The 55,563-nt window shown below is 71.6% G+C and carries 57 protein-coding genes; 27 read left to right on the forward strand and 30 right to left on the reverse strand.

All coding sequences use genetic code 11. From position 1 onward, the window contains the following. The 7 genes from ACYU7L_RS08985 to ACYU7L_RS09015 all read right to left on the reverse strand — a co-directional run. A partial coding sequence (locus ACYU7L_RS08985) for an SLC13 family permease (RefSeq protein WP_460795211.1) occupies window positions 1-1,732 on the reverse strand: 1,732 nt, incomplete at its 3' end. Window positions 1,733-1,831: 99 nt separating this feature from the next. Next, the gene (locus ACYU7L_RS08990; protein WP_460795214.1) at window positions 1,832-2,551 is read right to left on the reverse strand and encodes a cation diffusion facilitator family transporter; all 720 of its coding nucleotides are present in this window, start codon (window positions 2,549-2,551) and stop codon (window positions 1,832-1,834) included. Then, a complete protein-coding gene (locus ACYU7L_RS08995) occupies window positions 2,548-2,946 on the reverse strand; it encodes an ArsR/SmtB family transcription factor (RefSeq protein WP_460795216.1) in 399 nt (132 codons plus the stop codon). The genes ACYU7L_RS08990 and ACYU7L_RS08995 overlap by 4 nt, the downstream gene beginning before the upstream one ends. Window positions 2,947-3,061: 115 nt before the next feature. Continuing rightward, the gene (locus ACYU7L_RS09000; protein ID WP_460795219.1) at window positions 3,062-3,667 is read right to left on the reverse strand and encodes a response regulator; all 606 of its coding nucleotides are present in this window, start codon (window positions 3,665-3,667) and stop codon (window positions 3,062-3,064) included. After that, on the reverse strand, window positions 3,664-4,752 hold the full coding sequence (locus ACYU7L_RS09005; RefSeq protein WP_460795221.1) for a sensor histidine kinase: 1,089 nt from the start codon (window positions 4,750-4,752) through the stop codon (window positions 3,664-3,666). The genes ACYU7L_RS09000 and ACYU7L_RS09005 overlap by 4 nt, the downstream gene beginning before the upstream one ends. Next, entirely contained in the window at window positions 4,749-5,501 is a 753-nt protein-coding gene (locus ACYU7L_RS09010) for an ABC transporter permease (protein ID WP_460795224.1), read from the reverse strand. The genes ACYU7L_RS09005 and ACYU7L_RS09010 overlap by 4 nt, the downstream gene beginning before the upstream one ends. Then, window positions 5,498-6,361 (reverse strand): ABC transporter ATP-binding protein, encoded by an 864-nt coding sequence (locus ACYU7L_RS09015; protein WP_460795226.1) that lies wholly within the window; start codon window positions 6,359-6,361, stop codon window positions 5,498-5,500. The genes ACYU7L_RS09010 and ACYU7L_RS09015 overlap by 4 nt, the downstream gene beginning before the upstream one ends. Window positions 6,362-6,540: 179 nt before the next feature. Between ACYU7L_RS09015 and ACYU7L_RS09020 the strand changes: the two genes are divergently transcribed. The 5 genes from ACYU7L_RS09020 to ACYU7L_RS09040 all read left to right on the forward strand — a co-directional run bounded on the left by ACYU7L_RS09020 (window position 6,541) and on the right by ACYU7L_RS09040 (window position 11,425). After that, window positions 6,541-7,629: a CobW family GTP-binding protein gene (locus ACYU7L_RS09020; protein ID WP_460795228.1), complete on the forward strand. Its 1,089-nt coding sequence runs from the start codon at window positions 6,541-6,543 to the stop codon at window positions 7,627-7,629. A gap of 142 nt (window positions 7,630-7,771) precedes the next feature. Then, window positions 7,772-8,509, forward strand: a complete 738-nt coding sequence (locus tag ACYU7L_RS09025; protein ID WP_460795230.1) for a hypothetical protein — start codon at window positions 7,772-7,774, stop codon at window positions 8,507-8,509. A gap of 56 nt (window positions 8,510-8,565) precedes the next feature. After that, a complete protein-coding gene (locus ACYU7L_RS09030) occupies window positions 8,566-10,104 on the forward strand; it encodes a YjjI family glycine radical enzyme (RefSeq protein ID WP_460795233.1) in 1,539 nt (512 codons plus the stop codon). Between the two features lie 2 nt (window positions 10,105-10,106). After that, entirely contained in the window at window positions 10,107-10,823 is a 717-nt protein-coding gene (locus tag ACYU7L_RS09035) for a radical SAM protein (protein ID WP_460796639.1), read from the forward strand. A gap of 71 nt (window positions 10,824-10,894) precedes the next feature. Continuing rightward, window positions 10,895-11,425 (forward strand): Dps family protein, encoded by a 531-nt coding sequence (locus ACYU7L_RS09040; protein ID WP_460795235.1) that lies wholly within the window; start codon window positions 10,895-10,897, stop codon window positions 11,423-11,425. Between the two features lie 42 nt (window positions 11,426-11,467). Here ACYU7L_RS09040 and ACYU7L_RS09045 read toward each other — a convergent pair whose 3' ends face one another. Genes ACYU7L_RS09045 through ACYU7L_RS09060 form a run of 4 tightly spaced genes read right to left on the reverse strand, consistent with a single transcriptional unit; the run spans window position 11,468 to window position 14,794 of the window. After that, window positions 11,468-11,890, reverse strand: a complete 423-nt coding sequence (locus ACYU7L_RS09045) for a pyridoxamine 5'-phosphate oxidase family protein (RefSeq protein ID WP_460795237.1) — start codon at window positions 11,888-11,890, stop codon at window positions 11,468-11,470. Further along, window positions 11,887-12,681, reverse strand: a complete 795-nt coding sequence (locus ACYU7L_RS09050) for a TspO/MBR family protein (RefSeq protein WP_460795239.1) — start codon at window positions 12,679-12,681, stop codon at window positions 11,887-11,889. Before ACYU7L_RS09050 ends, ACYU7L_RS09045 begins: the two co-directional genes overlap by 4 nt. Beyond that, complete coding sequence (locus ACYU7L_RS09055; RefSeq protein WP_460795242.1) at window positions 12,678-13,109, reverse strand: hypothetical protein; 432 nt, start codon at window positions 13,107-13,109, stop codon at window positions 12,678-12,680. The genes ACYU7L_RS09050 and ACYU7L_RS09055 overlap by 4 nt, the downstream gene beginning before the upstream one ends. Then, a complete protein-coding gene (locus ACYU7L_RS09060) occupies window positions 13,100-14,794 on the reverse strand; it encodes a dolichyl-phosphate-mannose--protein mannosyltransferase (protein ID WP_460795245.1) in 1,695 nt (564 codons plus the stop codon). The genes ACYU7L_RS09055 and ACYU7L_RS09060 overlap by 10 nt, the downstream gene beginning before the upstream one ends. Window positions 14,795-14,834: 40 nt before the next feature. On the opposite strand from ACYU7L_RS09060, the gene rsmI reads away from it, so the two are divergent. From rsmI to ACYU7L_RS09095, 7 genes are all read left to right on the forward strand, one after another. Beyond that, entirely contained in the window at window positions 14,835-15,713 is an 879-nt protein-coding gene (gene rsmI, locus ACYU7L_RS09065) for a 16S rRNA (cytidine(1402)-2'-O)-methyltransferase (RefSeq protein WP_460795247.1), read from the forward strand. A gap of 62 nt (window positions 15,714-15,775) precedes the next feature. After that, window positions 15,776-16,681 carry an alpha/beta fold hydrolase gene (locus ACYU7L_RS09070; protein WP_460795249.1) on the forward strand — a complete coding sequence of 302 codons (906 nt, stop codon included), beginning with the start codon at window positions 15,776-15,778 and terminating at the stop codon, window positions 16,679-16,681. Between the two features lie 10 nt (window positions 16,682-16,691). After that, window positions 16,692-17,609, forward strand: coding sequence for a TatD family hydrolase (locus ACYU7L_RS09075; RefSeq protein WP_460795251.1), 918 nt, complete (start codon window positions 16,692-16,694; stop codon window positions 17,607-17,609). A 379-nt stretch (window positions 17,610-17,988) separates the two neighbouring features. Beyond that, window positions 17,989-19,089 carry a transglycosylase family protein gene (locus tag ACYU7L_RS09080; protein WP_460795253.1) on the forward strand — a complete coding sequence of 367 codons (1,101 nt, stop codon included), beginning with the start codon at window positions 17,989-17,991 and terminating at the stop codon, window positions 19,087-19,089. A gap of 29 nt (window positions 19,090-19,118) precedes the next feature. Next, window positions 19,119-20,057 (forward strand): 16S rRNA (adenine(1518)-N(6)/adenine(1519)-N(6))-dimethyltransferase RsmA, encoded by a 939-nt coding sequence (gene rsmA / locus ACYU7L_RS09085; RefSeq protein WP_460795255.1) that lies wholly within the window; start codon window positions 19,119-19,121, stop codon window positions 20,055-20,057. Continuing rightward, window positions 20,054-20,980, forward strand: a complete 927-nt coding sequence (locus ACYU7L_RS09090) for a 4-(cytidine 5'-diphospho)-2-C-methyl-D-erythritol kinase (RefSeq protein ID WP_460795257.1) — start codon at window positions 20,054-20,056, stop codon at window positions 20,978-20,980. The genes rsmA and ACYU7L_RS09090 overlap by 4 nt, the downstream gene beginning before the upstream one ends. Next, complete coding sequence (locus ACYU7L_RS09095) at window positions 20,980-22,797, forward strand: ABC-F family ATP-binding cassette domain-containing protein (protein ID WP_460795259.1); 1,818 nt, start codon at window positions 20,980-20,982, stop codon at window positions 22,795-22,797. The genes ACYU7L_RS09090 and ACYU7L_RS09095 overlap by 1 nt, the downstream gene beginning before the upstream one ends. Window positions 22,798-22,925: 128 nt before the next feature. Here ACYU7L_RS09095 and ACYU7L_RS09100 read toward each other — a convergent pair whose 3' ends face one another. Then, a complete protein-coding gene (locus tag ACYU7L_RS09100; RefSeq protein WP_460795261.1) occupies window positions 22,926-23,411 on the reverse strand; it encodes a MarR family winged helix-turn-helix transcriptional regulator in 486 nt (161 codons plus the stop codon). A 91-nt stretch (window positions 23,412-23,502) separates the two neighbouring features. Here ACYU7L_RS09100 and ACYU7L_RS09105 point away from each other — a divergent pair, with 91 nt between their 5' ends. After that, window positions 23,503-24,372 carry a methyltransferase domain-containing protein gene (locus ACYU7L_RS09105; protein WP_460795264.1) on the forward strand — a complete coding sequence of 290 codons (870 nt, stop codon included), beginning with the start codon at window positions 23,503-23,505 and terminating at the stop codon, window positions 24,370-24,372. Continuing rightward, window positions 24,369-24,755: a VOC family protein gene (locus ACYU7L_RS09110; protein ID WP_460795266.1), complete on the forward strand. Its 387-nt coding sequence runs from the start codon at window positions 24,369-24,371 to the stop codon at window positions 24,753-24,755. The genes ACYU7L_RS09105 and ACYU7L_RS09110 overlap by 4 nt, the downstream gene beginning before the upstream one ends. Before the next feature lie 15 nt (window positions 24,756-24,770). On the opposite strand, the gene ACYU7L_RS09115 is transcribed toward ACYU7L_RS09110, so the two are convergent. From ACYU7L_RS09115 to ACYU7L_RS09150, 8 genes are all read right to left on the reverse strand, one after another. Beyond that, window positions 24,771-25,394: a TetR/AcrR family transcriptional regulator gene (locus tag ACYU7L_RS09115; protein ID WP_460795269.1), complete on the reverse strand. Its 624-nt coding sequence runs from the start codon at window positions 25,392-25,394 to the stop codon at window positions 24,771-24,773. Window positions 25,395-25,493: 99 nt separating this feature from the next. Continuing rightward, window positions 25,494-26,561, reverse strand: coding sequence for a phosphotransferase family protein (locus ACYU7L_RS09120; RefSeq protein ID WP_460795272.1), 1,068 nt, complete (start codon window positions 26,559-26,561; stop codon window positions 25,494-25,496). Beyond that, the gene (locus ACYU7L_RS09125) at window positions 26,558-27,685 is read right to left on the reverse strand and encodes a TIGR03857 family LLM class F420-dependent oxidoreductase (protein ID WP_460795275.1); all 1,128 of its coding nucleotides are present in this window, start codon (window positions 27,683-27,685) and stop codon (window positions 26,558-26,560) included. The genes ACYU7L_RS09120 and ACYU7L_RS09125 overlap by 4 nt, the downstream gene beginning before the upstream one ends. Window positions 27,686-27,797: 112 nt before the next feature. Next, window positions 27,798-28,646 carry an amino acid ABC transporter permease gene (locus ACYU7L_RS09130; protein ID WP_460795279.1) on the reverse strand — a complete coding sequence of 283 codons (849 nt, stop codon included), beginning with the start codon at window positions 28,644-28,646 and terminating at the stop codon, window positions 27,798-27,800. Next, window positions 28,643-29,347 carry an amino acid ABC transporter permease gene (locus ACYU7L_RS09135; RefSeq protein ID WP_460795283.1) on the reverse strand — a complete coding sequence of 235 codons (705 nt, stop codon included), beginning with the start codon at window positions 29,345-29,347 and terminating at the stop codon, window positions 28,643-28,645. The genes ACYU7L_RS09130 and ACYU7L_RS09135 overlap by 4 nt, the downstream gene beginning before the upstream one ends. Before the next feature lie 93 nt (window positions 29,348-29,440). Then, complete coding sequence (locus ACYU7L_RS09140; RefSeq protein WP_460795285.1) at window positions 29,441-30,340, reverse strand: glutamate ABC transporter substrate-binding protein; 900 nt, start codon at window positions 30,338-30,340, stop codon at window positions 29,441-29,443. A gap of 70 nt (window positions 30,341-30,410) precedes the next feature. Continuing rightward, entirely contained in the window at window positions 30,411-31,187 is a 777-nt protein-coding gene (locus tag ACYU7L_RS09145) for an amino acid ABC transporter ATP-binding protein (RefSeq protein WP_460795287.1), read from the reverse strand. A gap of 141 nt (window positions 31,188-31,328) precedes the next feature. Further along, a complete protein-coding gene (locus ACYU7L_RS09150) occupies window positions 31,329-31,547 on the reverse strand; it encodes a hypothetical protein (protein ID WP_460795290.1) in 219 nt (72 codons plus the stop codon). 60 nt (window positions 31,548-31,607) lie between these two features. On the opposite strand from ACYU7L_RS09150, the gene ACYU7L_RS09155 reads away from it, so the two are divergent. Both ACYU7L_RS09155 and miaB read left to right on the forward strand, forming a co-directional pair. Next, window positions 31,608-32,114, forward strand: coding sequence for a DUF2243 domain-containing protein (locus ACYU7L_RS09155; RefSeq protein ID WP_460795292.1), 507 nt, complete (start codon window positions 31,608-31,610; stop codon window positions 32,112-32,114). A 36-nt stretch (window positions 32,115-32,150) separates the two neighbouring features. Further along, window positions 32,151-33,647 carry a tRNA (N6-isopentenyl adenosine(37)-C2)-methylthiotransferase MiaB gene (gene miaB / locus ACYU7L_RS09160; RefSeq protein WP_460795294.1) on the forward strand — a complete coding sequence of 499 codons (1,497 nt, stop codon included), beginning with the start codon at window positions 32,151-32,153 and terminating at the stop codon, window positions 33,645-33,647. A 7-nt stretch (window positions 33,648-33,654) separates the two neighbouring features. Here miaB and ACYU7L_RS09165 read toward each other — a convergent pair whose 3' ends face one another. From ACYU7L_RS09165 to ACYU7L_RS09180, 4 genes are all read right to left on the reverse strand, one after another. Beyond that, on the reverse strand, window positions 33,655-33,843 hold the full coding sequence (locus tag ACYU7L_RS09165) for a hypothetical protein (RefSeq protein WP_460795297.1): 189 nt from the start codon (window positions 33,841-33,843) through the stop codon (window positions 33,655-33,657). Further along, window positions 33,840-34,112: a hypothetical protein gene (locus ACYU7L_RS09170; RefSeq protein ID WP_460795299.1), complete on the reverse strand. Its 273-nt coding sequence runs from the start codon at window positions 34,110-34,112 to the stop codon at window positions 33,840-33,842. The genes ACYU7L_RS09165 and ACYU7L_RS09170 overlap by 4 nt, the downstream gene beginning before the upstream one ends. After that, window positions 34,109-34,420: a hypothetical protein gene (locus ACYU7L_RS09175; protein WP_460795302.1), complete on the reverse strand. Its 312-nt coding sequence runs from the start codon at window positions 34,418-34,420 to the stop codon at window positions 34,109-34,111. The genes ACYU7L_RS09170 and ACYU7L_RS09175 overlap by 4 nt, the downstream gene beginning before the upstream one ends. Window positions 34,421-34,520: 100 nt before the next feature. Next, a complete protein-coding gene (locus ACYU7L_RS09180) occupies window positions 34,521-34,994 on the reverse strand; it encodes an NUDIX domain-containing protein (protein ID WP_460795304.1) in 474 nt (157 codons plus the stop codon). Window positions 34,995-35,013: 19 nt separating this feature from the next. On the opposite strand from ACYU7L_RS09180, the gene miaA reads away from it, so the two are divergent. The 8 genes from miaA to ACYU7L_RS09220 all read left to right on the forward strand — a co-directional run bounded on the left by miaA (window position 35,014) and on the right by ACYU7L_RS09220 (window position 43,225). Continuing rightward, window positions 35,014-35,979, forward strand: a complete 966-nt coding sequence (gene miaA, locus ACYU7L_RS09185; RefSeq protein ID WP_460795308.1) for a tRNA (adenosine(37)-N6)-dimethylallyltransferase MiaA — start codon at window positions 35,014-35,016, stop codon at window positions 35,977-35,979. A gap of 27 nt (window positions 35,980-36,006) precedes the next feature. Next, complete coding sequence (locus ACYU7L_RS09190) at window positions 36,007-37,002, forward strand: helix-turn-helix domain-containing protein (RefSeq protein ID WP_460795310.1); 996 nt, start codon at window positions 36,007-36,009, stop codon at window positions 37,000-37,002. Next, window positions 36,999-37,541, forward strand: a complete 543-nt coding sequence (locus tag ACYU7L_RS09195) for a dihydrofolate reductase family protein (RefSeq protein ID WP_460795313.1) — start codon at window positions 36,999-37,001, stop codon at window positions 37,539-37,541. The genes ACYU7L_RS09190 and ACYU7L_RS09195 overlap by 4 nt, the downstream gene beginning before the upstream one ends. A 106-nt stretch (window positions 37,542-37,647) precedes the next feature. Continuing rightward, window positions 37,648-39,537 (forward strand): gamma-glutamyltransferase, encoded by a 1,890-nt coding sequence (gene ggt / locus ACYU7L_RS09200; protein ID WP_460795315.1) that lies wholly within the window; start codon window positions 37,648-37,650, stop codon window positions 39,535-39,537. Between the two features lie 19 nt (window positions 39,538-39,556). After that, window positions 39,557-40,186 (forward strand): pyridoxamine 5'-phosphate oxidase family protein, encoded by a 630-nt coding sequence (locus tag ACYU7L_RS09205; protein WP_460795317.1) that lies wholly within the window; start codon window positions 39,557-39,559, stop codon window positions 40,184-40,186. Continuing rightward, window positions 40,183-41,025: a diaminopimelate epimerase gene (gene dapF, locus ACYU7L_RS09210; protein WP_460795319.1), complete on the forward strand. Its 843-nt coding sequence runs from the start codon at window positions 40,183-40,185 to the stop codon at window positions 41,023-41,025. Before ACYU7L_RS09205 ends, dapF begins: the two co-directional genes overlap by 4 nt. An 81-nt stretch (window positions 41,026-41,106) precedes the next feature. Further along, the gene (locus ACYU7L_RS09215) at window positions 41,107-42,333 is read left to right on the forward strand and encodes a hypothetical protein (RefSeq protein WP_460795323.1); all 1,227 of its coding nucleotides are present in this window, start codon (window positions 41,107-41,109) and stop codon (window positions 42,331-42,333) included. A 115-nt stretch (window positions 42,334-42,448) separates the two neighbouring features. Further along, window positions 42,449-43,225, forward strand: coding sequence for an SDR family NAD(P)-dependent oxidoreductase (locus ACYU7L_RS09220; RefSeq protein WP_460796642.1), 777 nt, complete (start codon window positions 42,449-42,451; stop codon window positions 43,223-43,225). 126 nt (window positions 43,226-43,351) lie between these two features. Here the strand turns inward: ACYU7L_RS09220 and ACYU7L_RS09225 are convergent, their stop codons facing one another. Beyond that, entirely contained in the window at window positions 43,352-44,008 is a 657-nt protein-coding gene (locus ACYU7L_RS09225) for a methyltransferase domain-containing protein (protein ID WP_460795325.1), read from the reverse strand. A 124-nt stretch (window positions 44,009-44,132) separates the two neighbouring features. Here ACYU7L_RS09225 and hflX point away from each other — a divergent pair, with 124 nt between their 5' ends. The 3 genes from hflX (at window position 44,133) to ACYU7L_RS09240 (ending at window position 50,194) form a co-directional block, all read left to right on the forward strand. Beyond that, the gene (gene hflX / locus ACYU7L_RS09230; RefSeq protein ID WP_460795327.1) at window positions 44,133-45,701 is read left to right on the forward strand and encodes a GTPase HflX; all 1,569 of its coding nucleotides are present in this window, start codon (window positions 44,133-44,135) and stop codon (window positions 45,699-45,701) included. An 87-nt stretch (window positions 45,702-45,788) separates the two neighbouring features. After that, complete coding sequence (gene secD / locus ACYU7L_RS09235; RefSeq protein WP_460795329.1) at window positions 45,789-48,080, forward strand: protein translocase subunit SecD; 2,292 nt, start codon at window positions 45,789-45,791, stop codon at window positions 48,078-48,080. Window positions 48,081-48,145: 65 nt separating this feature from the next. Beyond that, window positions 48,146-50,194 carry an ATP-dependent DNA helicase gene (locus ACYU7L_RS09240; RefSeq protein WP_460795332.1) on the forward strand — a complete coding sequence of 683 codons (2,049 nt, stop codon included), beginning with the start codon at window positions 48,146-48,148 and terminating at the stop codon, window positions 50,192-50,194. A gap of 29 nt (window positions 50,195-50,223) precedes the next feature. On the opposite strand, the gene ACYU7L_RS09245 is transcribed toward ACYU7L_RS09240, so the two are convergent. The 5 genes from ACYU7L_RS09245 to lexA form a co-directional block, all read right to left on the reverse strand. Next, window positions 50,224-50,673 carry a DivIVA domain-containing protein gene (locus ACYU7L_RS09245; protein WP_460795334.1) on the reverse strand — a complete coding sequence of 150 codons (450 nt, stop codon included), beginning with the start codon at window positions 50,671-50,673 and terminating at the stop codon, window positions 50,224-50,226. Window positions 50,674-50,713: 40 nt separating this feature from the next. After that, on the reverse strand, window positions 50,714-52,051 hold the full coding sequence (locus tag ACYU7L_RS09250; protein WP_460795337.1) for an alkaline phosphatase family protein: 1,338 nt from the start codon (window positions 52,049-52,051) through the stop codon (window positions 50,714-50,716). Then, the gene (locus ACYU7L_RS09255) at window positions 52,051-53,763 is read right to left on the reverse strand and encodes an alkaline phosphatase D family protein (RefSeq protein ID WP_460795340.1); all 1,713 of its coding nucleotides are present in this window, start codon (window positions 53,761-53,763) and stop codon (window positions 52,051-52,053) included. Before ACYU7L_RS09255 ends, ACYU7L_RS09250 begins: the two co-directional genes overlap by 1 nt. 100 nt (window positions 53,764-53,863) lie before the next feature. Continuing rightward, window positions 53,864-54,652: a phosphatase PAP2 family protein gene (locus tag ACYU7L_RS09260; RefSeq protein ID WP_460795344.1), complete on the reverse strand. Its 789-nt coding sequence runs from the start codon at window positions 54,650-54,652 to the stop codon at window positions 53,864-53,866. A gap of 78 nt (window positions 54,653-54,730) precedes the next feature. Next, entirely contained in the window at window positions 54,731-55,525 is a 795-nt protein-coding gene (gene lexA, locus ACYU7L_RS09265) for a transcriptional repressor LexA (RefSeq protein ID WP_460795347.1), read from the reverse strand. Window positions 55,526-55,563: the final 38 nt, after the last annotated feature.

Genomic DNA, 55,563 nt, shown 5'->3' on the forward strand with positions numbered 1-55,563 from the left:
TCACGATCACGATGAGCGTGAGCACCCAGCCGAGCCGCGCATAGTCGGTGAACCGGTAGCCACCGGGGCCGTAGACCATCATGTTGGTCTGGTAGCCGATCGGTGAGAGGAACGACGCCGAGGCCGCCACCGCGACCGCGATGGCGGCGCCGCGCGGGTCGAGGCTCGTGGAGGCCGAGGCGGAGACCGCGATCGGCAGCATCAGCAGCGCGGCGGCGTTGTTCGTCACCAGCTCGGTGAGGATCACCGTGGCGAGCACCAGGCCGAGCAGGACGCCCCGATCGCCGTAGTCACCGAACACGTCGACCAGTCCGGTCGCGATGCTCGAGGCCAGACCGGAAGCCTGCATAGCGGCGGCCAGCCCGAACGCGGAGGCGATCACGACGATGACCTCGATGTCGATCGCGCGGCGGGCCTCCAGCGGCGACACCACCCGCAGCGCCACCAGCAGGATGGCCGCCACCAGCGACCCCTCGAGGATGGGCAGGGTCCCGGTCGCGGCGAGCCCGACGACGCCCAGCAGGAGGGTGACGGGGATCCAGGCCCGAGGCGTCGCCACCGGGGGAGTGCCGTCGAGGGGCGCGACCAGGAGGAAGTCGGCGCGGTCGCGCCAGCGTTCCCGGAAGCCGAGGTCGGAGACCAGGATCAGGGTGTCGCCCACGTGGATCGTCTCGGTCCCGATCCGTCCCTCGAGCAGCTGCCCCGAGCGGTGGATGCCCAGGACGGCCGCCTGATAGGCCGAGCGGAAGCCGACGTCCTTGAGCGTCGTACCGACCAGGGGGGAGCGGGAGCCGACGACGGCCTCGTAGTAGCTCACCGACGGGTCGTCGAGGTCGAGGACGTGCTCCAGCTCGGCCGAGCGCAGCCCGCGCATCTCCTGGACCTCGACGACGCTGCTGATCGGGCCGACGAAGTGCAGGCGGTTGCCGCCGCGCAGCACGGTCTCGGGGCGGACGGGGGCGATCGTGGTGTCGCCGCGGTCCACCGACGCCAGGAACAGGCCCGAGAGGTTGCGCAGCTTCGCCTCCTCGACGGTCTTCCCGTCGATGGGGCCGCCGGGCTCCACCAGCATCTCCACGCTGAAGCGGCGACCGGCCTCCTCCATCTCGCTGCGTGCCGAGCGGCGGTCCGGCAGGGCCCGCGGGGCCAGCGCGATGACGGCGAGGACGCCGACGACCGCGATCGGCAGGCCGAGCATGCCGATCTCGAAGAAGCCGATCTCGCGCAGTTCCAAGGTCTTCATCTGGCCGGACACCACGAGGTTCGTAGAGGTGCCGATCACGGTGATCAGCCCGCCGAGGATGGCCGCGAAGGAGACCGGCATCAGCAGCTTGGAGACCGATACGCCGCGGCGGTTGGCCCAGGTCGTCACCTGCGGGATCAGCATTGCCACGATGGGGGTGTTGTTGAGGAACGCCGACGCCCCGGCCGTGGGCAGCAGCGTGCGGATCAGCGGCAGACGATAGGACCCGCGCTCGCCGAGGGTCTTCTGCATGACGGGGGTGAGAGCCCCGGTCTTCTCGATCCCTGCCGCCAGGACATAGAGAGCGGCGACGGTCATGGGCGCCGAGTTGGAGAAGCCGGAGAACGCCTCCTCCGGCTCGATCACCCCGAGCACGAGGACCGCGACAGCGCCGCCGAAGACCGTCACGGCAGGGGACACGCGCCCGCGCACCAGGAGTGCGAGGACGGCGATGATCACGCCGAGCGTGATCCAGGCATCGGTCGTCACGGGTCGAGTCTCCCAGGGGGCGTGGCCCGGTGGACGGCCGCACCAGGACTGGGCGGTCAGGCTAGCGCGCTGCTCGCGTGCCGGGCCGAGCAGGCGCGCTCAGTCGCACCCGCAGCTGCCCGAGCACGCCCCGTCGGGATTCGCGTCGAGCGCCTCCCTGGTCGGTCCGCATCCGCACGCCTCACCGCGCCACGCCTCCAGACCCTCGCGCAGCGCGACCGCGGCGATGATCAGTCCGGCGACGGGGTCGGCCCATCCCCAGCCCAGGCTGGCGTTCAGCACCAGCCCCACCAGCAGGACGGCCGACAGGTAGGTGCACAGCAGGGTCTGCGTGGAGTCGGCGACGACGGTGCTCGAGGAGAGGGCGCGGCCGGCGCGGCGCTGCGCGAGGGAGAGGAACGGCATCACGGCCAGCGACGCGCACGCCAGGGCGATGCCGACCGTCGAGGTCTCGGGGTCGCTGCCCGAGACCAGGGCCCGCACGGACTCGAAGGTCACATAGGCGGCGAGCGCGAAGAAGGAGACCGCCATCGCGCGCAGAGCCTGCTGCTCACGCGACTCGGGGAGCGCATGGCGGAACTGCCACAGGATGATGACCCCGGACGACACTTCGACGACCGAGTCCAGCCCGAAGCCGACCAGCGCCACGGAGCCGGCCGCCACGCCCGCCGCGATGGCGATCACCGCCTCGATGACGTTGTAGGCCACGGCCGCGCCGGCGAGGGCCTGTGCCCGGCGACCCAGTCGGGCACGCTCGGCCGGGGAGATGGGCTGGGAGATCGGCTGCGCGATCGGCTGCGTGATCGGCCGGGCGGTCATCGGTCGGCCCGCAGCGTCTCGGTCCCGTACGACGGGCACAGGGCGACGGCCTCGCCCGTCAGGTCGAGGAGCCGCTCCGCGGCAGCCCAGATCGCAAGCAGCTCCTCCGGGTGTGTCAGCGAGAAGAGCGATGCTCGGCCGTCCGGCCGTGAGGTCACCAGTCCGCACTCCCGCAGGCAGGACAGGTGCTTGCTGACCGTGGACTGAGCCAGGCCCAGGTGAGCCGTCAGGTCCACCACGCGATGCTCGCCGAGTGCCAGATGGCGCAGGATCGCGAGCCGGGACGGGTCCCCGAAGCCCTGGAAGAGTGCGGCCGCCGGGAGCAGGTCCGGGGCGGGGACGCTGTCCTGCTCGGCGGGCTGCTCGGCGGGTTGGGCGACGGTCGGCATCGTCATACGGCGATGTTATCGCCGACGAGTGGTCCGCGTCCGCCGACCCGGCACCGGCGCCGCGACACGCCGACAGAACGGTCGAGGGAGTGACGGGTCGCGGGTGGGTGGTGGGGGTGGGCTAGATCCAGCCGTGGGCCTGGGCGATCCGGGCGGCCTCGGCGCGGGTGGTGGCTCCGGTCTTGCCGATGGCCGAGGAGAGGTGGTTGCGGACGGTGCCCTGGCTGAGGTGGGCGGCCCGGGCGATCGTGGCGACGGGGGCGCCGTCGAGGGCCAGGCGGAGGATCTCGCTCTCGCGCTCGGTGAGGGGGGAGGGGCCGGTCATCAGGGACTCGGCGGCCAGGGCGGGGTCGATGACGCGCAGGCCCTGGTGCACGCGGCGTACGACGTCGGCGAGCTCGCGGGCGGGCGTGTCCTTGACGACGAACCCCGCGGCGCCCACGTCGAGAGCGCGGCGCACATAGCCGGGCCGGCCGAACGTCGTCACGATCAGCGTCCGCACCTGCGGCAGCTCGCTGCGCAGCTGCTCGGCGACCTCGAGTCCGGTCAGCCCCGGCATCTCGATGTCGAGCAGGCACACGTCGGGCGCCGCGGCCCGCGCGGCCTCGAGGACCTCGTCGCCCCGGCCGACCTGGGCCACGACGGACAGGTCGGCCTCGAGGTCGAGGAGGGCGGCCAGCGCCCCGCGCACCAGGGCCTGGTCGTCGGCCAGCAGCAGCCGGATCATGCGAGCACCACGTCGACGCGCGTGCCCGGCGACGCGTCGACGAGCGACAGGGTCCCGCCGGCGTCGCGGACGCGCTCGCGCATGCCCCGCAGTCCGTTGCCCTCGCGCCCCGTGCGCCCGACGCCGTCGTCGGTGACGCTCAGGCCCCGCGGGGTGAGCTCGACGACCACGTGATGCGCCCCGGAGTGGCGGACCACATTGGTGACGGCCTCGCGCAGCACCCAGGCCAGCAGGGTCCGGTGCCGCGGATCGGTGTCGGCGACCTCGCCGACGATACGGGTCTCGATCCCGGCGTCGGCGAGGACCACCGGCACCGTCTCCAGCTCGGCCTCGAGGTTGCCGGCGCGCAGCCCGCCGACCGTCGAGCGGATCTCCGCCAGGGCCTGGCGCGCCGTCTCCTGGATGGACTCGAGCTCGGCGCGGGCCCGCGGGGGATCGAGGTCGATCAAGCGGCCGGCGAGCTCGGCCTTGATGCTCAGCGCCGTCAGCGAGTGGCCCAGGACGTCGTGCACGTCACGCGCCACCCGCTCCCGCTCGGCCGCCAGCGCGAGCATCGCCCGGCTCTCGATGACCCGTCGCTCACCGTCGACGAAGACCCGCAGCAGCACCATCGCGACCAGGATCGGCCACACCATCAGGAAGAAGAACGCCGGGAAGCCGCTGTCGCCGATGACCGGGACCACCGGCAGCAACGCCACCAGGACCGTCACCCGCGGCCACCACGGCGAGGGGAGCTGGAGGGCCGCGAAGACGCCGAGGTACGGCGTGAGGCCGATCGCCTGCATGCCGATGATGGGGACGGTCGCCGATGCGAGCAGCACCAGCAGTCCGAAGACCAGCCACTCGTGGTCGCTGAGCCACCCGAAGCCGAGCATGTAGACGGTGCCGTATGCCGCGAGCACCGCCAGCCCGGCCCCGACCACGAGCGGAGGGCGGCCGCTCTCGACGGTGGCGATGCCCGGATAGGTCAGGAAGACCAGCCAGATCCCCGCGAAGATCCAGGTCCAGTGCTCCCAGGGCGAGGTCGGTCCCGGGCTGTGTGTTCCGGGGCCGGACGTCGCGGAGTCGGCAGTGGCGGTGCTCACGCGCGCTCGCGACCGCGCCGTACGCCCCACAGTGCGAGTCCCGCGAAGATCACCGTCCACGCGAGCACGTTAGCGACGGGCAGCCACAGGGTCTCCTGGCCCCCGGACGGGAGTCGGCCCTCGGTGATCGGATAGCGCGCCAGCGCCGCATAGCCGTAGAGCGGGGTGAGGCGGCCGATGTCGAGGATGAGTCCCGACATCGGGGTGAACACGTTGCCGAGGAAGGCCATGACCACGATCATCCCCGAGGCGATGCTGACGGAGTTCTCGCTGCGGAAGATCAGGCACACCGCCAGTCCGTAGACCGCGAACAGCGCCGAGCCGACCCACACGACGAGTGCCGACAGTGCCCAGTCGGACAGCGAGCCCTCGGCGCCGCTGACCGCGCCCAGGGCGTAGATCAGCGCGATCGGGACGGCGGCGACCAGCATCGCGAGGCCGGTCTTGAGGGCGATGAAGGCCCCCGCGCCCAGTGGCGTGAGCGCAAGCTGACGCCCCCAGCCCATCGTCCGCTCGGTGGCCGCGCTGCCGGCGACCGTGGTGGTGGCGGTGACCGCGCCGTACGCCGCCATGGAGACCATCACGTACATCGCGACGTTGCCGCTGCCCATGGAGTCCGTCGAGCCGAGCCCGAAGACGACGTACATGAACGTGGGGAGGCCGACGACGAAGAACATCGAGACTTTGTCGCGCAGCTGACGGCGCAGGTCGAGGCCGCCGTAGCCGATGACCGCGGTGGTCGTGGTCATCGCTGGGCTCCTGCCAGGTCCGAGGTGAGGGCGAGGAAGGCCGCCTCGAGGCTGGCGTTCGACACCTCGACGCCACTGACGCCCAACGGCGCCAGCGCCTCCTCGACGCGGGAGAGCCAGGCCGGGTCCACGCCACCGCGGTGGACGGCGCCTGCAGGTGGGCGGATGGTGATGGTCCGGCCGCCGAACGCCGCGCGGACGTCGGCGGTGGGGCCGTCCTCGACGATACGGCCCCCCTTCATGAGGACGGTGCGTTCGGCGAACTCGTCGGCCTCGGCCAGGTAGTGGGTCGCGAACACGACCGTCCTACCCTCCGCCGCGTCGGCGCGCATCGTCTCCCAGAACGCCTGGCGTGCCCCGACGTCCATGCCCGTCGTCGGCTCGTCGAGCAGGATCAGGTCGGGGTCCGGGAGCAACGCCAGTGCGAAGCGGAGACGCTGCTGCTCGCCGCCCGAGCAGGCCCCCACCCGCCGGCCGGCCAGCGGCCCGAGGCCGGCCCGCTCGACGGCGTCGGTGACCCGGTCGCCCCGTCCGTGGAGCGCGGCGATGGCACGCACCGTCTCGAGGACGGTGAAGTCGGGGAGCAGGCCGCCGCTCTGCATCACGGCGCTGATCCGGCCTGCAGCCACCGCCCGGGACGGGCTCTCGCCGTAGACCTCGACAGTGCCGGAGGTGGGAGCGGTGAGACCGAGCAGGAGATCGACGGTGGTGGTCTTGCCGGCGCCGTTGGGGCCGAGGAAGGCCACGATCTCGCCGGGACGGACGGTCAGGTCGATGGCGTCGACCGCGGTGAGCGTCGATCCGTCGGGGAGGTGGAACGCCTTGCTGAGGCCGCTCGTGCGGATCGCTGGGGTGGTCATGCCTCCAGCATCCGGCTCCGACGAGCCGCCGCCCCGGCCCACGTGTCACGAGCTTCCCATGACAGGTGTCATCTCCGGGCGCCCTCGACGGCTCTCCCCACCACGTGCATAATGAGAATCATTCTCGTTACTCAGGAGGTTTCCGTGCAGCCCAGCCCCCCTCTCTCCAGGAGGACGTCGTGAGGACGCCCCTGGTCCTGATCACCGGGGTCCACCCCGAGGCGATCGACAGCGTGATGATGAGCCTCTCGTGGGACCTCCCGGAGACCGTCGTCGTGCGGCACCGCATCGATCCCGAGTCGCAGGTCCTGACGCGCGTCGTCAGTCACGCGGGTGGTGTGCTGGAGCGTGAGGAGATCGAGCTGGAGCACGCCTGCGTCTCGTGCGCGCTGCGTGAGGACATCGTCCCCACCCTGGAGCGTCTGGCCCGGGACGCGCGGTGGGGCAGCATCGTCGCCGGACTCCCCACGGCGACGGAGGCCGTTCGGCTCTCGGCTCTCCTGGCGCGCGACACCCGCCTGGCCAGGCATCTGCGGTTGGCCGGCATCGTCACCGCGATGGGAGGGCCGCGGCTGGTCGGCGACCTGCTGGTGGACGATCTCCTGGGCGACGACCTGCTGCGCGAGCGCGGCTGGCACTCCAACCCGGGCGACGAGCGCGGCGTCGGAGAGGTCGCCTGTGCGCAGCTCGAGCTCGCGGACGTCGTCGTCCTGGACGCCGATCAGGAGCCGCAGGCTGTCGACCTGGTGAGGGCGCTCGCCCGACCCGACGCGGTGTTCGTCGCCGGCGCCGACCGGATCGACGCTGCCGCGCTCGTCGCCGGCCGCCACCGCCACGCATCCGCCACGCAGTGGTCCTCCCCGCTCCTCGAGGTCGACGTGCCGACACTGGGGAAGGGCCACGCCTGGCGCCTCGACCTGTCCTCGACGCGCCCCTTCCACCCCGACCGGCTGCTGGACCAGATCGAGCTGCTGGGGGCGGGCCGGCACCGCTCGCGAGGGTGCTTCTGGGTCCCGACCCGGCCGGACCTGGTCCTGGAGTGGAGCGGTGCGGGCGGTCAGCTCAGCATCGGCAGGTGGGGCGGCTGGGGGCGCCGCAGCCGCCGGACGCACCTGGTGCTCACCGGCGTCGGGCCCCTTCCCGCCGAGCTGGCCGACGCCTTCCGCGACCTCCTGCTGACGCCCGACGAGATGGGCGCGCGCTCGAGGTGGAACGTCCTGGAGGACGGCCTGGAGCCCTGGCTCGGCGACATCCGTGACGTCGCCTGACCGGCACGCGAGAGGTCCTTGTGCTGACCAAGTCCTTGGGGTCGTCGGGGTTTGAGTGGCTGCTGGGGGTGGCAAGACCACTGCCGAGGCCGCCGGGTGCTCGACGTCGTCGAGCAGCGGCCTCCTCGCACAGGGGGATTCCTTGAAGCACTCAGCTCGTCCCGTCCGGATGGCCGCCGCGGCCCTCGTCTCCGTCAGCCTGCTGGCCCTGAGCGCCTGTGGGGGTGACTCCGACGAGGAGGCCAAGACCACCGAGAGCAGTGCCCCGGTCGAGGAGTCGAGTGAGCCCACCGACGAGCCCACCGACGGGCCCAGCGAGACCGAGGAAGCAGCGCCCGAGGGCGCCGAGGGTCAGCCCGCCTGGGCGCTGCCGCCCACCGGCGGCGGCGACCTGATCTCCACCATCGAGGTGGAGGACGTCACCGTCGAGGTCTACCAGGTGGGGACGACGACGGCGACCGAGGACGGCAACTTCGCGGACCCGGACACCAACAAGCCGCTGCTGGCCAAGGGCGACGAGATCGTCTTCGTCAACTACGTCATCACCAACAACGGCGACCCGATCGACCTGGGCTCCAGTCGGGTCAGCGTCGAAGCCCGCTACGACGACTGGCAGTGGATGCAGGGCATGGACTCGGTCACCGACGACGCGCTCTTCGAGGAGATGGGTGTGAACGACGACAGCCTGGCCCCGGACGGCTTCAACGAGGCGGGCGTCTACACCCTCGGCTCCGGGGAGACCTACTCCTACGGGGAGAACTTCAAGTACCAGAAGAACTCGCCGATCGGTTTCGAGGTGACCATCACCCCGGTCGACGCCGAGGGCGAGCTGCTCCACGACGACCGGATGGAGGGCGAGAGCACCGGCACCATCGCCTGACAGGGGCGGGCCGTTAGGCCCTACGCCGAAAGCGGCGCAGAGCCGATCCTGAGTGCGTGGAATCCGACGAGCTGCGCACCCAGGCCCGCACCCTGATCAACGACCCGACGCTGACCTACAAGCAGCGGATGCACCAGTTGGCCGTCCTGGCCGAGAACGCGCTGGAGCCGCCGCAGGTGTCGGCGGAGTGCGCCCAGGCGCTGGACAAGCGCGTCATCTGCGACATGTACGAGGGCAACGCCCCGCACCGACCGCGCTACCTGCTCCCGGACTACGCCAAGCTGCTGCGCGACGGGTCGCAGTTCCTCGAGCTGGCCCCGGCCACCGACCTCGACGAGGCCCTCAGCACGCTGCTGATCGCCTACAGCCAGGTGCCGTCGATCACCGGCTACCCGGTCTGGCTCGGCGACGTCGACGCGCTCCTGGAGCCCTTCACGGACGGCGTGGACGACGAGCAGCTCCACAAGAAGCTGCGACTGTTCTGGATCTCGCTGGACCGGATGTTCCCCGACGCCTTCACCCACGCCAACCTCGGCCCCGACGACAGCCGGGTCGGCCGGATGGTGCTGCGCCTGGAGCGTGAGCTGCTGCAGGTCGTGCCCAACCTCACCCTCAAGGTGGACCCCGAGCGCACCCCCGACGACTACGTCCGCGACGGCGTGGAGACGGTGTTCGCCTGCGGCAAGCCCCACTTCGTCAACCACCCGATGATGGTCGGCGACCTCGGCGCGTCGTACGGCGTGGTGTCCTGCTACAACTCCCTGCGCGCCGGCGGCGGGTCGCACACGCTGGTGCGGCTCAACCTGCGCGAGGCAGCGCTGCGCCACGACGGCTCCCGTGAGTCGTTCCTCGACGAGGTGCTGCCCTACTACGTCGATCTGACGGCCGAGCTGATGGAGGCCCGGGTCCGTCACCTCGTCGAGGAGGCGGGCTTCTTCGAGCACTCCTGGCTGGCGACCGAGGGGCTGGTCCACCTCGACCGGTTCTCGGCGATGTTCGGCATCTACGGCCTCGCCGAGGCGGTCTCGATCGTGCTCGAGCACGAGGGGACCGAGGGACGCTACGGCCACGACGCGGTCGCCGACGAGCTTGCCTTCCAGATCATCGACACGGTGAGCAGTCTGGTGAGCGAGCGCCCGATGCCCTACTGCGAGGGCTTCGGTGGTCGCGCCCTGCTGCACAGCCAGTCCGGCATCGACCTCGACCACGACGTGACCGCGGGCAGCCGGATCCCGATCGGCGACGAGCCCGGCCTGCTGCGCCACCTGCAGACCGTCACCCCCAACCACCGGCTCTTCCCGTCGGGCGTCAGCGACATCCTGGCCTTCGACGAGACCGCCCGGCGCAACCCCGACGCGGTGGTCGACGTGATCCGCGGTGCCTTCCGCACCGGCATGCGCGACATGACCTTCAACCTCGACAGCAACGACTTCATCCGGATCACCGGCTACCTCGTGCGCAAGTCCGACCTGGCCAAGATCGACCAGGGGGCCCGGCACGACAGCACGTTCCTCGGAGCGGGCGCCGTCGAGGCCTCCCACGGGCACCACCGCACCCCGAAGCGGGTCATCGCCCGGGAGCTCGACGTCAGGTGACCATGATCGGCCGGCTCGCGGACGTCATCCCGTTCTCCTGGGTCGACGGTCCGGGGAACCGGTACGTCGTCTTCGTGCAGGGCTGCTCGTTCGACTGCATCGCGTGCCACAACCCCGAGACGATCCCACGCCGCTGCCCGACGGCCCGGCAGGCGAGCGTCGAAGAACTGGTCGCGGAGATCCGCGTCGCCGAGCCCTACCTGGCCGGCGTCACCGTCTCGGGCGGCGAGGTCACCACGCAGTACCCCTTCGTCCGCGAGCTCTTCAGCGCCATACGCGCCGATCCGCAGCTCAAGCGGCTGACCACCTTCGTCGACTCCAACGGCTTCGCCGTGCGCAACGTGTGGGACCGGCTGCTGCCGGTGATCGACGGCGCGATGATCGACCTCAAGGCGCTCGACCCCGAGGTGCACCTGCGACTCACCGGGCGCAGCAACGAGCTGGTGCTCGAGTCGATCCGCCACCTGCACGCCCACGAGCGGCTGCACGAGGTGCGGCTGCTGCTGGTGCCGGGCTTCAACGACAGCGACGAGCAGCTGGCGCGCACCGCCGACTGGCTCGCTGCCCTCGACCCTGCGCTGCGGGTGGTGGTGATCGGCTTCCGCCAGCACGGCGTCCGGCCCGAGCACCAAGGCATCCCCGAGGCGACGCCGGAGCTCCTCGCCCACGCTCGCGAGCTGCTCGAGCGCGGTGGCCTGAGCGGCGTGGTCACCGTCTGAGGCAAGCCTTACTGGAATCATTCCAGAAAAGCTGTCATGGTGGTCGAAGCGTCTACAGGAGGAGAAGAACCATGAGCGAGACCATCGAGAGCACCACCACCCAGCACGTCGCCCGCCCGCCGTTCCAGGCCTCCGAGCAGCTGGCCTCGCACCTGCAGCAGCTCCACGTGGACCTGGTCGACCTGCACCTGCAGGGCAAGCAGGCTCACTGGAACGTCGTCGGTCTGAACTTCCGTGACCTCCACCTGCAGCTCGACGAGGTCGTCGACGCGGCCCGCGAGTTCTCCGACCAGGTGGCCGAGCGGATGCGCGCCATCTACATCACCCCCGACGGCCGCGCGCAGTCCGTCGCCGAGCAGAGCAGCCTCGCGCAGTTCCCGGCCGGCGAGGTCAACACCGCCGAGTGCGTCGACCTGATCACCGCCGCGCTCTACGCCGTGTGCGGCACCGCGCGCCGCATCCACGACGACGTGGACGCCGAGGACCCGACGACGGCCGACATCCTGCACACGATCCTCGAGCGCCTCGAGCAGCTCGCCTGGATGATCGACTCGGAGAACCGGGTGGCCAACAAGAGCCTGCCCCGCCCGCTCCATCGCTGAGCCCCCTCCATTGCTGAGCCCCATCCACCGGGGCCGGCGGCCTCAGCCCAGCAGCGCCGCTGAGGCCAGGAACCGTGCGACGTCGACCCGCAGCGCCACGCGCTGCGGGTTGACGCGCGGCACCTTGTAGCGACCGGCGTAGACCTCCTCGGCCCGCCGCACCGACTCCGCGTCCTCGCGCAGCTCGGCCGTGCCCTCGAGCGTCGACCACCGCCGTCCGTCGACCTGGCACGCCGCGACCAGCGCGCGTCCCTCGGGCGCCGCGCGCACGTGGCGCGCCTTGTGCGAGGCGCCCGAGGTGATCACCCAGGCGCACTGCTGCTCGTGGTCGAGCGCCACCCCGACCGGTACGACGTGCGGGGTGCCGTCGGTGCGCAGCGTGGTGAGCGTGCACAGGTGCCGCTCAGTCCAGAAGTCGAGCAAGGCGGCGGGGAAGGCGTCCCAGCCGGGGCGGAAGCCGCTCATGCGCGCGCCCCCGATCGGGCGTGCGAGCCACGGACCACGACGGCGGCGCCGAGCGCCACGACCGCGGCGACCACGGCCGCGACGGCGGTCGCCGTCGACTCCGGCTCCTCGCCGAGGCGTCCGACGGCGATCCAGGCCAGGCCCCACGCGATCGCGACGGCGACCGACCAGCGGCCACCGAGCCGCAGCGCCAGACCCACGCTCAGAGCGGCGACGACCGCCAGCACGACCACCGCTGCGGCCTCCCCGCCCGCCGGCATCGGGTCCACCCCGTCGCCGACGAACGCCGCGGCCACGTTGGCGCAGGTCGCCACGCACACCCAGCCCAGGTAGAGCCCGAAGGTCCCGTCCACGACCACCTTCTCCGCGGTGCCCTGGGCGGGTTGCTGCACCAGTCGCTGGACCAGCACCCCCAGCGTCACCACCAGTGCCACGATCACCCCGACGCTGACCCAGACCCAGCCCTGCTGGGTGACCAGCAGCCAGCCGGCGTTGAGGACCATCGACGCGGCGGCCAGCCATCCGGTGGCGCGCAGGCGGGGGTCCTCGCGGCGTCCGGGGAGCCACTGCCAGATCGTGTAGGCGGCGAGCCCGGCATAGATGACCGACCAGATCGAGAACGCCGGACCGGCCGGGGCCAGCAGCGTCGAGTCGGAGTCGAGGGCCCCGCCGGACGCCTCGGCGACGGGCGTGCCGAGCACGCCGACACCGACGAGCGTCCCGTAGAGGCAGAGGATCTCGGCCACGGTCACGGTGATCTGTCGGGTGCGGTCCGTCGTGGAGGCAGTCACCCCGTCGAGCCTAGCGACCGGGCGTTCTGGAGCCGGCCGTTCTGGATCTGGGTCGCCGCGGCGAGCACTCCCGCGAAGAACGCCGCCAGGGCGCCCACCGCGAGCCACTTCGGGGCCTCGCCGTACTTGCTGAGCCGGCCGTCCTCCGGGGAGCCGGACGAGACGTAGACCTGCGGCGTCTTCGCCGCATCGGCCGGGTCGTAGACGCACCAGCGCTCGTGCTTGCGCGGGGTCGTCCGATAGGTCTCGCCGTCGACGACGTACTCGACGGTGGGATAGCACCTGCCGTCGCCGGTGAACCCGAAGCCGGTCACCTTGCCGGTGACGGTCGAGTCCGGCGCCATCAGAAGCGAGAGACCGGCTGCGGCTGCCAGGATGAAGGAGGCGCAGAGCAGGGCGACGGTCGAGCGGCCGATCCTCAGATCCATCGCTTGAACCAGATCCGGTCGATCCACTCGGAGTGCGTGATCAGCTCGTCGGTCCAGATCGGCCAGAACCAGGCGAAGTTGACCAGCACCAGCATGAAGAACGATCCCGCGGCCACGACTCCCGCCGTACGCCGTGGCGTGGGGCCGTCGTGACCCACCGGCCGGGAGCCGACGAGCCTGCCCATCGTGAGCGTCAGCGCGAGCACGAGGAACGGCAGCGAGGCGATCGCATAGAAGAGGAAGATCGGCCGGTCCGCGTTGGGGACCCAGGGCAGCCACGTGGAGAGCGTGCCGACCACGCACAGCCCGAAGCGCCAGTCGCGCTGCCCCACCCACACGACCGCGGAGAAGATCAGCGCCAGCGCGCCGCCCCACCACAGCACGGGCGTGCCCAGCAGCAGCACCTGGCGCAGGCAGTCGCTGCCCGTGGGGGCGTCGCAGCCCTGGTCGCCGGGCTGGATGTCGAGCTGGGCGTCGACCCCGACGGGACGGTTGAGCAGCAGCCAGCCCCACGGGGAGGAGGCGTAGGTGTGCTCGCTGTCGTCGAGGAACTGGGTGTGGAAGACGAAGACGTCGCGGTGGTAGGAGGCCAGCGAGCGCAGCGACTGGGTGACCTCGCCGAGGCCCTCGGCGTCCGGCTCGGTGGCGGTGGCCCACTGCTCGCCGCCCTCGTACGTCGTGTACTGGGTGTCCGAGAGCGCCTGCTCGTATTCGTGGGCGTTGATCAGCCACCCGGTCCAGGTGGCGACGTAGACGACGAACGCGACCCCGACCAGCTGGAGGAAGGCCGGCACGCCGTCGACCAGCGCCGAGCGCAGGACCGGCAGCCGGACGCCGAAGGAGCGGCGCGCCCCCGCGCTCCACAGCCAGACCAGCAGACCGAACGCCGCCATCGGGAAGAGCGCGGTCCACTTGGTGCCCACCGCCAGCCCGAAGCAGACCCCGCCGGCGACCAGCCACGGGCGCCAGAGCATCGCCCGCACGGGTCCCCAGCCGCCGGTGACCTGGCCGCCGGTCACCTGGCCCCCGGAGCGCTCCGGGACGAGCCGCGCCAGCCGGGCGCGCGAGGCGTCGCGGTCGGCCACCAGGCAGTGCACGGCGCAGAGCAGGAAGAACGCCAGGAAGATGTCGAGCAGCGCCAGCCGGGAGAGCACCAGGTGCAGACCGTCGAAGCACAGCAGCAGTCCGGCAACCAGCCCGAGGGCGGTCGAGCCGGTGAGGCGACGCGCCAGGCGCACCATCACCACGACCATCAGCGCGCCCACGACGGCGGAGGCGATCCGCCAGCCGAAGGGCTCCATGCCGAAGGCCTTCTCGCCGAGCGCGATCAGCCACTTGCCGACCTCGGGGTGGACGATCATCGACGGATCCTCGAGCCACTGCCCGCCGGTCTCGCCGGCCAGGATCGCCTCGTCGGCCTTGTCGGCATACTCGCGGACGTAGCCGTGCTTCAGCAGCGACCAGGCGTCCTTGGCGTAGTAGGTCTCGTCGAAGGAGAACTGGTGCGGGGTGTCGAGACGCCACATCCGCAGGAACAGCGCCAGCAGCCCCGCTCCGAGCGCCGCGACCCAGCCGATCAGCCGATCCCGGCCGCCGCCGAGGGCCCGCAGCCGCGCGGTCGCCCGCTCCTGCGCGGTGGGTACGACGTCGCCGGCGGCGGTGCGGGAGAGGCCGGTCGTCGTCACGGGGACGAACTCTACTGAGTGAGCCTGCCATGATCGGCACATGACTGCAGACGCGCCCGCTCGCTCCGACGCGGCCCCGGAACGGGCGGGGATCCTCGTCCTGGCGGGCACCCCGATCGGCCGGGTCGAGGACGCGCCGGCGCGTCTGGCCCACGAGCTGGCGACCGCCGACGTCGTCGCCGCCGAGGACACCCGGCGGCTCAAGCGGCTCACCTCCGAGCTGGGCGTGAGCGTGACCGGGCGGATCGTGTCCTACTTCGAGGGCAACGAGGCCGCGCGCACCCCGGTGCTGGTGGAGGCGCTGCTCGAGGGCAAGCGGGTGCTGCTGGTCACCGACGCGGGGATGCCCAGTGTCTCCGATCCCGGCTATCGCCTCGTCGCCGCTGCCGTCGAGCACGACGTCACGGTCACCTCGGTGCCGGGGCCCTCGGCCGTGCTCACCGCGCTGGCGGTCTCGGGTCTTCCGGTCGACCGGTTCTGCTTCGAGGGGTTCCTGCCTCGCAAGGCGGGGGAGCGGGGCCGCCGACTCGCCGTGCTGGCCGCCGAGGAGCGGACGATGGTCTTCTTCGAGGCACCGCACCGCACCGAGGCCGCGCTCACCGCGATGCGCGACGCCTTCGGCGACGACCGCCCCGCGGCGGTGTGCCGCGAGCTCACCAAGACCCACGAGGAGGTGCGTCGCGGCCCGCTCGCCGATCTGGTCGCCTGGGCCGCGGAGGGCGTGCGGGGCGAGGTCACGATCGTCGTGCACGGCGCCGACGGCGGCCCCGACCTCGACTCCGACCCCGACAGCCTGCGCGCGGCCGTGGCAGAGCTGGAGGAGATGGGTACCACCCGCAAGGACGCCATCGTCGAGGTGGCCAAGCGCGCGGGCGTGCCCAAGCGCGAGGTCTACAACCACGTCCACACCAAGCCCTGACCCGTCAGAAGATTCGCGTGACCCGTCAGAAGATTCGGGCCACCCGTCAGAAGAGGACTCCGATGCCCATCAGCGACCGACTCACGACGTACACCCGCGACGGCCTGACCTTCGACGTCACCGACTCCGGCCCGGTCCGGACGGCGGACGGGCGCGACACCGACGAGGTCGCCGTCCTGCTGCACGGCTTCCCTGAGCGCGCCTCCTCGTGGACGCAGGTGTCGGCGGCTCTCAACGCGGCCGGCGTCCGCACCTTCGCCCCCGACCAGCGCGGCTACTCCCCGGGTGCGCGCCCGCGCGGCCGCGCGGCGTACCGGCTGAGCAACCTGATCGCCGACGTCGAGGCCCTGATCGACGAGATCCGGCTGCTCACCGGCACCGAGCGCGTCCACCTCGTCGGACACGACTGGGGCGCGATGGTCGCGTGGGGCGTCGCGGCCACCCGGCCCGAGCTGTGCCGCTCCCTGGTGAGCGTCTCCGTGCCGCATCCCGCGGCCTTCCTGGGCTCGATGGTGCGCTCCAACCAGGCGCTGCGCTCGTGGTACATGGGCCTCTTCCAGACCCCGTTCCTGCCCGAGGCGCTCGCCAAGGCGAGCCCCGGTCGCCTGGAGGACGCGCTGCGCTCCTCGGGCAAGGACGAGGAGGGGGTGGCGCGCTTCCGCCGCGAGATCCTGGAGTACGGCGCGCTGCCGGGCGGTCTGGCGTGGTACCGCGCGCTCCCGTTCGGCCTGGCCCGCTCGTCGGTCCTGCGCCGCGCGGTGACGGTGCCGACGACCCACGTCTGGAGCGACGGCGACGTGGCCCTGTCCCGCAAGGGCGCGGAGCTGACCGAGGCGTGCGTGAACGCGCCCTACGAGCTGCGCGTGCTCGAGGGCGTCTCCCACTGGATCCCCTCGCAGGCCCCCGAGCTGCTGGCCCCGATCGTGCTGGAGCGGATCGCCTCCGTCAGCGACCGGGCCGCGGGCTAGCCTCGACGGCGTGACCGAGCACCGAACAGGGCAGCCCACCCGAGCCCGCGCGGCGACCACCGAGCAGGGCAGCCGACGCGACCGGACCCGCCCGCCGGCCCCCGAGCCGCTGCCGCACCCGGTCGTCGACAATCACTGCCACCTCGACATTGCCTACGGCCCCGGCGAGGAGGGCGATCACTGGCTGGGCACCGACGAGGCCCTGGCCGCCGCGGCCGAGGTCAACGTGACTCGGATCGTGCAGATCGGCTGTGACCTGCCGGGCGCCCGGTGGGCGGTCGAGGCGGCCCAGCGGTACGACGCGCTGGTGGCGGGCGTCGCGCTGCACCCCAACGAGGCGCCGAAGCTGGCTGCCGAGGGGCGGCTGGACGAGGCCCTCGACGAGATCGAGCGACTCGCGGGCGCCCACGACAAGGTGCGTGCGGTCGGCGAGACCGGGCTCGACCACTTCCGCACGGGCGAGGACGGTCGGGCGGCGCAGGTCGAGAGCTTCCGGCGCCACATCGACCTGGCCAAGCGGCTCGACAAGACCCTGGTCATCCACGACCGCGACTCCCACGCCGAGGTGCTCGAGGTCATCGACAGCGAGGGCGCCCCGGAGCGCTGGGTGATGCACTGCTTCTCCGGCGACGCCGACTTCGCCCGCGCCTGCCTGGACCGCGGCGCGCACCTGAGCTTCTCGGGGACGGTCACGTTTAAGAACGCCCAGCCGCTGCGCGACGCCCTGGTCGTCGCTCCGCGGGACCGGATCCTCGTCGAGACCGACGCGCCGTACCTCACGCCCCACCCGTATCGCGGCCGCCCCAACGCGTCGTACCTCGTCCCGCTCACGATGCGGGTGATGGCCGAGACGCGCGGCGAAGACCTGGAGGAGCTGTGCGCGGCCGTCGATGCGACCACGACCACCGTCTTCGGCGGTCCCTGGTAGCAGAGACAGGGGCAGGAGCCGGGGGCGGGGCGGGGCGTGAGTCCCGTCACGACCCTGTGGAGAAGACGTCGGAAGAGTTTGATATGGGCCGCGTCGCCGTTAGTGTCGTGGGACTGACAGCCGGAATCGGGAGCCCCCGACCGGAGCATTGCGCGGCCCCCACCGGGCAGCCGTCCGCAGCGAAGCGGGCGAAGCGGACGTCTTCCCCTGGCGTCCAGGCCGCGAGATCCACGCACGCAGCTCCACTCCACCAGCGCCATCGGTGACGTGTGCGCGGCCGCTTCGGCACCCGAGGACCGGACAGTACGACGTTCGGAGAATCGTGCAGAGCACGCTGACTAGCAAGCTGGCCCGCCTGGGTCGGAAGAAGAGCGTCCTGGTGACGCTCGCGACCCTGATGGTGCTGGCCGTGGCCGGCAGCACGGTCGGCTACACCCTCCTCGCCAAGGAGGTCACCCTCTCCCTCGACGGAGAGACCCGCAGCGTCACCGCCATGGGCGGGACCGTCGGCGAGGTGCTGGAGTCCGAGGGCATCGAGGTCGGTGAGCACGACATCGTCGTACCCGAGACCTCGGACAAGGTCGACGACGGAGACCGGATCACGGTCCGCTTCGGTCGCCCGCTGGAGCTGAGCATCGACGGCAAGACGCAGACCCACTGGGTCAACTCCACCGACGTGGAGGGCGCGCTCGCCGAGGTCGGGCGTCGCTTCGGCGACGCCGACCTGTCCGTGAGCCGCAGCGCCGACATCAGCCGCGAGGGCCTCGCCCTCGACATCGTCACGGCCAAGGACCTGCAGGTCACGGTCGCGGGCAAGAAGGTCAAGGCCGACAAGGTCAACGCCCTGACAGTCGAGGAGGCGCTGTCCGAGCTCGACGTCCGCCACGACGAGGACGACCGGGTCAAGCCGGCGCTCACCGCCGAGGTCGCGGACGGCGACAAGATCGTCGTCACCCGGATCAAGGTCGTCACCAAGCGCGTCGACGACGAGCGCATCGACTTCAAGACCGTCGAGAAGTCCGACTCCTCCATGTTCGAGGACGAGGACGAGGTGCAGCGCGAGGGCGTCCCCGGTGTGCGCGACGTGACCTACCAGCAGACCTTCCGCAACGGCGAGCTCGTCAAGACCGAGGTCGTGCGCTCGAGCGTCCAGCGTGGCCCGGTCGACGAGATCGTCCGCGTCGGCACCAAGGAGCGCCCCGAGGCCGCGGCTCCGACGGCCAACTACGCCTCCGGCAACAGCGTCTGGGACTCCCTGGCGCAGTGCGAGTCGGGCGGCAACTGGGCCATCAACACCGGCAACGGCTACTACGGCGGCCTGCAGTTCTCACTGTCGACGTGGCAGGCCTACGGCGGCACCGGGCTGCCCAGCAACCACAGCCGCGAGACGCAGATCGCCATCGCGACCAAGCTGCGCGACGCCTCCGGTGGCTACGGCGCCTGGCCGCACTGCTCGTCCCAGCTGGGTCTGCCCCGCTGACGCTACGCAGCGACGACTACGCTGGTCGAATGCCTGACCAGGGCCCACCGGCCGACTCCACCTCCGCCGGGCCGAGACTCCTCGGCCCGGCGGACGTGCGTTCGCTGGCCGCGCGCCTCGACGTACGCCCGACCAAGCAGCGTGGGCAGAACTTCGTCATCGACGCCAACACCGTGCGCCGCATCGTGCGCGACTCCGGGATCACCCCCGACGACGTCGTCATCGAGATCGGCCCCGGGCTCGGCTCGCTGACCCTGGCCCTGCTGGCGGTCGCCCGGCGTGTCGTCGCCGTCGAGCTCGACGAGAGGCTCGCCGACGAGCTGCCGTCCACGATCGCCGCCTATGCCCCCGACCACGCGGGCGCGTTCGAGGTCGTCCACGCCGACGCCCTGCGCGTCACCGAGATCCCCGGCCCGGCGCCCACGGCACTGGTGGCCAACCTGCCCTACAACGTCTCGGTGCCGGTGCTGCTGCACATGCTGGCGCTGCTGCCCTCGCTCGAGCGCGGTCTGGTGATGGTGCAGGCCGAGGTCGCCGACCGGCTTGCCGCGGGCCCCGGCTCCAAGGTGTACGGCGTGCCGTCGGTGAAGGCCGCCTGGTACGCCGAGGTGCGCCGCGCCGGCTCGGTCGGGCGCAACGTGTTCTGGCCCGCCCCCAACGTCGACTCCGGCCTGGTGGCCTGGACCCGGCGCGAGCCACCGGTGACCACCGCGACGCGCGAGCAGGTCTTCGCCGTCGTGGACGCCGCCTTCGCCCAGCGCCGCAAGACGCTGCGCGCGGCCCTGCGCGGGCTGGCCGGCTCGGCCGAGATCGCCGGGGCCGCGCTGGCCTCCGCGGGCATCGACCCCAACACCCGTGGCGAGCAGATCGGCGTGGTCGAGTTCGCCCGGATCGCCGAGGGGCTGACGCTGGCCCAAGCCGCGGGGGGACAAGCCTCGGACCAGCCCGCCGGAGAGGTCGCCCGGTGACCGCGGCGGTCTTCGCGCCTGTCCCTGTCACCGTCCGAGCCCCCGCCAAGATCAACCTGCACCTGGGGGTCGGCGCGCCGCGGCCCGACGGGTTCCACCCGCTCGTCACCGTCTATCAGGCGATCGGCCTGCACGACGACCTGACCGCCGCCAGCGGCCAGGGCCTGCGCATCGACGTCGACCCCGCGCCGTACGTCGATGCCGGCGCGGTGCCGCTCGACGGGGCCAACATCGCGATCAGGGCCGCCCGGATGCTGGCCGCCCACCACGGCATCGAGCCGCACGCCGCGCTGAGCGTCACCAAGGCGATCCCCGTCGCGGGCGGGATGGCCGGCGGATCGGCCGACGCCGCAGCGGCGCTGGTCGCGCTGGACCGGCTGTGGGACCTCAACACCCCCGACGACGCACTGCTGCGGATGGCGGCCGACCTCGGCAGCGACGTGCCGTTCGCGCTGGTCGGGGGCACCGCGCTGGGCACCGGGCGCGGGGAGGTCGTCGACCCGCTGACCGACGAGGGCCCATGGTGGTGGGTGATCGTCCCCTCGAGCGCCGGCCTCTCGACGCCGGAGGTCTACCGGCACTACGACCGGCTGTTCCCCGACGCGAGCCCCGAGCCGGCTCCCGCCCGGGCACTGCTGGACGCCCTCGGCTCGGGGGACGCGGGCCTGCTGGCCACCACGCTCCACAACGACCTGCAGGCTCCCGCGATCGATCTGCGCCCCGACCTGGGTGAGCTGATCGCACGCGGAGAGGAGGCCGGTGCCCTGCGGGGCATGGTCTCCGGATCCGGTCCGACCGTCGTCTTCCTCTGCTCATCCGGCCAGCACGCCCGCGAGGTCGCGGGTGTCCTGGAGACCGGTTCACCCGTCGTACTCGTCGCCAACGGCCCTGTCGCCGGCGCACACCTCGTGAGGTACTCCTGATGTCCAACCTGCTGAACCTCGAGAAGGTCTCGAAGTCCTACGGCATCCGTCCGCTGCTCACCGACGTCTCCCTCGGCATCGCCGCCGGGGAGCGGATCGGCATCGTCGGCCGCAACGGCGACGGCAAGACCACGCTGCTGGAGGTGATGAGCGGGATCGAGGAGCCCGACACCGGCCGGGTCTCGCAGTCGCGTGGACTGCACATCGGCTATCTGCACCAGGGCGACGAGCTGGTCGACACCCACACGGTCCGTGAGGCGGTCCTCGGTGGGCGTGACGACCACGAGTGGGCGGCCGACTACGCCATGCGCGAGGTCGTCGAGGTGCTGCTGGCCGGCGTCGCGCTGGACCGTCCGGTCCTCGGTCTCTCCGGTGGCGAGCGACGGCGCTGCTCGCTGGCCGCCCTGCTGCTCGGCGACCATGACCTGATCATCCTCGACGAGCCGACCAACCACCTGGACGTCGAGGCCGTCGCCTGGCTGGCCCAGCACCTGGTGAACCGATCCTCGGCGATGGTCGTGGTGACCCACGACCGGTGGTTCCTCGACGAGGTCTGCCAGTGGACGTGGGAGGTGCACGACGGGGTCGTCGACGCCTACGAGGGCGGCTATGCGGCCTACGTCCTGGCCAAGGCGGAGCGCACCCGGCAGGCCTCGGCCTCCGAGGCGCGCCGGCAGAACCTCGCCAAGAAGGAGCTGGCGTGGCTGCGCCGCGGCGCCCCGGCGCGGACCGCGAAGCCGAAGTTCCGCATCGAGGCCGCCAACGCGCTGATCGAGGACGTGCCGCCGCCGCGCGACCGCCTCGAGCTGCAGAAGTTCGCCACCCAGCGGCTCGGCAAGGACGTCATCGACATCGAGGACGTCGACCTGGTCCGCGGCGAGCGCAAGCTCCTGAGCCACGCCACCTGGCGGCTCGGCCCGGGCGACCGGGTCGGCATCGTCGGTGTGAACGGCGCCGGCAAGACGTCGGTGCTCTCCCTGATCGGCGGACTGCTCGAGCCGACGTCCGGTCGGGTCAAGACCGGCAAGACCGTCTCGCTGCAGCACCTCACCCAGCAGCTCGACGACCTCGACCCGACCGAGCGCGTGCTGCCCTCGGTCGAGCGGATCAAGCGGGTCACCAAGACCGCCGACGGCGAGATCACCGCGATGTCGCTGCTGGAGCGGTTCGGCTTCACCGGCGACCGGCTGACCGCGCGGATCGGGGACCTCTCCGGTGGAGAGCGCCGCCGCTTCCAGCTGCTGCGGCTGCTCCTGCTCGAGCCCAACGTGCTGCTGCTCGACGAGCCCACCAACGACCTCGACATCGATACTCTCAACGTCCTCGAGGACTTCCTCGACGGCTGGCCCGGCACGCTGATCGTGGTCTCGCACGACCGCTACTTCCTGGAGCGGGTCACCGACTCGACCTGGGCGCTGCTCGGCGACGGGCAGATCGCCATGCTGCCGCGCGGCGTCGACGAATACCTCGAGCGGCGCGCCGCCGACCTCGCCGCGGAGGACGCCGCGCTGGCTGCAGCTGCCGCCGCACCGTCGCCCTCCTCGTCCTCGGGCTCGACGTCGTCCGCTGCCGGGCCGGCGTCGAAGAAGGCCAAGCCGGGCAGCGCCGAGGAGCGCGCGGCCCGCAAGACCGTGGCGCGCCTGGACAAGCAGCTGGCCAAGATCACCGCCCGCGAGGCAGAGATCAACGCCGAGCTCGCCCAGCACTCCGGTGACTACGAGCGGATGGCCAAGCTGAGCGCCGAGCTGGGCGAGCTGGCCTCGGCTCGCGCCGGCGTCGAGCTCGAGTGGCTCGAGGTGTCGGAGCTGCTGGACTGAGCGGTGGGCGGTGTCAGGTTTCCCCGGTCGACCGGGGAAACCTGATGTTGTCGGGCGAAGTTTCGGCCGACAAGTTCAGCGTTCCCCGGCCGACCGGGGAAACCGACACCACACCGGCCACAGCAGCCTCAGCTGAAGGACGACAGCAGGCCGCGCAGGCTGTCGGCCAGCTGCCGGCGCTGGGCGACGGGGAGTACGGCGAGCAGGTCGCGCTCGGCGGCGACCAGGGCCTCGAAGGCGGCGTCGACGCGGGTCTTGCCCTCGGCGGTGAGTCGGACCAGCACGCCTCGGCGGTCCCGGGGGTCGGGCAGCCGCTCGACGAGGCCGCGGGCGGCCAGACGATCGACGCGGTTGGTCATCGTGCCGCTGGTCACCAGCGTCTCGCGCAGCAGCCGGCCGGGGGAGAGCTCGTAGGGCGTGCCCGCGCGGCGCAGGGCGGCGAGCACGTCGAACTCCCACAGCTCGATCGCCTGGGCGCTGAACGCCGCGCGACGGGCGAGCTCGAGCTGGCGCGCGAGACGGCTGATCCGGCTGAAGACCTCCACCGGACCCAGGTCGAGGTCGCCGCGCTCGCGCGCCCACGCCTCGACGAGCTCGTCCACCTCGTCACGCATGCCGCCATGCTAGCGCCCTCGATCGAGAATCTTGACATCGAGATAAATCAGATCCAGACTGTCTTGACGTCAAGAGACTTTGGAGGCGCTCATGCATAGCTGGGACCCGGAGCACTACCTCGCCTACGCCGACGAGCGCAGGCGCCCCTTCGTGGAGCTGGTCCAGCGGGTCGTCCCCGAGGACCCGGCGAGCGTCGTCGACCTCGGCTGCGGGCCCGGCAACCTGACCCGGCTGCTCGCCGAGCGCTGGCCGCAGGCCCGGGTGCGGGGGATCGACAGCTCGACGGAGATGATCGAGCGAGCCCGGTGGGACATGGCGCAGGACGACGCCGCCGAGGTCGGCTCCGGAGAGATCGGGTCCGGCGAGATCGGGTCCGGCGAGATCGGGTCCGGCGAGATCGGGTTCGAGGTGGCCGATCTCCGCGACTGGCTCGGCGAGCCCGGACCCCTCGTCGACGTGCTGGTCTCCAACGCGACCCTGCAGTGGGTGCCCGGCCACCTCGACCTGCTGCCCGCCCTGGTGCGCCGGGTCACCCCCGGTGGCTGGCTGGCCTTCCAGGTGCCGGGCAACTTCGACGAGCCCAGTCACACGATCCGCCGCGACCTTGCCGCGGAGCCGCGGTTCGCCTCCCACACCGCGGGGGTCGCGACCCCCGACGCGCACGACGCAGCCACCTATCTCCAGGCGCTGGCCGGCCTCGGCTGCCGGGTGGACGCCTGGGAGACCACCTACATGCACGTGCTGACCGGGGAGGACCCGGTGTTCGCGTGGGTGTCGGGCACCGGGGCGCGTCCGACGCTGCAGGCGCTGCCCGACGAGGTGCGCACGGACTTCGAGACCGAGTTCAAGCGACGCCTCCGTGCGGCGTACCCGCCTCGCGAGCACGGGGTGGTGCTGCCGTTCCGGCGGGTCTTCGTGGTCGCCCAGGCGGCCGTGCCGCAGGAGGGAGACGCGGCATGAGGCTCCACCACGTCCAGGTCGCCTGCCCGCCCGGCGGTGAGCCGGCCGCGCGCCGGTTCTATGGCGAGGGCCTCGGGATGAGCGAGGTCGACAAGCCCGCCGAGCTGGCCGCGCGCGGCGGCGCGTGGTTCCGGGCGTACGACGCGAGCGGGGCCGTCGCCGCCGAGATCCACGTCGGCGTGGAGGATCCGTTCGCGCCCGCCCGCAAAGCACACCCGGCGCTCGTCGTCGACGACGTCGGAGTGCTCGAGGCGCTGGGCGTGCGACTGGCTGCGCTCGGCTCCGAGGTCGACTGGTCGCAGCGGCACGACTTCGAGGGCTACGAGCGGCTCCATGCCTTCGACGGCCACGGCAACCGGGTCGAGGTGCTGGCCGCGTCCTGACTCGAGGGGGACGGATCAGGCCAGGCGCAGCGGGCGCGGCTCCGCCTCCAGCGCCGAGAGCCCGTTCCAGGCCAGGTTGACCAGATGGGCGGCGACCTCGCGCTTGTCGGGGGAGCGGTGGTCGAGCCACCACTGACCGGTGGAGGCGACCATGCCGACGAGCATCCGGGCATGCATCGGCGCCATCGCCGCGTCGAGCCCGAGCCGCGCGAACTCGTCGACCAGGATCCCCTCGACCTGGCCGATGACGTCGCCGATGATCGTCTGGAACGTCGACGACCCGATCGGGCTGTCGCGGGTGATGATCCGGAAGCCGTCGGGCGAGGCCTCGATGTAGTCGAGCAGCGCCATCGTCGCGCCCTCCAATATCCGACGCGGACCTCCGGTCAGCGCGGCCTGCATGACCGTCAGCAGGTGCGTGACCTCGCGGTCGACGACGACGGCATAGACGCCCTCCTTGCCCCCGAAGTGCTCGTAGACCACCGGCTTGGACACCCCCGCCCGAGCGGCGATCTCCTCGATCGACGTCCCGTCGAACCCGCGCTCCGCGAACAACGAGCGCGCCACCTCGAGCAGCTGCGCCCGGCGCTCGACACTCGTCATCCGGCTGCGGGTCCTGGGTGTGGTCACACCGTGCATCCTCCCAGAGCGGGGTGGGCGCCAGGGCTGCCGTTTGGTCCCCAACGGCATCGAAATCGCGCCGGAGCATGCAGTCTCTGCCCAATCGGCGACGCTCCGTCAGACCAGATCCAGCGTCCCCAGGTCCCGTACGGCGGCGCACGAGCGCTGCACCATCGTCACGAACATGTCGTCGCCGCGCGCCGTACGCGTCCCGTAGGCACAGCCGAAGACGCTGATCAGCGGCCCCTGCAGCATCGAGAAGCGATAGTCGTCCCAGCACTCGTCGAGCGAGTGGCCCTCGACGCCGTACGACGTGAGCGCGGCGTGGTAGGCCGCGACCAGGTCGTGCTCGTGGCGACGGCGGTCGTCGATGGACAGCCCGGTCCCGACGAAGAACGCGAGGTCGCGGGCCGGCAGCCCCAGGCTGAGCGTCTGCCAGTCGACGGCGGTGACCTCTCCGGACGTGGGGGAGTAGAGCATGTTGTCGAGTCGGTAGTCCCCGTGTACCAGCCCGAACCGCTCGGTCCGACCCAGCGACCAGGCGGCGATCACGTCCATCGTGTCCGCCAGCGTCTGCCGGTCGTTCTCGTCGAGCCGGTCGCCGAGCGCGTCAAGGAAGCGGTGCAGCGCGTCCGGGGCCAGGCCGGCCAGCAGCTCGGCGTCCTCCGGCTCGCTGAGCTGGTAGCCGTCGATGTCCAGCAGGCTCGGGTCGCACCAGCGGGGGCCGTGCAGTCCCGCGAGGTTCACGGCGGCCGCGCGCGCCTGCTCCGGCGTGCAGCCCGCGACCTGGTCGCCCTGGACGGCGGGGCTCAGATCCTCCAGCAGCAGCGTGAACGACGAGGACTCCTCGTCCATCGCGCCGTAGTGACACTGCGCCGTGCGCACCTCGACCGTCGGCGCGATCTCGGCATAGAACTGCACCTCCTTGCGATAGGCGCCGGCAGCCATCGGTCGCGCGGCAGGATCCGGGTTGGGCAGCTTGGCGAGCAGTCGGGCCGGCACCCCGTCGCCGACCAACCGCACGGCGTAGCAGGAGGCCATCTGGCCGGAGCCGACGCGCTCCACGGTCACGTGGTCGACGCGGGCGCCCGCGTGTCCACCGGCGCGCAGCGCCCCAGTGAGCCAGGAGGCGGTGAGCTGGGAGGGCTCCGAGACGACCGGCTGTGCGATGACAGGGGTGCTCATCGCTGTGCCCCCGCCCGGTCGTGACCCCGGCTGTGCCCAGGATTGACCGGCAGCACGTCGAGCCCCTCAGGCCGTACGTCGCGCCAAGCGCTCACCACCGGCGCCAGCTCCGACGGCGTGGCCCCGTGCAGGATCACCGAGTCCGCACCCGCGTCGAGCTGGTCCTGGACCCGCTTCGCGCAGTGGTCGGCGGAGCCGGTTGCGGACGCGGCCAGCCACTCGGCGGGGAGGACCTCGGCAAGGTGGGAGAGCTCGTCGGGGGTCCCGATGGCGTCGAACGCCCCCGGATAGCCCTGCACGAGCGGGTCGTCGCGGAAGCGCTGCAGCGCGGCGGGGTCCCACCCGTTGACGCGCACCAGCAGGTCGCCGTACCCCTGCAGGTAGGTCGCCAGCCGCCCGACGGTCTTGCGCAGCCGGCGCTCCTCGGAGACGTGGTCCTCGACGGTGGCCAGCACCGACCAGATGCGTACGGCGTGCGGGTCGCGACCGGCCTGCTCGGCGGCCCTGCGGATCGCCGCGACCGAGCGCGCGAGCGTCTCGTCGGTGAAGTAGGTGTGCAGCACGACGCCGTCGGCGACCCGGCCGGCGAGCTCGAGGGTCTTGCCGCCCATCGCCATCATCAGGACCGGGATGTCCTCGTCGAAGGCTGAGTCCTGGCTCAGGTAGGGGTAGGAGCCGGCCGGCCCCTCGTGACCGGCGACAGCCTCGCCGTGCCACAGCCGCCGCCAGATCCCGATGGCGTCCTCCATCTGGGCCGAGGTGACCCGGGGGAGCCCCATCACGTCGAAGAGCATGTCGAAGCCGCGGCCCACGCCCAGCGCGAAGCGGCCCCCGGTGAGCCGGTGCATCGTGGTGGCGAACGTCGCCGTCACGAGCGGATGGCGGGTGTTGTGGTTGGTGGCGGCGGTCGCGATGCCGAGCCGCTCGCTCACCGCGCCGGCCGAGCCCGCGAGCGTCGCCGCTTCCTTGGTGTTGAACCGCTCGGAGAGGAAGACCGACCCGAGCCCGAGCTCCTCGGCCAGCCGTACCTCGTCGAGCAGGTCTCGCGGGGTGGCGCTATGCCCGGCCAGCCCGTAGAAGCCGAGCTCGGGCAGGGCGGGGGAGTAGAACGTGTTCTCGGTCACAGTCGCTGAAGGTAGCACCTCGCGGAGGTCTCGATTGGTCACGAACGACGGCCGATGGCGGCTTTTCCACGCCGTTGGGGACCAAACGGCAGCCCCCTACGCGCCCACCGGCTCAGACGGCCCGACCGTCCGTGTTCCCGACGCCCGGGACCGTCAGCTCCTTCTCGCCCACGAACTTCTTCTGCACCCAGGTCGCCACGGCGGTGAGGATTAGGTTGACCACGACGTAGATGGCCGTGACGACGATGGCCGACTGCACCTGGACGGGGAACTCGCCGTAGATCTGCTTGCCGACGAATGTCAGGCCGGGCGCGCTGATCGCATATCCAAGGCTGGTGTCCTTGAGGGCCACGACGCACTGGCTGATGATCGAGGGAAGCATGATCTTCACGGCCTGCGGCATCAGCACGATGCCCATCACCTGGGACTTGCGCATGCCGATGGCGTAGGCGGCCTCGGCCTGCCCGGAGGGAACGGCGAGCACGCCGGCGCGGAAGATCTCGGCGAGCACCGAGCCGTTGTAGAGCGTCAGCGCGATCACTACGCACCAGTAGGCGCCGATTCCGTTCTCGCCCACCCCGTAGGCGAAGAACAGGAAGATCATCAGCAGCAGCACCGGCACGGCCCGGAAGAACTCGACGACCAGCCAGCACGGCCAGCGCACCCACCGGTGCTCGGAGAGCTTCCCGATCCCGAAGAACACGCCGAAGACGACCGCGAAGAGGATCGACAGACCGGCCATCTGGAGCGTCTTGATCAGCCCGTCCACGAGCAGGGCTTCGACGAACTTGGGAGTCACGAACGGCTCCCACAGGGCATAGTCGAGCTGCCCGTAGTCGTGGAAGCGCTTGGCGGCGAACGCCAGGGCGCCGAGCACCAGCAGGGCACCCGCGAGGGTGTAGAGCCGGTGCCGGACCTTGGTGCGGGGACCGGGGGCATCGAAGAGGACGCTGCTGCTCATCGCGCGGCCACCGCCCATCGCTTCTCGAGTCGGTTGGCCGCGAAGGAGACGACCTCCACGATGACGATGTAGCCCACCGCGAACATGACGAAGACCACCTCCCGCTCGTCGGCGTTGCGATTGGTGAAGTACTTCATCCGCGCCGTGGCCTCCAGGATCCCGAACACACCCGCGATGGAGGTGTTCTTGATCAGGGCGATCTGGACGCTGGCCAGCGGCGGCACCGCCGCGCGCAGCGCCTGGGGCAGCACGACGTGCCGCATCGAGCCCGCGAACGTGAGCCCGATGGCGCGCGACGCCTCGGCCTGGCCCAGCGGGACGGAGTTGATGCCCGAGCGGAAGGCCTCGCAGACGAAGGCCGCCGTGTACAGGCTCAGGGCGAGGGCCGAGCGGAAGAAGAAGCCGGAGACGTACCAGTCTCCGGGGGTCAGCGCGTCGGTGATGTCCTCGACGGACTTGAAGGTGTAGCCGAGCTTGGGCATCGCGATCGCCATGAAGATGAAGATCATCAGCAACGGCGTGTTGCGCACCACGGTCACGTAGACCGCGGCCGCCCGGGCCAGCACCTTGACCGGCCCCACCCGGAGGGCGGCCAGCAGCGTGCCCAGGATCAGCGAGGCGATCCCGGAGACGATGAACAGGGCGAGGACCATGCCGAACGCCCTCAGGTACAGATCGAAGTTCGAGAAGATGTCGTTCACTCAGGTCACCGCCTTCCGTTCAGCAGGGGCGTGGGCGTGGCCCGGGCATCCGGCCCGGCCCACGCCCACGTGGAGCACGTGGTCAAGCCTCGATCAGGACTGGCACTCGTCCAGCGCCGGCGGCTCGGGGGCCTCCTCGCCGGACTCGCCGAGCGTCGCGTCCCAGGCGGCCTCCCACTTGCCGTTCTCGTAGGACTCCTCGAGCACGCCGTTGATCCACTCGCACATGGCGGTGTCGCCCTTGGCGTAGCCGACTCCGATGCGCTCCTCGGAGAACTCGTCACCGACGACCTCGAGCTCGTCCGGGTTGAGGGCTGCGTAGCCAAGGAGGATCGAGCCGTCGGTCGTCATCGCGTCGACGGTGCCGTTGAGCACCTGGTCGCGGCACTCGGAGTAGGTGTCGAAGCCGCGCGGCTTGGCGCCCTCGGCCTCGACGTTCTCCAGCGAGGTGGACCCGGTCACGGAGCAGACCTCCATGCCCTCGATGTCCTCGACGCCCGTGATGTCGCTGCCCTTCTTCACCAGCAGTTGCTGGCCGGTGATCATGTAGGGCCCGGTCTGACCGACGACCGTGCGGCGCTCGTCGGTGATGGAGTACGACGCGAGCACGAGGTCGACCTCGCCGGCCTCGAGGAACGGCTCCCGGTTGTCCGAGATCGTCTCCTTCCAGGTCACGGCGCTGGTGTCGGTCGGGTCGATGCCGAGGTCGGCGACCAGGAGCTTGGCGATCTCGATGTCGAAGCCCGACGGCATGTCGTCGGTGGCGCCCTTGAAGCCGAGCCCGGGCTGGTCGTACTTCACGCCGACGGTGATCTTGCCGGCCTCGGCCAGCTCCTTCATCGTGGTGCCGTCGTCGAACTCGTCCGCGGCGTTGTCCGCGACCTCCACCTCGGGGGTGTCGCTCGCGTCGTCGTCGCCGGCGTCGCCGCACGCCGCGAGGGAGAGGGCGAGCCCGGCGGCCGCCAGGACCGCCTTCGTCTTGATGAGTCGCATCTGTGTCTCCTTCTGTCCCGAGCCGGTCGGCCCCGTTGCTGATGGTCAGTGCTGGTCGGTGCAGGGTCTGTCAGTGCTTGAGGATCTTGCCGAGGAAGTCCTTGGCCCGATCCGAGCGCGGGTTGGTGAAGAACTCCTCGGGGGTGTTCTCCTCGACGATCGCGCCGTCGGCCATGAAGATCACGCGGTCGGCGGCGGTGCGAGCGAAGCCCATCTCGTGGGTGACCACGACCATGGTCATCCCGCGCTCGGCGAGGTCGACCATGACGTCGAGGACCTCCTTGATCATCTCGGGGTCCAGCGCCGAGGTGGGCTCGTCGAAGAGCATCACCTTGGGGTCCATCGCCAGCGCCCGTGCGATGGCGACGCGCTGCTGCTGCCCGCCGGAGAGCTGGGCGGGGTACTTCTCCGCCTGGTGGGCGATGCCCACGCGCTCGAGCAGCTCGAGACCGCGCTTGTCGGCGTCGGCCTTCTTCTTGCCGCGCACCTTGATCGGGCCCAGGGTGACGTTCTCCAGGATCGTCTTGTGGGCGAAGAGGTTGAAGCTCTGGAAGACCATGCCGACCTCGGCGCGAAGCTTGGCCAGCGCCTTGCCCTCCTGCGGCAGCGGCTGCCCGTCGAGAGTGATCGTGCCCTTCTCGATCGTCTCCAGCCGGTTGATCGCGCGGCACAGCGTCGACTTGCCGGACCCGGAGGGGCCGATCACCACGACTACCTCGCCGCGGTGCACCGTGAGGTTGATGTCCTGCAGCACGTGCAGGTCGCCGAACCACTTGTTGACGCCCTCGAGCACGACGAGCGGCTCGCCCTTGCCCGTGGGGGCGGGGTTCTTCTCCAGCGCTGTCATGGCGAGGAACCTAGCGCCAACTGGTCTGGTCAGGCCACGCCTGAGCGCGGACGGGCGCCAACCGGAACCGTCTCGTGACCTTCTGTGAGTACGGCGAGCGCCCGCTCGCCGTCCAGGATCCGATGAGGGCCCGGGCGGGGATCAGGTGGGGCCGGGGAGGTCGCTCGAACCGGTGGGGGCGGTGTCGCCCGCGATGCTCTCGAGGTAGCCGGCGACCTTCTCCTCGGGGGAGGCGTCCTCCTTGCCGTGCGTCTTGGCCCAGTCCTCGGCGGCGGCGGAGACCGAGTCGCCGCGCTGCTCGTCGGCCATGCTCCCGTGCAGCTGGGCGGACTCGTTGTCGGAGAGGGCGTCGTCGCTCATGGCGTTGCTCATGGCGGGCCGGTACCCGTTATCAGGGGGTGCGAACGGGTACTCGACGCCATGGCCAACGTCGCGACCTACGAACGTCGTACAGCCGAGAGGCGTCCCCCGTCGAAGACCGCCGGGCTGCTCTACGGCCTGGGCCTGGGCGGCTTCGTCGACGGCATCGTCCTGCACCAGATCCTCCAGTGGCACCACATGGTCAGCCACACCGACGACGCCCCGATGGACACGCTCGCGGGCCTGGAGCTCAACACCCTGGCCGACGGGTTCTTCCACGTCGCCACCTGGCTCCTGGTCCTGGCCGCCTCGCTCTCGACGTTGGCGATGTGGCGCCAGGGGCGGCTCGCGCCGTCCTGGTCCTTCCACTTCAGCCTCGTGCTGGCGGGCTGGGGGATCTTCAATCTCGTCGAGGGGCTGATCGACCACCAGATCCTCGGGGTCCACCACGTCCGCGACGACCTGGGCGCGCCGCTGTCGTGGGACCTGGGCTTCCTGGCGCTCGGCGCGCTGCAGCTGGCCGGCGGTGGGTGGTGGCACCACCGGGCGGCCCGCTCGCTCGCTTAGGAGCCGCGCGGCCCCGCGCCGTACCCTTGAGCGGTCATGACTGCCACACCACGCACCTACGAGGTCCGCACCTACGGGTGCCAGATGAACGTCCACGACTCCGAGCGGCTCACCGGCCTCCTGGAAGACGCTGGCTATGCCCCCGCGCCGGGTGGCGAGCAGGCCGACGTGGTCGTGTTCAACACCTGCGCGGTGCGGGAGAACGCGGACAACAAGCTCTACGGCAACCTCAGCCACCTCGCGCCGGTGAAGGCCGCGAAGCCGGGGATGCAGATCGCCGTCGGCGGCTGCCTCGCGCAGAAGGACCGCGCGACGATCACCACCAAGGCGCCCTACGTCGACGTCGTCTTCGGCACGCACAACATCGGCTCGCTGCCGGTGCTGCTCGAGCGCGCCCGGGTGCAGGAGGAGGCGCAGGTCGAGATCCTCGAGTCGCTCGAGGTCTTCCCCTCCACGCTGCCCACCAAGCGTGACTCGGCGTACGCCGCGTGGGTGTCGATCTCGGTCGGCTGCAACAACACCTGCACGTTCTGCATCGTTCCGGCGCTGCGCGGCAAGGAGAAGGACCGTCGCCCCGGCGACATCCTCGCCGAGGTCCGCGCGCTGGTCGACGAGGGCGTCACCGAGGTGACGCTGCTGGGCCAGAACGTCAACGCCTACGGCGTGGAGTTCGGCGACCGCCAGGCGTTCAGCAAGCTGCTGCGCGCCTGCGGCGAGATCGAGGGCCTGGAGCGGGTGCGCTTCACCTCGCCGCACCCCGCGGAGTTCACCGACGACGTCATCGAGGCGATGGCCGAGACCCCCAACGTGATGCCGAGCCTGCACATGCCGCTGCAGTCGGGCTCGGACAAGGTGCTGCGCGACATGCGCCGCTCCTACCGCCAGACCAAGTTCCTCGGCATCATCGAGCGCGTGCGCGCCGCCATGCCCGAGGCCGCGATCACCACCGACATCATCGTCGGCTTCCCCGGCGAGACCGAGGAGGACTTCCTGGCCACTCTCGACGTCGTCCGCGCCGCGCGCTTCTCCAGTGCCTTCACGTTCCAGTACTCCAAGCGGCCCGGCACCCCCGCGGCCACGCTGCCCGACCAGATCTCGCCCGAGGTCGTGAAGGACCGCTACCAGCGCCTCGTCGACGTGGTCAACGACGTCGCCTGGGAGGAGAACAAGCGCCAGGTCGGCCGCCGTCTCGAGCTGATGGTCGCCGAGGGGGAGGGCCGCAAGGACGCCGCCACCCACAGGCTCTCCGGGCGTGCGCCCGACAACCGTCTCGTCCACTTCGAGGCCGACTTCTCGGTGCTCGGCCAGGGCGCTCCCGCTGTCCGCCCCGGAGACATGGTCACCGTGGAGGTCACCTACGCCGCCCCCCACCACCTGGTGGCCGACGGCCCGGTGCTCGCCGTACGACGCACCCGCTCCGGCGACGCCTGGGAGGCGCGCAACGCCGCTCCGGCAGCCCCCAGTGGCGTGTCGCTCGGCATGCCGAGCCTGGGCGCCCCCGCTCCGCTGCCTCCGGCGCCCGCCTGCGGCTGACGGGCCGTCAGAGCTCGTCGTCCTCGAGCGCGACCTCGTCCTCGGGCGTCGCCTGGGGCTCACCATCGGGCGCGTAGCGGGTGCCCGTGTCCTCGGAGACCGTCGTCTCGTCCGCCTCATACTCCCCGGCGGCGGCCACGCCGTCTGCCTGCTCGATCGGGTCGTCGACCCCTGGCTCGACGTCGAATCCGCTCACGCGTCGCCTCCCTTGCTCTCGTCCGTGCCCGGCATCGTGTTGAACTCCGGCCCACCCGTCGCCTGCTCGGGAGGAGCCTCGCCCGCAGCCGGGTCGTCCGGTGTCAGCGTCGGTCGGGTCCCGTCGGTGTTGGCGCTCTGTCCGGGACCGGCGTGGCCCAGCCGCTCGCTGCTCACACCCATCTCGCCGGCGAGACCCTCGCGTCCACCGGCGTTGGGGAGGGACTCACGTGCCTCGTCATCGGGCTCGAACGGCTTCGGGTCACTCATGCGGGCGGCTCCTCCGGGTTGTGCGCTTCCTCGTTGCCGCTCTCGGTCTCAGTGCCGGAGTCGACGTCGGGCTCCTGCTTCTTGTCGTCGGCCTCGGTGATCTCGTCGGGCGCCTTGTCCTCGACGGCCGGGTTGGTCTCCGGGACCGGGTCGGGGATCAACGGTGCGTCCGGGATCGCGCCGTACTTCTCCTGGTCCTGGACGGAGTCCGCCCCGCCGGGATAGAGCTGCGGCTCCTCGACGAAGCCTTCGGGCTTGGGGCCCAGCTTCGCGGTCACCGGGTCGCTCTTGGTGTCCTGCTCGGTCATCGTGACTCCCTCCAGTCGGTGTGGCACTCCCACGAGGGCGGTTCCCACTTCAGGGCCGGGCAATCGGCCCGGCGACGAAGAGGGGTCACGAGCAGGCGACTCAGAAGCCGTGCGTCAGATACTTCTCGTGCCCGAAGAGCGCGCCCAGCGCCTTGCGCTCATGGGGTACGACGGGCGCGGGCAGGTCGTCGAGCGCGTCGAGGCGGCACCAGCGCAGCGCCGCGCACTTCTCCGGCTCGATGATCCGGGGCTCGCCGTGCCAGGAGCGGGCGCTGAAGAAGAAGTCGACCCGCTCGTCGATCGGCTCGCCGCTCGCGGTGCGCTGCATCGTGAACTCGAAGTGCAGGTCGACGTCGCTCACGCCGAGCTCCTCGAGGGCCTCGCGCCGCGCCGCGTCGTACGCCGTCTCGCCGCGCTCCACGTGGCCGGCTGCGGCTGCTGCCCAATGGTCGTCCATGTAGCCGGTGTTCTGCCGCAGCTGCAGCAGCACCTCGGGGCCCGCGACGCCGTCGCGGATGAGGAAGACGTAGGACGCGGGCACGACGACGAAGCGTCCGTGGTCGGGGTCGGTCACGTTTGGAACACTAGCGGCCATGGCCCCCACCCCCGACACCCCGCCGCACCTCCCGCTGGGAGCCCCACCGGTGGTCGCCGTCGTCGGACCGACCGCCTCCGGCAAGACCGGGCTCTCCCTGGATCTGGCCGAGAGGCTGGGCGGCGAGGTCATCAACACCGACGCGATGCAGCTCTACCGGGGCATGGACATCGGCACCGCGAAGCTCGCGGCCGACGAGCGAGGGGGGATCCCGCACCACCTGTTGGACCGGCTCTCGGTGCGCGAGCCTGCGAGCGTCGCGCAGTTCCAGGAGTGGGCCCGCGACCTGATCGGCGTGCTGCGCGCCCGCGGCACGACCCCGGTGCTCGTGGGGGGCTCCGCCCTCTACACCCGCGCGATCGTGGACCGCTTCGAGTTCCCCGGCACCGACCCCGACGTACGACGCGCGCTCGAGGCAGACCTGGCCGAGCACGGCTCCGGCGCCATGCACGCGCGGCTGAGCCTCGCCGACCCGGAGGCCGCCGAGCGGATCCTCCCCGAGAACGGCCGCCGCGTCGTCCGCGCCCTGGAGGTCGTCGCGATCACCGGTCGGCCCTACAGCGCCTCGCTGCCCGAGCTGGAGTACGCGGACCCCGCGACCGTTCAGATCGGAGTGCGGATCGATCGGCCCACCCTCGACGCACGGATCGAGCGTCGGGTCGACGCGATGTTCGCGGCCGGCTTCGTGGCGGAGGTCGAGCGCCTGCTGGGCGAGGGGCTGTCCGAGGGGCTGACGGCGAGCCGGGCGATCGGCTACCGCGAGGTGGCGGCCCACCTGGCCGGCGAGCTCAGCCTGGACGAGGCACGCGAGCGGACGGTGATCGCGACCCGCCGCTTCGCGCGGCGCCAGGACTCGTGGTTCACCAAGGACCCACGGATCGTGTGGGTCGACTGGGACGACCCCGACCGGGTGGAGCTCGCTGTGGAGGCAGTGCGGAACGCAGCAAGAACGGTCGGGCGCTGACCCGCGTCTGCGCGTCAGACTGACCGCATGACAGACCCTGCCGGCAGAGACCGGCTTCGCGAGCTCCTCGACGCCGTCCTCGCCGAGGACAACGAGCGCCTCGGCGACATGGCGAGCCACGCGTTCTCGTCGCCCTGGCACTTCAGCCGGGAGCTGAGCCGTGGCGCGGGAGAGCCCCCGGTGGCGATGCGCCGCCGGGTGATGCTGGAGCGCGCGGCGTGGCAGCTCCGGCGCGGGGAACGGGTCATCGACGTGGCGTTCGCCGCGGGCTACGAGTCCGTGGACGGCTTCGCCCGGGCGTTCGCACGCGCCTTCGGTCACCCGCCCAGCTCGACGCCACTCAGCTCGACGCCGCCCAGCTCACCCGGGGGCGGGGGGCCGAATGGAGCTGCCCGGGACGCGCACTGGCTCCCGGCGCCCAACGGCATCCACTTCCATCCGCCGCTCAGCCTGTGGGTGCAGCAGGAGGCGTCGAGCATGACCACCGACCCGCTCACCGCTCACCTGGTCCACCACGACGTCGACGACACCCGTGAGCTGCTGCGGCTGGTGGGGACGTTGGACCCGGAGGCCTACCGCAGGGTGCGACTCGGCGGCGCCAGCCTGCTGTCGTGGGAGGGGCCCGAGGAGTCGATCGCGGACGTCGTCACCCACCTGGTCCGCACCAAGGAGCTGTGGGTCGCCTCGATCGAGGGAACCGACCACCCGCCCGACGGACAGGACGACCCCTCGGCGCTGGCGGAGCGGTTCGAGCGGGTGGCTCCCCGCTGGCTGGCCGCGGTCCGCGACATCGAGCGCCGCGGTGCCTGGGGCGACACCCTCGTCGACGCGCTGTGCGACCCACCCGAGAGCTTCGTGCTGGCCAGCGTCGTGGCCCACGTCCTGACCTACGCCGCAGCCCGGCGTCAGCTGGTCCGCCTGCTGCTGCGCACCGATGGCCACGCGGTCGACCACGGTGACCCGATCGAGTGGCTGCGCGGCACAGCCGGCACCCCGTCCGACAACCCTCAGGAGACCCCGTGACCCGCACGATCTACTACACCGCGAGCTCGCTGGACGGCTTCATCGCCGACCCCGACCACTCCCTGTCCTGGCTGCTCAGTCGGGACGTCGACGAGCACGGGCCGATGGGCTACGCCGGGTTCATCTCCCGGATCGGGGCCCTCGCGATGGGCGCCACGACCTACCAGTGGATCCTCGACCACCACAGCGAGACGGGCACGACGGGCTGGGACTACGACGTCCCGTGCTGGGTCGTCACCCACCGCGACCTCGCGCCGTACGGCGACGGCGACATCCGCTTCGCGCAAGGCGACGTCGCGTCGCTGCATCCGCAGCTGGTGGCCGCGGCCGGCGATCGAGACGTGTGGGTGGTCGGGGGCGGTGACCTGGCCGGCCAGTTCGCCGACGCCGGCCTGCTCAACGAGGTCTGGGTGCAGTACGCCCCCGTCACCCTCGGCGCCGGCGCCCCGCTGCTGCCGCGGCGGCTCGAGCTCAGGCTGGCCGAGGTCGGGCGCAACCGCGACTTCGCCTGCGCGCGGTACGACGTGGTGCGGGGCTGAGCGGGCCCGCGACAATCGAGGCCCTCGACAGGCGGGGCCCTCGACAAGCGGGGCCGCGAGGGAGCACGCTGGCCTCCCGGTCTCCGTCCTCCTCTCGGGAGCACAGATGCGTCCTTCTCGCCCGCTCGCAGCCCTCGTCCTCAGCACGTCGCTGGCCACGGCGGTGGCGGTGCTCCCCGCCGTCGCCGCCGCCCCTCCATCGGCGCGCCCGGCGTCCGCGACTCAGGAGGGGCTCGACCAGCTCGCCCCGCCGCGCCCCACCCCGCCCCCGCGCAGCGCCGTACGGCGTGGCTTCGGCGGCGCGGTCAGCACCGTCGACCCGGAGGCGAGCCGAGCGGCGCTGCGGGTGCTCAGACGAGGGGGCAACGCGACCGACGCCGCTGTGGCCGCGGCGGCCGCGCTCGGCGTGACCGAGCCCTACAGCGCCGGCCTCGGGGGTGGCGGCTACTTCGTCCACTACGACGCGCGCACCGGCCGGGTGCGCACCATCGACGGGCGCGAGACCGCCCCGGCGGGGATCCGCCCGGACGCGTTCATCGACCCCGCCACCGGTGAGCCCTACCCGTTCACCCCGGAGCTGGTCACCAGCGGCGTCTCGGTCGGCGTCCCCGGGACACCGGCCACCTGGCAGCGTGCCCTGCGGCGCTGGGGCAGCATGCGGCTGGGTCAGGCGCTCGCTCCCGCGACCCGACTGGCCGAGCAGGGCTTCGTCGTCGACGCCACCTTCCGCGAGCAGACCTTGGACAACGCCGAGCGCTTCCGGGCGTTCCGCTCCACCCGGCGGCTGTTCCTGCCCCGCGGCGACGCGCCCCGCGTGGGGTCCCGCTTCCGCAACCCCGGCCTCGCCCGCACCTACCGGCTGCTGGCCCGCAAGGGCGTTCGCGCCTTCTACCGCGGCCCGCTCGCGGCCGACGTCGTCCGGGCCGTCCGCAAGCCTCCGACGACCCGGCGCACCACGCTTCCCGTGCCGCCGGGGTCGATGACCCGCAAGGACCTCGCGCGCTACCGGGTCCGCCACCAGGCGCCGACCCGGATGCGCTACCGCGGCTTCGACGTCTTCGGGATGGCGCCCTCCTCGTCGGGCGGCACGACGGTCGGGGAGGCGCTGAACATCCTCGAGGCCGCCGTGCCCTCGCCGCGGACCACCGAGCTGCCCGACCTCCTGCACCGCTACCTCGAGGCGAGCGCCCTGTCGTTCGCCGACCGCGCCGCGCACCTCGGCGACCCGCGCTACACCGACGTCCCGGTGGCCGACCTGCTCAGCGACCGCTGGGGCGCCGAGCGCGCCTGCCTGATCGACCCGGACACCGCGATGACCAAGCCGACCGCGCCCGGCGACATCACGTCGTACGACGGGCAGTGCGAGGCCGCGCCCAGCAGCGGCGAGCGGGCCGAGGACACCGAGAACATCTCCACCACCCACCTCACGGTCGCCGACCGGTGGGGCGACGTCGTGTCCTACACGCTGACCATCGAGCAGACCGGCGGGTCGGGCATCGTCGTGCCGGGCCGTGGCTTCCTGCTCAACAACGAGCTGACGGACTTCTCGACCGTCTACGACGCCGACGACCCCAACCGGATCCAGCCGGGCAAGCGCCCCCGCTCCTCGATGTCGCCGACGATCGTGCTGCGCCGCGGCAAGCCGTACGTCGCGCTGGGCTCGCCCGGCGGATCCACGATCATCACGACCGTGCTGCAGATCCTCGTCAACCACCTCGACCGCGGGATGGGCCTGCCGGCCGCCCTCGCCGCCCCGCGCGCCTCGCAGCGCAACACCGCGAAGGTGACGGCCGAGCCGGAGTTCATCGAGGCCTACGGCGACCTGCTCGCGCCGTACGGGCACGAGCTGTCGCCGGCGGGCGACGCGTTCACGAGCCAGGCCCAGATCGGTGCCGCCACCGGCATCGGGTTCGGTCCGCGGGGCCTGCTGACGGCGGTGGCCGAGCCGACCCGGCGCGGGGGAGGCTCCGCGATGGTCGTGCGCCCGCGTCGCTGATACGGAGTACCCTCCGCGCATGACCGAGACCGTCCTGACCACCGTCGACGAGCTCGTCGCGCTGCTCGGGAAGCCGCTCCCGCGGGTGCGCGACAAGGTCCGCCCGGCCCTGACCGACCTCGACCGCGACTGGCTGGCCGCGTCGCCGTTCTGCGTGCTGGCCACCTCCGCCGCCGACGGGACCTGCGACGCCTCGCCCAAGGGCGACCCCGCCGGCGACCTGGTCCACGTCATCGACGACCGCACGATCGCGGTGGCCGAGCGCCCGGGCAACCGGCGCGCGGACGGCTATCGCAACATCCTCGAGAACCCTCAGGTCGGGCTGCTCTTCGTGATCCCCGGCCGCGGCGACACGCTGCGCGTCAACGGGCGGGCCCGACTCGTCACCGACGCGCCGTACTTCGAGCAGATGGTCGTCCAGGGGCACCGGCCGGGGCTGGCGGTCGTCGTGGACATCGACGAGGTCTTCCACCACTGCGCGAAGGCGTTCCTGCGCTCGCAGCTGTGGGAGCCGAAGACCTGGGACCCGACGGGGACGGTGCCGCGCCGCGCGGTCATCGCGCACCGCCTCGACGTGCCCGAGCAGAGCGTCGAGGAGCTCGACGCCTACTACGGCCCCTCCTACGCCGATCGGATCTACACCTCATGAGCTATCCGTTCCTCAAGGGCCACGGCACCGAGAACGACTTCGTGCTGCTCCCGGACCACGACGGCAGCGTGCACGGCGACCTCGACGCCGCGCGGGTGGCGGCGCTGTGCGACCGGCGTGCGGGCATCGGCGGGGACGGCGTCATCCGCGTCATCCGCACGGCTGCCATGCCGGTGCCCCATCGGGAGCGCGCCGCGGAGGCGGAGTGGTTCATGGACTACCGCAACGCCGACGGCTCGATCTCGGAGATGTGCGGCAACGGCGTCCGCGTGCTCGGCCAGCACCTCATCGAGGAGGGGCTGGTGGACCCCCGGGCGCCGTTCGCGGTCGCGACCCGCGACGGCATCAAGCGGCTGACCGTCGATCACGACGGCCTGATCACCGTCGACATGGGCACGCCGCGCGCGCTCGGCGAGTCGAAGGTCGCGGTGGGTGAGCGCGCCTGGGCGGCGCGCCACGTCGACATGGGCAATCCGCACGCGGTCGCGTTCGTCGACGACCTCGCGCAGGCGGGTCCCCTGCTGGAGGAGCCGGCCTTCGACGCCGCCCTCTATCCCCGCGGGGTCAACGTCGAGTTCGTGGTCCGGCGCGGCGAGCGCCACGTCGCGATGCGGGTCCACGAGCGGGGGTCCGGCGAGACCAGGTCGTGCGGCACCGGCGCCTGCGCGGTCATGGTCGCGGCCGCGCTCGTCGACGGTGCCCAGGAGCCTCCGGAGCGCGATCTGCGCTATCGGGTGGACGTCCCCGGCGGCGAGCTGGCCGTGACGTGGACCTCGACCGACCGGGTCCTGCTCACCGGACCGGCGGTGGTGGTCGCGCGCGGCAACTGCAACTTGTAGGACTTCCGGTCCAGTCCAGAGGTTTGGAAAGGACCGCGGGGGAGCAGAAGCACCCCGCAACCACCTGAGAGAGGCACAGCGATGTCCGACGACCAGTCCCGCGGGGACGACAACCTGGGCGAGAACCCGAACCCCCAGGCGCCCCCGCCGTGGGGTCCCTCCAGCGATGAGGCACTGACGCGACGTCCGGGGATGGGCGGACCGTCCAGCAACCCGGGATCCGGTGACGCCGGCGCCCCGGGCCAGCCGTTCGGTCAGGGACCCGGGGGCCAGCACTCCGGAGGCCAGCCGCCCGTCGGGCAGCCCCCGCTGGGCCAGCCCGGCTACGCCCAGCAGCCGCCGTACGGTCAGCAGCCCCCCTATGGACAGCAGCCGCCCTACGGCCAGCCGCCGCAGCAGGGCTACGGCCAGCAGCCGCCGTACGGTCAGCAGCAACCCCCCTACGTCCAGCAGCCGCCCTACGGCCAGCCCGGCTACGGCGGCGGTGGCTACCAGGGGCCGCCGTCCGGTCCCGGCGGGTACGGCGGTGGGCCCGGCGGCGGTGCGCCGAAGAAGAACCGCACGGTGCTCTATGTCGCCATCGGCGTGCTCGTGGTCCTGCTCGGCGTCGGTGGTACGGCGCTCGCGGTGGCGCTGAGCGGCGGCGACGACGACGACAAGACCGCCACCAAGACCACGGAGTCGGCGGAGCCCACCGACGAGGCCACCGATGAGGCCACGGACGAGGCGACCGATGAGGCCACGGACGAGGCGACCGACGAGGCCACGGACGGCGGCGACACGGACGAGCCGTCCTTCTCGGTGACGCCCAACGGTGAGCGCTTCGCGGCCGAGACCAGCTCCGAGGTCTCCGAGGTCTGCAACGGCGCCATCATGAACAACGCGGCCGCCTACAACGCCAAGGACCCGAAGGTGTGGGTCTACCAGCAGAGCACCTCGAGCGAGTACTGGTACTCCACCTACCTCTCCTACGACCTCGACTGGAAGCCGGACTACGAGGACTACGACGAGGTCAGTGTGGTCGGGTGCCTGAAGGTCATCGAGGGCACCGAGAAGACCGAGAAGCAGTGCACGGCCGAGGACTACGAGGACAAGAAGTTCACCTACGACTACCAGTCGGCGGAGTACCAGCTGGTCCTCGTGGAGGCGAAGACCGCGAAGCAGATCTCCGACGGCGGCCGGGTCACCGGCTCCGCCGGCAACTGCCCGACCGTGGTGTTCGGGGACGGCAGCGAGGCGGAGATCGCGCAGCCGGACGCGAGCGAGGTCGAGGCGCTGGTCGAGGAGTTCATCGCATCGGCCTCCTGATCGACTGATCGACTGCAGGATCGGCCTGGGGCTGGGTCCGGGTGGCACACCGCCGCTCGTGCCCAGCCCCTTCTGCGTGAGCCCCTGTGCGTCGGCCCCTATGCTTCGGCCCATGATGGACATCACAGGAGCCAGTGCAATCGTCACCGGCGGCGCGTCCGGGATCGGCGCAGCCGCCGCCCGGCAGCTCGCCGCCAAGGGAGCCAAGGTCGTCGTCGCCGACCTGCAGGCCGACAAGGGGGAGGCGCTCGCCGCCGAGATCGGGGGCGTCTTCGCCCAGGTCGACGTCACCGACACCGCCCAGATCCAGGCCGCCGTCGAGAAGGCCGTCGAGCTCGGCCCGCTCCGCGCGGTGGTCAACTCCGCCGGCATCGGCTGGGCCCAGCGCACGATCGGCCGCGACGGCGAGTTCGGCTCGGCCCACGACCTCGCGGCGTTCAGCAAGGTCATCGCGATCAACCTGATCGGCACCTTCGACTGCGTCCGCCTGGCCGCCACCGCGATGAGCCGCAACGAGCCGACCGCCACCGGCGAGCGCGGTGCGATCGTCAACCTCGCCAGCGTCGCCGCCTTCGACGGCCAGATCGGCCAGGCCGCCTACTCCGCCTCCAAGGGCGGCGTCGTCGGCATGACCCTCCCCGTCGCCCGCGACCTGTCGGCCTCCGGCATCCGCCTCAACACGGTCGCCCCCGGCCTCATCGACACCCCGATCTATGGCGAGGGCCCCGACTCGGAGGCCTTCAAGGCCAAGCTCGGCGAGAGCGTGCTCTACCCCAAGCGCCTCGGAAACCCCGACGAGCTCGCGAGCATGGTCGTCGAGTGCCTGCTCAACACCTACATGAACGGCGAGACCGTCCGCGTCGACGGCGGGATCCGGATGCCCCCGAAGTAGCGGGCTGCCCCTGCTCGTTTCACGAGTTAACTCGTGATCACGTCACTTCCCACATGAACCTTCGTGTGGGAAGTGTGCGTTTCACGAGGTAACTCGTGAAACGGCCAGCACCACCGGCCCCACCCGTCACACGGCGCGCAGGTGGGCGAGGGCGCCGCGCTCGAAGGAGCGGACCTCGACCAGCTCGAGGCGGGGGAGCGCATGGGCGAGCTCGGCCCAGAGCTCGTGCATCTGGGCTGCCGTGCCCAGCTGGAGTACGGCGTGCCCGCCGGGCGCGAGATGGGCGTCGGCGAGGGCGAGGCAGGAGCGGGCGAGGTCGAGGCCCAGGTCGCCCCCGTCGATGGCCAGGACCGGGTCCTCGGGGAACGTGCCGACGTCGGCGCGCCGCACCCACGGCGGGTCGGCCAGGATCAGCGCGAACATCTCGCCGGGCTCGACGGCCTCGTCCATCGGGGCGCAGCGCAGGTCGACGGGGATGCCGGCGTCGGCGGCGTTGTCGCGGGCGAAGCCGCAGGCCACGGGGTCGACGTCGACCTGGACCAGGTCGCGTCCCGTCAGCCGCGCCAGGGCGAGGCCCATGTGGCCCGCGCCGCTGCAGACCTCCAGCGCCGGCCCCTCGGGCGCGTCCCGCGACAGCGAGGCCAGCCACTCGGGCTGTGCGATCGTCCAGGGCCGCGGCTCGAGGATCCGTCGATCCCACCTGATCCGCAGCCCGCCGAACTCGAGCTCACGGGCAGTGGAAGCGGCCTCGGGGCCGGCCACCGGGTCGGTGCTCTGCTGCATCAACGCTCCTCGTCAGATTGTGGCCCGGGTACGACGGGTACCGGGCCCAGATGACAGTCCCCGTGTCTGCCCTCGGCGAAACCGTGTCGCCAACCGCACCGTGCCGATCTACTCTGGTGAGCGTATGACTAACGCACACGACTTCAACCTCGACGCCGAGCTCGCCGCCACCACCACGTGGGACCGCGAGGACCCTGACACCAGCGCTCACCCGGACACGGACGTCGATGACGGTTTCGAGTCCGGCTACGCCGACGACCTCGACGACCTCGACGACGACACACCAGACGAGCCCGTCTCCTACGACGGTCCCGACCCCGAGGAGCTCACCCTCGGCGCCCAGGAGCTGGCCGAGCGCCATGCCCTGCGCCGGGTTGCGACGCTGCGCACCGAGCTCGAGGACATCTCCGAGGTCGAGTACCGCCAGCTGCGCCTCGAGCGCGTGGTGCTGGTCGGCGTATGGACCGAGGGATCGGTCGAGGACGCCGAGAACTCGATGGCCGAGCTCGCTCTGCTCGCCGAGACCGCCGGCTCCGAGGTGCTCGACGCGATCTACCAGCGCCGCCAGAAGCCCGACCCGGCCACCTACATCGGCCGAGGCAAGGTCGACGGCCTGCGCGAGATCGTCCAGGCCAACGGCGCCGACACCGTCATCCTCGACGGGGACCTCGCGCCCAGCCAGCTGAGGAACCTCGAGGACAAGCTCAAGGTCAAGTGCGTCGACCGGACCGCGCTGATCCTCGACATCTTCGCCCAGCACGCGAAGTCCCGCGAGGGCCAGGCCCAGGTGGAGCTGGCGCAGCTGCAGTACATGAAGCAGCGCCTGCGCGGCTGGGGTGGCAACCTCTCCCGCCAGGCCGGTGGCCGCGCCGCCGGCGGTGAGGGCATCGGTGGCCGTGGCCCCGGTGAGACCAAGATCGAGACCGACCGGCGCCGGATCAACACCAAGATCGCCAAGCTGCGCCGGGACCTGCGCGACATGAAGGGCACCCGCGACACCAAGCGCGCGGAGCGGGTCCGGCACTCGATCCCCAGCGTCGCGATCGCGGGCTACACCAACGCCGGCAAGTCCAGCCTGCTCAACCGGCTCACCGACGCCGGCGTGCTGGTGGAGGACTCCCTGTTCGCGACCCTCGACCCCACGACGCGTCGTACGACGACCTCCGACGGCCGCATCTACACGATGTCCGACACGGTCGGGTTCGTCCGGCACCTGCCCCACCAGCTGGTCGAGGCGTTCCGCTCGACGCTGGAGGAGGTCGCCGACTCCGACCTCGTGCTGCACGTCGTCGACGGCTCGCACCCCGATCCCGAGGGCCAGATCTCCGCGGTGCGCGAGGTCCTCGCCGACATCGGCGCCGACAAGGTCCCCGAGCTGATCGTCATCAACAAGGCCGACGCGGCCGACCCGATGGTGATCGCCCGGCTGCGTCAGCGCGAGCCGCACTCGGTCGTGGTCAGCGCCCGCACCGGCGAGGGCATCGCCGACGCGCTCGCGGTGATCGAGTCGGAGCTGCCGCGCCCCGGGGTCGAGTTCAGCGTGCTGCTGCCCTACGAGCGCGGCGACCTTGTCAACCGGATCCACCAGCAGGGCGAGATCGGCTCGCTGGAGCACACCGCCGACGGGACCCTGGTCACGGGCCGGGCGCACGAGGATCTGGCCGGCGAGCTGGCGGCGTACGCCGTCGACTGACGCGGATCCGGCGATGCGGGATCGGCGGCCCCGGATTCGATGACCCCGGATTCGGTGACCTAGGGCACGTCAGGGAAGATGGCCGACATGTCACGTGGTGTCCTCGTACGTCTGCTTCTCGTCCTCGGCCTCCTAGCCGGGTGTGCGGCCATCGCCATCAAGATCGAGCCCCGTCTGGGGCTCGATCTGCGTGGTGGGGCGCAGTACATCCTCCAGGCCGAGGACTCCGACCGGGCCGAGGCGACCCCGGAGAACGTGGACAAGGTCATCGAGGTGCTCCGCGGACGCGTCGACGCCCTCGGTGTCTCCGAGCCGACCCTGGTCCGCCAGGGTGACGACCGGATCCTCGTCGAGATGCCCGGCATCTCCGAGGAGGACGCGGCCAACGCCGAGGAGGTGCTTGGTCAGACCGCCCAGCTCACCGTGCACCCGGTCGTGACGACCGTGGCCCTGCCGGCCGAGGGCGAGCCGGCACCCGAGCCCAGCGAGAAGGGCAACTTCATCTATCCCGAGCTCGATGACGGGGAGCCCACGGGCACCGCGCTCGAGGTCGGTCCGGTCGCGCTGCGCGGCGACGAGATCTCGGGGGCCGACGCTGCCCTGCGAGAGGTGGAGTGGGTCGTCAACGTCGACTTCACCGGCGAGGGCTCCAAGGCGTTCGGCGAGCTCAGCGCCACGGCAGCCTGCGCCACCGGCGACCCCAACCGGATCGCGATCGTCCTCGACGGCCAGGTCATCTCCTCGCCAGGGGTCAACGTCGGCTGCGGCAGCAACATCACCGGGAGCACCGAGATCAGCGGCGGCTTCAGCTCTGAGACCGCCAAGCAGCTCTCGGTCCTGATCGAGGGCGGCTCGCTGCCGCTGCCGGTCGAGTTCATCTCCCAGCGCCAGGTCGGCCCCACCCTGGGTGACGCCGCGATCGACGCCTCCATCGAGGCGGGCATCATCGGCCTGATCCTGACCGGGCTCTTCATCATCGTCGTCTACCGCTTCGTCGGCTTCCTCGCCACGCTCGCGCTCACGACGTACGCCCTGCTCTCCTTCGCCTTCCTGCTCGCCTTCGGCGCCACCCTGACGCTGCCCGGCCTCGCCGGGTTCGTGCTCGCGATCGGCATGGCGATCGACGCCAACGTGCTGGTCTTCGAGAGAGCCCGGGAGGAGTACGCCGCCAACCGGGCCGCGGGCATGCGCAAGGCGCTCAAGGTCGGCTTCGACAAGGCGTGGAGCGCGATCATCGACTCCAACGTCACCACGTTGCTGGCCGCGGGGCTGCTGTTCTTCCTGGCCTCGGGCCCGGTCAAGGGTTTCGGTGTCACGCTCTCCATCGGTGTCGTGGCCTCGATGATCTCCGCGCTGATCATCGCCCGGGTGCTGACCGAGGTCGGCGTGAGCATCCCGTTCGTCCAGAAGAACCCCAAGATCACCGGCCTGTCGGACACCGGCCGCGCCCGCAAGTGGCTCGAGCGCAAGAACCCCGACCTGATGTCGCGCAGCAAGCTGTGGCTCGGCATCTCCGCCGCCGCACTCGTGCTCGCCATCACCGGTATCGCAACGCAGGGCCTCAACTACGGCGTCGAGTTCTCCGGTGGTCGCACGATGGACTACTCGCTGAGCCAGGACGTCTCGGTCGACGAGGCTCGGGCCGCTGTCGAGGACGCAGGCTTCGCGGAGGCGGTCGTCCAGGGCGCCGACACCGGGGACATCACGGTCCGCACCGGCAGGATCACCGACGCCGAGGAGGAGTCGATCCGTGCCTCGTTGGCCGAGATCGGCGGCGAGGTGACGCTCGAGGACAGCCAGGAGATCGGCGCAAGCCTCGGCGAGGAGCTGCGCAACAAGGCGCTGATCGCCTTCGGCGTCGCGCTGCTGGCCCAGATGCTCTACCTCGCCGTGCGCTTCAAGTGGACGATCGGTCTCTCCGCCGTGGCCGCCATGGCCCACGACGTGGCGATCGTGGTCGGCGTCTTCGCCTGGCTGGGCAAGCCCATCGACGGCGTCTTCCTGGCGGCCGCGATGACGATCATCGGTCTCTCGGTCAACGACACCGTGGTCGTGTTCGACCGGATCCGTGAGCGCTGGTTCGGCTCGCGCGACGAGGAGTACGCCCAGATCGCCAACACCGCCTGCCTCGAGACCATGCCGCGCACGATCAACACCGGCCTGGGCACGATGTTCATCCTGGGGGCCCTCGCGGTCCTGGGCGGCGACTCGCTGCGCGACTTCTCCATCGCGCTGCTGCTCGGTCTGATCATCGGCACCTACTCATCGGTGTTCACGGCTGCGCCGCTGTCGATCATGCTCCACAAGAAGTGGCCGATGTCGCGGGCCGCGAAGGTCAAGGTCGAGCGCGACCCCGAGGACTCCGGAGCGGTGGTCTGAGCCTCCTGTCCACAGCCCGTCGACGGCCCCGAGGGCCTGTCGGCGGGCGCGGCTAGGGTTCTGGGGTGCCCGCAGTGACGTCCCCGCCCGATACCAGCTCGCCAGATCCCAGCCCGCACGCCCCCGAGGGGCCGGCGCCCTCCGCGCGTGCGCTGAAGGTCCGCGAGGTCCTGGGGTCGGCGGTCTCGGCCCTCGGCGGCAGCGAGCGCGGCGGCCAGATCCAGATGGCCGAGGCCGTCGCGGACGCGATGGAGCAGGGCCAGCACCTGCTGGTCCAGGCCGGCACCGGCACCGGCAAGTCGCTGGGCTACCTCGTGCCCAGCCTGCTGCACCACGACCGCGTGGTCGTCGCCACCGCCACGCTGGCGCTGCAGCACCAGCTCGTCGAGCGCGACCTGCCGCGCCTGGTCGAGGCGGTGGGCGACCTCGTCGACGACACGTCGTACGCCGTGCTCAAGGGCCGCTCCAACTACGCCTGCCTGCACCGCATCCGCGAGGGCGTGCCCGACGACCAGGGCGCGCTGGTCGACCTCCCCGAGTCGTCGCAGGGCGCCGAGGTGCTCAAGCTCCGCGCCTGGGCCGAGGAGGAGGCCGAGCGGGCCGGCACCGGTGAGCGCGACGCAGCCCCGCGCCACACGGAGCGGATCTGGCGCCAGGTCAGCGTCAGCGCGCGCGAGTGCCTGGGCGCCGCCAAGTGCGCGTACGGCGCGGAGTGCTTCGCCGAACGGGCCAAGGAGCGCGCCGGCAAGTCCCAGCTGATCATCACCAACCACTCCCTGCTGGCGATCGACGCCATCGAGGGGGTGCCGATGATCCCCGACTACGACGTCGTGGTGATCGACGAGGCCCACGAGCTGACCGCGCGGGTGACCCAGGCCGCCACGGACGAGATCACCGTCAACGAGATCGAGCGCGCCTCCCGTCGGGCCCAGCGCCATGTGGACGGCGACCAGGCCGACGAGCTCGGCGATGCGGCGGAGGCGCTGCGCAGCGCCCTCGACGCGCTTGATCCCGGCCGGATCCAGCGGATGTCCGAGGAACTCTCCGACGCCCTGGTGCTGGTGCGCGACGCGGCCCGTGCCTGCATCTCGGCCTTCGCCAAGGACGGGGAGGGCGAGGCCGACGCCGGCAAGACGCAGGCCAAGGGGATGGTCCAGGAGCTGTTCACCCACGCGGAGCGGATGGCCGCCGACCTCGACTCCGACGTGCTGTGGCTCTCCGAGGCCCGCGACCGGATCCCCGCGCGGCTGTGCGTGGCTCCGCTGCAGGTGTGGGGGCAGATGCGCGACAAGCTGCTCAGCGAGAAGACCGTGGTCTTCACCAGCGCGACGCTGATGCTCGGCGGCGACTTCAACTCCGTGGCCACCAGCGTCGGGCTCAAGCCGTCCGAGCGCGACTCCGTGCTCGGCGAGCGCGCCGACTCGCCCCCCGAGGGCGTCCTGCCCTGGCGCGGCCTCGACGTGGGCTCGCCGTTCGACTACGGCCGGCAGGGCATCCTCTACGTCGCCCGTCACCTGCCGCCGCCCGGCCGCGACGGGCTGGGGGAGCGCCAGCTCGACGAGATCGTCGAGCTCATCGACGCCTCCGACGGTCGTGCGCTCGGGCTCTTCTCGTCACGCCGCGCCGCCGAGGCCGCCGCGGAGGCGGTCCGCACCCGGCTGCCCCACCTGACGACGCTCGCCCAGGGCGACGCTCAGCTGCCCGAGCTCGCCAAGCAGTTCGTCGAGGACCCGCACACTTGCCTGTTCGGGACGCTCAGCCTCTGGCAGGGCCTCGACGTGCCCGGCGACACCTGCCAGCTGGTGCTGATCGACCGGATCCCGTTCCCGCGCCCCGACGACCCGCTGATGTCAGCGCGCCAGCAGGCCGTGGACAAGTCGGGCGGCAACGGCTTCATGCAGGTCGCGGCGACCCATGCCGCGCTGCTGCTGGCCCAGGGGGCCGGGCGGTTGATCCGCACCACGTCCGACAAGGGCGTGGTCGCGGTGCTCGACCCGCGGCTGGCGACCGCGCGCTACGGCGGATTCCTGAAGGCGAGCCTGCCGGCGATGTGGCCCACGACCGACCCGGCGGTGGTCCGCAAGGCCCTCAAGCGGCTCTCCGAGACCGCCTGAGCGGTCTGCAGCCTCTCTCAGGTGCCTGCTCAGAGGAAGGCGGACACCACGAAGAACGACACCAGCGAGACCACCAGGATCAGCGCGGTCATCCGCGCCCAGGCCGGTGCGCCGGACTCGCTGGTCCGTGGCGGCGTCGGTCGTGCGTCGCGCAGCTCGGGGGGCAGATCGGCGTCCGGACCGGCCGGCCCGGACGCGGGCGCACCGGTGCGCCAGCCGCCGTCCCTCTCCAGTCGAGCGGGGGGCTGCCGGGTGCGCAGATAACCCAGCATCGAGTCCAGCCAGACGTGGACCTGGTCGATGTCATAGGACGCCTCGTGCTCGAGCACCGTGAAGCGTGCGTCGAGGAGGTCGTCGGTCGACACGGCGGGTGGCGACTGCGCGATCGCGGTCTGCACCCGCGCGATGAAGGCGTCGACCTCCGCGGGGTCATAGCCCTCACGGAGGCGGCGGGCGGTGAAGCGGGGCGCGGAGTCCATGTGCAGACGCTAGCGCCCCGCTCGTGAGGAGGGACAGCGCCTAGCCCAGTCGGCTGCGTCCGTCCCAGCCGCCACCCTTCGGTGCGCCCCGTAGCCCGAAGAAGTCCGCCAGCGTCGGCGCGACGTCGACGGTGGTCGCCCGCACCGAGGAGCTGCCGCGGCGCACCGCGGGGTGGCCTCCCGCGAGGAAGAACGGGATCGGCCGGGTGGCGGGGTGCCCGTGGTTGCCGGGGATCGGGTTCGCCACGACGTGCGGGTCGCTGAAGCGCCAGCCGGCCCTGCAGTAGACGACCACGTCGCCGGCCTCGGGGCCGAGCCGCAGCCCCCGCGCCCGGGCCCGGTCGTGGGCGGCGAGCACGCCCGTGGTGCCGCGGGCCAGCTCCAGCATCCGGGCGACGCCGCGGGCTCGGCCCGACGCCGGTCCGGTCCAGTAGAGGAGATCGGCGCCCCCGTTCTGCGCCACCGCCACGTTGCCGGCGAGCACCGGGTCCTCGCCGAGCGGGCCGCTGAGCGAGATCACCCGATGGGGGAGCGACCAGTCCATCGAGTGGTCGGCCAGCACCAGGACCAGGGAGCGGTCCCAGCGCCCGGTCTCCTTCAGCATCCGGAGGAACCGCCCGACCTGGAGGTCGGTGGAGGCCAGGGCGGCACGGCGCAGCAGCTGCAGGGAGCCGCCGGTGAGGTCGCTGTGGCCGACCCGGTCGACGTCGCCGAAGTTCACGAACACCAGGTGCGGGTCGAAGGCCTCCACCATCTCCAGCGCCGCCTCGGTGGTGAAGTGGTCGGGCGCGTGGTCGGTGATCGGGATCAGCGGCGCCGGCTCCCAGCGGTGGGTGGCGCGGGTGCCGAAGATGCCGTAGAGGTACTCCTTGCTCAGCACCGTCCCCGTGCGGAAGCCCTGCCGGTTCATCCGGTTGATCACCGTGTCCACCCGGATGTCACGCGCCCGGTCGAGCTTGCGGGTGTCACCGAGGACCCGGTCGTAGATCTCGTTGGCGGGCACGCCGCTGCGGTCGGGCCGCACCCCGGTCATCATCATCACGTGGTTGGGCAGCGTCTCCATGATCGGCAGCGACGACGCCCGCGGGAAGTGCCGCCCGCCCTCACGAAGCGCGTGCAGGTTCGGCATCAGCCCGCTGTCGATCTCGTCGGGACGGCAGCCGTCGACCACCAGCACGTAGGCCCGTCGCCGGGTACGACGCGGGGCGGTCCGGGCCAGCGCGGGATCCGCCAGGGCGGTCGAGAAGGCCAACCCCAGCCCTCCGGCGCCCGCCACCTTGAGCAGCGAGCGGCGCCCGGTCGTCACCTGGGCCGCGCCCTCGGCGAAGCGCTCGCCCTGGACGCTGCCCGCGGCGCCCGGGGCGCTCGTCGTACACATCAGGCACCCACCGGGGCGTCGACGCGGACGACCTTGTTGGTGCCGGCCAGCGTGGCGAACGACGCTGTCCACTTGGAGGCGGCCCGCCGGTCGGCGCGGTCGCCGATCACGAACCAGTCCATCTGCACGCGCTTGGGGGTGACGTCGAGGACGCAGTAGCCGTGGTCGTCGAAGTTGAGGTACTTGATGTGCGGGTTCGCGGTCTTGATGATCGTCTCCACGGTGATGCTGAGGGTATGCGGCTTCACGTTGAGGATGTCCTTGAGGTTGTTGGAGGTCACCGACGAGCACACGAACTCCACGCCGGCGGTCTCGCGCTTGAGGGGATAGGCCCCACGGTCGTAGGGCAGGTCGCTGGCCCAGCCGGAGTGGATGTCGCCGGTGAGGAAGACCGTGTCGGTGATCCCGTGGTCGCGGATGTGGGCGAAGAGCTCGCGCCGGTCGTCGGTGTAGCCGTCCCACTGGTCGACGTTGTAGGGGGCTCCGTCGCGCGGCACGAGGTGGGTGACGTCGTTGAGCGGGTCGACGAGGTCGTTGGGCAGGGCGCCGAAGGTGACCGGTGCGATCATCACCGGGTTGCCGATCAGCTTCCACTGCGCACGGTCCTGCCGCAGGGACGTCTTGAGCCAGTCCAGCTGCGCCCGGCCGGTGATGGAGCGGTCGGGGTCGCTGACGGCCGGGTCGAGCACGGGTACGGCGACCGCCTGGTCGCGGTAGGTGCGCAGGTCCAGCAGGCTGAGCTCGGCGAGGGTGCCGAACTGCAGCCGCCGGAACAGCCGGGTGCCGTCACCGAGGGCTGCGGTGTCGTTGAGGCGCACCGGCATCCACTCGTCGTAGGCGCGGTGGGCGCGGGCCCGTCGCCGACGGAAGTCACCCTCGCCCTCGTTGTGGTTCTCCGCGCCGTCGCGCCACGTGTCGTTGGTGACCTCGTGGTCATCCCAGATCACGATGAACGGCGCCTTGACGTGCAGCGCCTGCAGGTCGGGGTCTTGCTTGTACTGCGCGTGACGCTGGCGATAGTCGGCCAGCGAGACGATCTCGGTCGCTGGCCGGTGCGTGCGGACGTTGACGTTGTCGCTGCCCATCCCGTAGTCGCCGGCGGGGTACTCGTAGAGGTAGTCGCCCAGGTGCAGCACTGCCTGGACGTCGTCGCGTGCCGCGAGGTGGCGATAGGCGCTGAACCAGCCGGCCTGCAGGTTCGCGCACGAGACCACACCGAAGCGCAGCCGGGACGGCGTGGCGGTGCGGGCCGGCGCGGTGCGGGTGCGCCCCACCCGGCTGCGCTGCCCGCGGAGCGTGAACCGGTAGTAGTACCAGCGGCCCGGCTTGAGCCCGTCGGCGTCCACCTTGACCGTGTGGTCGCGCGAGGGGCCGGTCTGGAACGACCCGCGGCGCACGATCTTGCGGAAGCGCCGGTCGGAGGCCACCTCCCAGGTGACGCTGACCCGGGGACCCTTGCCCGAACCGGGCACGCTCGCCGCGGTCGGGGTGACGCGGGTCCACAGGACGACCCGGTCGGGCATCGGGTCGCCCGAGGCGACGCCGTGCTGGAACACGGACCGCCGACTCGTGGCGGCGGTCGCCCGGCGGGTAGGGGACAGGGCAAGGGCAGCGCCGGCCCCGGCGGCTCCGGCCCCGGTGGCGAGCACGGTACGGCGGGGGAGGGTCTCGGGCGGCGACAGTGGCTCGGATGGCCTGGTTGGCGTGGTCACGGCTCATTCAACGACGCAGGAGGCCGTTGGTCTCACCGAGAACGCCCGGTGTCACCCGATGTTCACCGAGGGTTCGGACGTGCCCCGGGTCCGGGATGCCTCAGGCGTCGACGAGCGGGCGCCGGGCGGCCCAGCGGTCCGCGAGCCAGAACCCGGCCAGCACGACCAGCCAACCCACCACGGCGTCCAGCACCCAGTGGTTGCCGGTGCCGACGATCACGATCGCGGTGACCAGCGCATAGAGCCAGCCGCCCGACCGGACGAGCGGGTGGCGCACTTCGCGGTGCACCACGATCGCCACCCACAGCGCCCACCCCGCGTGCAGTGAGGGGAAGGCCGCCAGCTGGTTGGTCAGGTCGCCGAGGCCCTTGGGTGCCGAGGCATCGGCGCCCCACCAGCCGTCAGCGGCATGCAGGTGCAGGACGTCGACGTAGCCGTCGACCAGGCGCGGCGGAGCAGTGGGCAGCAGCAGGTACATCACCAGGCCCAGGACGGTGGCCGCCAGCAGCGCCGTCCGCGCCGGGACGTAGGCCGCCCGGCCCCGGAGGTAGAGCCAGACCAGCGCGACCAGGGTGACGACGTAGTGCGCCGTGGCATACCAGTAGGAAGCGGCCAGCCCCGCCCAGGAGACCGCCGCGAACCACTGGTTGAGCCCGACCTCGATGTCGAGTCCGATCAGGCGCTCGAGGTGGAGCAGCTGGATCGCCCGCTCGTGAGCGGGCTCGAACGCGTCGTCGGCCACCAGTCTGCTGGCGCTGTAGGCGACGTAGAGGGAGGCCAGGACCGCGAGCTCGAGGAGCCCTCGACGCAGCCGAGGGCTCGGCGCCAGCGCGGTCCGCGCTGACGCCCATGGGCGGGGTGCCGCCTCCGGTCGACGTGTGATCGTCACTCCCCCCACCCTCCTGCAGGCTGCCCGGACTGCCCATCAGGAATGACCCTGACGGCTCCCGCGCCCGACCCCGAGGGGTCACATGCGACGCAGGACTGCCGTGACCTTACCGAGTATTGTGGCGTGAGTCCCGTCAATTGGCTCGTACGCCGTGTTGTGGGGCAGCAGCCAGACCTGACCGTCCTTGCGCTGGAAGGTCTTGACGGTGGCCTCGCCGTCGATCATGGCGGCCACGATCTCGCCGTTGTTGGCGGTCGGCTGCTGGCGGATCACGACGTAGTCGCCGTTGCAGATCGCAGCGTCGATCATCGAGTCACCCGAGACCTCGAGCAGGAAGAGCGTGCCGTCGCCGACGAGCTGCTTGGGCAGGGGGAAGACGTCCTCCACCCGCTCCTCGGCCAGGATCGGGCCACCTGCCGCGATCCGGCCGACGACGGGCACGTTGATCGCGGCCGGCATCGCGTCGCCGATGCCGGTGGGGTCGAAGTCCTCCTCGACGACCGGGTCGGGCGCCGACATGGAGCGGCGAGCCGCCATCACCTCGGGCAGGAAGACCTCGATGGCCCGAGGGCGGTTGGGGTCGCGCTTGAGGAAGCCCTTCTCCTCGAGCACCTTGAGCTGGTGTGCGACCGACGAGGAGCTGGTCAGCCCGACCTTCTCACCGATCTCGCGCATGCTCGGCGGATAGCCGCGCATCTCGATGGAGTCCCGGATGACGTTGAGCACCCGCTGCTGACGGGGGGTCAGGCCGGTGGCGTCGGGCGGTCCGTCGGGCAGGACGGCGACCTTGCCGGCGACCTTGCCGGCGCCCTTGCCTGGCGGCTTCGCCTTGGTCGTGCCGCCGTCGTTGTCGGAGCCCTTGCCTGTGGCCATCTGCTGCGCCTCTCTGCTTGCGTGACGCGGCCGCACCG

It is taken from the genome of Nocardioides pacificus, assembly GCF_054775955.1.

Coding starts and splice junctions, on each gene's coding strand:
- ACYU7L_RS09215 (WP_460795323.1), top strand. CDS start 41,107: ATGTCCGACGACCAGTCCCGCGGGGACGACAACCTGGGCGAGAACCCG.
- ACYU7L_RS09155 (WP_460795292.1), top strand. CDS start 31,608: ATGGCCAACGTCGCGACCTACGAACGTCGTACAGCCGAGAGGCGTCCC.
- ACYU7L_RS09010 (WP_460795224.1), bottom strand. CDS start 5,501: ATGACCACGACCACCGCGGTCATCGGCTACGGCGGCCTCGACCTGCGC.
- rsmA (WP_460795255.1), top strand. CDS start 19,119: ATGCCTGACCAGGGCCCACCGGCCGACTCCACCTCCGCCGGGCCGAGA.
- ACYU7L_RS09140 (WP_460795285.1), bottom strand. CDS start 30,340: ATGCGACTCATCAAGACGAAGGCGGTCCTGGCGGCCGCCGGGCTCGCC.
- secD (WP_460795329.1), top strand. CDS start 45,789: ATGTCACGTGGTGTCCTCGTACGTCTGCTTCTCGTCCTCGGCCTCCTA.
- ACYU7L_RS09000 (WP_460795219.1), bottom strand. CDS start 3,667: ATGATCCGGCTGCTGCTGGCCGACGACCAGGCCCTGGTGCGCGGGGCG.
- ACYU7L_RS09070 (WP_460795249.1), top strand. CDS start 15,776: ATGCCCATCAGCGACCGACTCACGACGTACACCCGCGACGGCCTGACC.
- ACYU7L_RS09130 (WP_460795279.1), bottom strand. CDS start 28,646: ATGAGCAGCAGCGTCCTCTTCGATGCCCCCGGTCCCCGCACCAAGGTC.
- ACYU7L_RS09250 (WP_460795337.1), bottom strand. CDS start 52,051: ATGTGTACGACGAGCGCCCCGGGCGCCGCGGGCAGCGTCCAGGGCGAG.
- ACYU7L_RS09105 (WP_460795264.1), top strand. CDS start 23,503: ATGCATAGCTGGGACCCGGAGCACTACCTCGCCTACGCCGACGAGCGC.
- ACYU7L_RS09055 (WP_460795242.1), bottom strand. CDS start 13,109: ATGGATCTGAGGATCGGCCGCTCGACCGTCGCCCTGCTCTGCGCCTCC.
- ACYU7L_RS09170 (WP_460795299.1), bottom strand. CDS start 34,112: ATGAGTGACCCGAAGCCGTTCGAGCCCGATGACGAGGCACGTGAGTCC.
- ACYU7L_RS09245 (WP_460795334.1), bottom strand. CDS start 50,673: ATGGACTCCGCGCCCCGCTTCACCGCCCGCCGCCTCCGTGAGGGCTAT.
- ACYU7L_RS09100 (WP_460795261.1), bottom strand. CDS start 23,411: ATGCGTGACGAGGTGGACGAGCTCGTCGAGGCGTGGGCGCGCGAGCGC.
- ACYU7L_RS09095 (WP_460795259.1), top strand. CDS start 20,980: ATGTCCAACCTGCTGAACCTCGAGAAGGTCTCGAAGTCCTACGGCATC.
- ACYU7L_RS09205 (WP_460795317.1), top strand. CDS start 39,557: ATGACCGAGACCGTCCTGACCACCGTCGACGAGCTCGTCGCGCTGCTC.
- ACYU7L_RS09175 (WP_460795302.1), bottom strand. CDS start 34,420: ATGACCGAGCAGGACACCAAGAGCGACCCGGTGACCGCGAAGCTGGGC.
- ACYU7L_RS09040 (WP_460795235.1), top strand. CDS start 10,895: ATGAGCGAGACCATCGAGAGCACCACCACCCAGCACGTCGCCCGCCCG.
- lexA (WP_460795347.1), bottom strand. CDS start 55,525: ATGGCCACAGGCAAGGGCTCCGACAACGACGGCGGCACGACCAAGGCG.
- ACYU7L_RS09120 (WP_460795272.1), bottom strand. CDS start 26,561: ATGAGCACCCCTGTCATCGCACAGCCGGTCGTCTCGGAGCCCTCCCAG.
- ACYU7L_RS09225 (WP_460795325.1), bottom strand. CDS start 44,008: ATGCAGCAGAGCACCGACCCGGTGGCCGGCCCCGAGGCCGCTTCCACT.
- ACYU7L_RS08995 (WP_460795216.1), bottom strand. CDS start 2,946: ATGACGATGCCGACCGTCGCCCAACCCGCCGAGCAGCCCGCCGAGCAG.
- ggt (WP_460795315.1), top strand. CDS start 37,648: ATGCGTCCTTCTCGCCCGCTCGCAGCCCTCGTCCTCAGCACGTCGCTG.
- hflX (WP_460795327.1), top strand. CDS start 44,133: ATGACTAACGCACACGACTTCAACCTCGACGCCGAGCTCGCCGCCACC.
- dapF (WP_460795319.1), top strand. CDS start 40,183: ATGAGCTATCCGTTCCTCAAGGGCCACGGCACCGAGAACGACTTCGTG.
- ACYU7L_RS09115 (WP_460795269.1), bottom strand. CDS start 25,394: ATGCACGGTGTGACCACACCCAGGACCCGCAGCCGGATGACGAGTGTC.
- ACYU7L_RS09045 (WP_460795237.1), bottom strand. CDS start 11,890: ATGAGCGGCTTCCGCCCCGGCTGGGACGCCTTCCCCGCCGCCTTGCTC.
- ACYU7L_RS09110 (WP_460795266.1), top strand. CDS start 24,369: ATGAGGCTCCACCACGTCCAGGTCGCCTGCCCGCCCGGCGGTGAGCCG.
- miaA (WP_460795308.1), top strand. CDS start 35,014: ATGGCCCCCACCCCCGACACCCCGCCGCACCTCCCGCTGGGAGCCCCA.
- ACYU7L_RS08990 (WP_460795214.1), bottom strand. CDS start 2,551: ATGACCGCCCGGCCGATCACGCAGCCGATCGCGCAGCCGATCTCCCAG.
- ACYU7L_RS09150 (WP_460795290.1), bottom strand. CDS start 31,547: ATGAGCGACGACGCCCTCTCCGACAACGAGTCCGCCCAGCTGCACGGG.
- ACYU7L_RS09145 (WP_460795287.1), bottom strand. CDS start 31,187: ATGACAGCGCTGGAGAAGAACCCCGCCCCCACGGGCAAGGGCGAGCCG.
- ACYU7L_RS09220 (WP_460796642.1), top strand. CDS start 42,449: ATGGACATCACAGGAGCCAGTGCAATCGTCACCGGCGGCGCGTCCGGG.
- ACYU7L_RS09035 (WP_460796639.1), top strand. CDS start 10,107: ATGATCGGCCGGCTCGCGGACGTCATCCCGTTCTCCTGGGTCGACGGT.
- rsmI (WP_460795247.1), top strand. CDS start 14,835: ATGACTGCAGACGCGCCCGCTCGCTCCGACGCGGCCCCGGAACGGGCG.
- ACYU7L_RS09190 (WP_460795310.1), top strand. CDS start 36,007: ATGACAGACCCTGCCGGCAGAGACCGGCTTCGCGAGCTCCTCGACGCC.
- ACYU7L_RS09015 (WP_460795226.1), bottom strand. CDS start 6,361: ATGACCACCCCAGCGATCCGCACGAGCGGCCTCAGCAAGGCGTTCCAC.
- miaB (WP_460795294.1), top strand. CDS start 32,151: ATGACTGCCACACCACGCACCTACGAGGTCCGCACCTACGGGTGCCAG.